This window comes from Salinicola peritrichatus, assembly GCF_003206715.1.
Classification (GTDB): domain Bacteria; phylum Pseudomonadota; class Gammaproteobacteria; order Pseudomonadales; family Halomonadaceae; genus Salinicola; species Salinicola peritrichatus.
In genome coordinates this window covers 1-56,619 of the sequence record NZ_PZJU01000066.1, presented here as the reverse complement: position 1 = coordinate 56,619, position 56,619 = coordinate 1, and the positions used below count along the sequence as shown (strand labels likewise).

At 63.1% G+C, this 56,619-nt stretch carries 53 protein-coding genes and 1 riboswitch (1 of these 54 only partly in view); of the genes, 35 read left to right on the top strand and 18 right to left on the bottom strand.

The window, feature by feature from the left end; genetic code table 11:
• Positions 1-793, top strand: the final stretch of a protein-coding gene (gene brxL / locus DOM57_RS19670) for a BREX system Lon protease-like protein BrxL (protein WP_110650942.1). It extends 1,250 nt beyond the left edge of the window; only the last 793 of its 2,043 coding nucleotides appear in the window; its start codon lies beyond the left edge, outside the window; the stop codon is at positions 791-793.
• A 43-nt stretch (positions 794-836) separates the two neighbouring features.
• On the opposite strand, the gene DOM57_RS19665 is transcribed toward brxL, so the two are convergent.
• Positions 837-1,568, bottom strand: a complete 732-nt coding sequence (locus tag DOM57_RS19665; RefSeq protein ID WP_110650940.1) for an aspartate/glutamate racemase family protein — start codon at positions 1,566-1,568, stop codon at positions 837-839.
• 160 nt (positions 1,569-1,728) lie between these two features.
• On the opposite strand from DOM57_RS19665, the gene puuE reads away from it, so the two are divergent.
• Both puuE and DOM57_RS19655 read left to right on the top strand, forming a co-directional pair.
• Positions 1,729-2,643 (top strand): allantoinase PuuE, encoded by a 915-nt coding sequence (gene puuE, locus DOM57_RS19660; protein ID WP_110650938.1) that lies wholly within the window; start codon positions 1,729-1,731, stop codon positions 2,641-2,643.
• A 17-nt stretch (positions 2,644-2,660) separates the two neighbouring features.
• Positions 2,661-3,494 (top strand): bifunctional allantoicase/(S)-ureidoglycine aminohydrolase, encoded by an 834-nt coding sequence (locus DOM57_RS19655; RefSeq protein ID WP_110650937.1) that lies wholly within the window; start codon positions 2,661-2,663, stop codon positions 3,492-3,494.
• A gap of 59 nt (positions 3,495-3,553) precedes the next feature.
• Here the strand turns inward: DOM57_RS19655 and DOM57_RS19650 are convergent, their stop codons facing one another.
• Positions 3,554-4,993 (bottom strand): NCS1 family nucleobase:cation symporter-1, encoded by a 1,440-nt coding sequence (locus DOM57_RS19650; protein WP_110650935.1) that lies wholly within the window; start codon positions 4,991-4,993, stop codon positions 3,554-3,556.
• A 370-nt stretch (positions 4,994-5,363) separates the two neighbouring features.
• Here DOM57_RS19650 and DOM57_RS19645 point away from each other — a divergent pair, with 370 nt between their 5' ends.
• The gene (locus DOM57_RS19645; RefSeq protein ID WP_110650933.1) at positions 5,364-5,849 is read left to right on the top strand and encodes an ureidoglycolate lyase; all 486 of its coding nucleotides are present in this window, start codon (positions 5,364-5,366) and stop codon (positions 5,847-5,849) included.
• Between the two features lie 53 nt (positions 5,850-5,902).
• Here the strand turns inward: DOM57_RS19645 and DOM57_RS19640 are convergent, their stop codons facing one another.
• The 4 genes from DOM57_RS19640 to DOM57_RS19625 all read right to left on the bottom strand — a co-directional run bounded on the left by DOM57_RS19640 (position 5,903) and on the right by DOM57_RS19625 (position 10,312).
• The gene (locus DOM57_RS19640; protein ID WP_110650931.1) at positions 5,903-7,399 is read right to left on the bottom strand and encodes a sodium:solute symporter family protein; all 1,497 of its coding nucleotides are present in this window, start codon (positions 7,397-7,399) and stop codon (positions 5,903-5,905) included.
• Between the two features lie 131 nt (positions 7,400-7,530).
• Positions 7,531-7,923 (bottom strand): RidA family protein, encoded by a 393-nt coding sequence (locus DOM57_RS19635; protein ID WP_110650929.1) that lies wholly within the window; start codon positions 7,921-7,923, stop codon positions 7,531-7,533.
• Between the two features lie 38 nt (positions 7,924-7,961).
• On the bottom strand, positions 7,962-9,431 hold the full coding sequence (locus DOM57_RS19630) for an N-acyl-D-amino-acid deacylase family protein (protein ID WP_110650927.1): 1,470 nt from the start codon (positions 9,429-9,431) through the stop codon (positions 7,962-7,964).
• 17 nt (positions 9,432-9,448) lie between these two features.
• Positions 9,449-10,312, bottom strand: a complete 864-nt coding sequence (locus DOM57_RS19625) for a MurR/RpiR family transcriptional regulator (protein ID WP_110650925.1) — start codon at positions 10,310-10,312, stop codon at positions 9,449-9,451.
• A 147-nt stretch (positions 10,313-10,459) separates the two neighbouring features.
• Here DOM57_RS19625 and DOM57_RS19620 point away from each other — a divergent pair, with 147 nt between their 5' ends.
• On the top strand, positions 10,460-11,674 hold the full coding sequence (locus DOM57_RS19620; protein ID WP_110650923.1) for an amino acid deaminase: 1,215 nt from the start codon (positions 10,460-10,462) through the stop codon (positions 11,672-11,674).
• An 83-nt stretch (positions 11,675-11,757) separates the two neighbouring features.
• Here the strand turns inward: DOM57_RS19620 and DOM57_RS21875 are convergent, their stop codons facing one another.
• Positions 11,758-11,898, bottom strand: a complete 141-nt coding sequence (locus DOM57_RS21875; protein ID WP_162619608.1) for a hypothetical protein — start codon at positions 11,896-11,898, stop codon at positions 11,758-11,760.
• A 200-nt stretch (positions 11,899-12,098) separates the two neighbouring features.
• Here DOM57_RS21875 and DOM57_RS19615 point away from each other — a divergent pair, with 200 nt between their 5' ends.
• On the top strand, positions 12,099-12,824 hold the full coding sequence (locus tag DOM57_RS19615) for a DUF481 domain-containing protein (RefSeq protein ID WP_110650921.1): 726 nt from the start codon (positions 12,099-12,101) through the stop codon (positions 12,822-12,824).
• A gap of 44 nt (positions 12,825-12,868) precedes the next feature.
• On the opposite strand, the gene DOM57_RS19610 is transcribed toward DOM57_RS19615, so the two are convergent.
• Complete coding sequence (locus tag DOM57_RS19610; protein WP_110650919.1) at positions 12,869-13,666, bottom strand: SDR family NAD(P)-dependent oxidoreductase; 798 nt, start codon at positions 13,664-13,666, stop codon at positions 12,869-12,871.
• 365 nt (positions 13,667-14,031) lie between these two features.
• Between DOM57_RS19610 and DOM57_RS19605 the strand changes: the two genes are divergently transcribed.
• Together DOM57_RS19605 and DOM57_RS19600 are read left to right on the top strand one after the other, a co-directional pair.
• Positions 14,032-16,131, top strand: a complete 2,100-nt coding sequence (locus DOM57_RS19605; RefSeq protein WP_110650917.1) for a TonB-dependent receptor family protein — start codon at positions 14,032-14,034, stop codon at positions 16,129-16,131.
• Positions 16,132-16,165: 34 nt separating this feature from the next.
• Complete coding sequence (locus tag DOM57_RS19600) at positions 16,166-16,345, top strand: hypothetical protein (RefSeq protein WP_110650915.1); 180 nt, start codon at positions 16,166-16,168, stop codon at positions 16,343-16,345.
• A gap of 75 nt (positions 16,346-16,420) precedes the next feature.
• On the opposite strand, the gene DOM57_RS19595 is transcribed toward DOM57_RS19600, so the two are convergent.
• The 4 genes from DOM57_RS19595 to DOM57_RS19580 all read right to left on the bottom strand — a co-directional run bounded on the left by DOM57_RS19595 (position 16,421) and on the right by DOM57_RS19580 (position 22,780).
• Positions 16,421-18,466 (bottom strand): CocE/NonD family hydrolase, encoded by a 2,046-nt coding sequence (locus DOM57_RS19595; protein ID WP_110650913.1) that lies wholly within the window; start codon positions 18,464-18,466, stop codon positions 16,421-16,423.
• A gap of 205 nt (positions 18,467-18,671) precedes the next feature.
• The gene (locus tag DOM57_RS19590) at positions 18,672-19,874 is read right to left on the bottom strand and encodes an ATP-grasp domain-containing protein (RefSeq protein ID WP_110650911.1); all 1,203 of its coding nucleotides are present in this window, start codon (positions 19,872-19,874) and stop codon (positions 18,672-18,674) included.
• Positions 19,875-20,095: 221 nt separating this feature from the next.
• Positions 20,096-21,346: a phosphoglycerate dehydrogenase gene (serA, locus tag DOM57_RS19585; protein WP_110650909.1), complete on the bottom strand. Its 1,251-nt coding sequence runs from the start codon at positions 21,344-21,346 to the stop codon at positions 20,096-20,098.
• Positions 21,347-21,613: 267 nt separating this feature from the next.
• A complete protein-coding gene (locus DOM57_RS19580) occupies positions 21,614-22,780 on the bottom strand; it encodes a zinc-dependent alcohol dehydrogenase (protein WP_110650907.1) in 1,167 nt (388 codons plus the stop codon).
• Between the two features lie 379 nt (positions 22,781-23,159).
• Between DOM57_RS19580 and xseB the strand changes: the two genes are divergently transcribed.
• The 6 genes from xseB to DOM57_RS19550 all read left to right on the top strand — a co-directional run bounded on the left by xseB (position 23,160) and on the right by DOM57_RS19550 (position 28,251).
• Positions 23,160-23,474 carry an exodeoxyribonuclease VII small subunit gene (gene xseB / locus DOM57_RS19575; RefSeq protein WP_110650905.1) on the top strand — a complete coding sequence of 105 codons (315 nt, stop codon included), beginning with the start codon at positions 23,160-23,162 and terminating at the stop codon, positions 23,472-23,474.
• A complete protein-coding gene (ispA, locus tag DOM57_RS19570; protein ID WP_110650903.1) occupies positions 23,464-24,354 on the top strand; it encodes a (2E,6E)-farnesyl diphosphate synthase in 891 nt (296 codons plus the stop codon). Before xseB ends, ispA begins: the two co-directional genes overlap by 11 nt.
• A gap of 17 nt (positions 24,355-24,371) precedes the next feature.
• Entirely contained in the window at positions 24,372-26,357 is a 1,986-nt protein-coding gene (locus DOM57_RS19565; protein WP_204353048.1) for a 1-deoxy-D-xylulose-5-phosphate synthase, read from the top strand.
• 10 nt (positions 26,358-26,367) lie between these two features.
• Positions 26,368-27,141 (top strand): co-chaperone DjlA, encoded by a 774-nt coding sequence (gene djlA, locus DOM57_RS19560; RefSeq protein WP_110650899.1) that lies wholly within the window; start codon positions 26,368-26,370, stop codon positions 27,139-27,141.
• A gap of 109 nt (positions 27,142-27,250) precedes the next feature.
• On the top strand, positions 27,251-27,841 hold the full coding sequence (locus DOM57_RS19555) for a class I SAM-dependent methyltransferase (protein WP_110650897.1): 591 nt from the start codon (positions 27,251-27,253) through the stop codon (positions 27,839-27,841).
• 122 nt (positions 27,842-27,963) lie between these two features.
• Positions 27,964-28,251 carry a CopG family ribbon-helix-helix protein gene (locus tag DOM57_RS19550; protein ID WP_110650895.1) on the top strand — a complete coding sequence of 96 codons (288 nt, stop codon included), beginning with the start codon at positions 27,964-27,966 and terminating at the stop codon, positions 28,249-28,251.
• Positions 28,252-28,591: 340 nt separating this feature from the next.
• On the opposite strand, the gene DOM57_RS19540 is transcribed toward DOM57_RS19550, so the two are convergent.
• Complete coding sequence (locus DOM57_RS19540; protein WP_162619607.1) at positions 28,592-29,197, bottom strand: TetR/AcrR family transcriptional regulator; 606 nt, start codon at positions 29,195-29,197, stop codon at positions 28,592-28,594.
• A 95-nt stretch (positions 29,198-29,292) separates the two neighbouring features.
• Here DOM57_RS19540 and DOM57_RS19535 point away from each other — a divergent pair, with 95 nt between their 5' ends.
• The 12 genes from DOM57_RS19535 (at position 29,293) to DOM57_RS19480 (ending at position 42,128) form a co-directional block, all read left to right on the top strand.
• Entirely contained in the window at positions 29,293-29,610 is a 318-nt protein-coding gene (locus DOM57_RS19535; RefSeq protein WP_110650891.1) for a DMT family transporter, read from the top strand.
• Positions 29,610-29,939 carry a DMT family transporter gene (locus DOM57_RS19530; RefSeq protein ID WP_110650890.1) on the top strand — a complete coding sequence of 110 codons (330 nt, stop codon included), beginning with the start codon at positions 29,610-29,612 and terminating at the stop codon, positions 29,937-29,939. Before DOM57_RS19535 ends, DOM57_RS19530 begins: the two co-directional genes overlap by 1 nt.
• Before the next feature lie 217 nt (positions 29,940-30,156).
• Positions 30,157-30,292: riboswitch (guanidine-I (ykkC/yxkD leader) on the top strand.
• Positions 30,293-30,349: 57 nt separating this feature from the next.
• Complete coding sequence (locus DOM57_RS19525) at positions 30,350-31,399, top strand: putative urea ABC transporter substrate-binding protein (protein WP_110650888.1); 1,050 nt, start codon at positions 30,350-30,352, stop codon at positions 31,397-31,399.
• A 75-nt stretch (positions 31,400-31,474) separates the two neighbouring features.
• Positions 31,475-32,302 carry an ABC transporter permease gene (locus tag DOM57_RS19520; protein ID WP_110650886.1) on the top strand — a complete coding sequence of 276 codons (828 nt, stop codon included), beginning with the start codon at positions 31,475-31,477 and terminating at the stop codon, positions 32,300-32,302.
• Positions 32,299-33,114: an ABC transporter ATP-binding protein gene (locus tag DOM57_RS19515; protein ID WP_110650884.1), complete on the top strand. Its 816-nt coding sequence runs from the start codon at positions 32,299-32,301 to the stop codon at positions 33,112-33,114. Before DOM57_RS19520 ends, DOM57_RS19515 begins: the two co-directional genes overlap by 4 nt.
• Positions 33,111-33,860 carry an urea amidolyase associated protein UAAP1 gene (locus DOM57_RS19510; protein WP_110650882.1) on the top strand — a complete coding sequence of 250 codons (750 nt, stop codon included), beginning with the start codon at positions 33,111-33,113 and terminating at the stop codon, positions 33,858-33,860. Before DOM57_RS19515 ends, DOM57_RS19510 begins: the two co-directional genes overlap by 4 nt.
• Position 33,861: 1 nt before the next feature.
• Entirely contained in the window at positions 33,862-34,530 is a 669-nt protein-coding gene (locus DOM57_RS19505; protein WP_110650880.1) for an urea amidolyase associated protein UAAP2, read from the top strand.
• Between the two features lie 103 nt (positions 34,531-34,633).
• Complete coding sequence (gene uca / locus DOM57_RS19500; RefSeq protein ID WP_110650878.1) at positions 34,634-38,251, top strand: urea carboxylase; 3,618 nt, start codon at positions 34,634-34,636, stop codon at positions 38,249-38,251.
• Positions 38,248-40,065 (top strand): allophanate hydrolase, encoded by a 1,818-nt coding sequence (gene atzF / locus DOM57_RS19495; protein WP_110650876.1) that lies wholly within the window; start codon positions 38,248-38,250, stop codon positions 40,063-40,065. Before uca ends, atzF begins: the two co-directional genes overlap by 4 nt.
• A gap of 18 nt (positions 40,066-40,083) precedes the next feature.
• A complete protein-coding gene (locus DOM57_RS19490; RefSeq protein WP_110650874.1) occupies positions 40,084-41,160 on the top strand; it encodes an isopenicillin N synthase family dioxygenase in 1,077 nt (358 codons plus the stop codon).
• Positions 41,157-41,846 carry a hypothetical protein gene (locus DOM57_RS19485; protein WP_110650873.1) on the top strand — a complete coding sequence of 230 codons (690 nt, stop codon included), beginning with the start codon at positions 41,157-41,159 and terminating at the stop codon, positions 41,844-41,846. Before DOM57_RS19490 ends, DOM57_RS19485 begins: the two co-directional genes overlap by 4 nt.
• Before the next feature lie 45 nt (positions 41,847-41,891).
• The gene (locus tag DOM57_RS19480) at positions 41,892-42,128 is read left to right on the top strand and encodes a DMT family transporter (RefSeq protein WP_110650871.1); all 237 of its coding nucleotides are present in this window, start codon (positions 41,892-41,894) and stop codon (positions 42,126-42,128) included.
• A gap of 56 nt (positions 42,129-42,184) precedes the next feature.
• Here DOM57_RS19480 and ppsA read toward each other — a convergent pair whose 3' ends face one another.
• The 3 genes from ppsA to DOM57_RS19465 all read right to left on the bottom strand — a co-directional run bounded on the left by ppsA (position 42,185) and on the right by DOM57_RS19465 (position 47,427).
• Positions 42,185-44,599 carry a phosphoenolpyruvate synthase gene (ppsA, locus tag DOM57_RS19475; RefSeq protein ID WP_110650869.1) on the bottom strand — a complete coding sequence of 805 codons (2,415 nt, stop codon included), beginning with the start codon at positions 44,597-44,599 and terminating at the stop codon, positions 42,185-42,187.
• Between the two features lie 333 nt (positions 44,600-44,932).
• Positions 44,933-46,813, bottom strand: a complete 1,881-nt coding sequence (locus DOM57_RS19470) for an ABC transporter ATP-binding protein (RefSeq protein WP_110650867.1) — start codon at positions 46,811-46,813, stop codon at positions 44,933-44,935.
• A gap of 26 nt (positions 46,814-46,839) precedes the next feature.
• On the bottom strand, positions 46,840-47,427 hold the full coding sequence (locus DOM57_RS19465; RefSeq protein WP_110650865.1) for an NADPH-dependent FMN reductase: 588 nt from the start codon (positions 47,425-47,427) through the stop codon (positions 46,840-46,842).
• A gap of 79 nt (positions 47,428-47,506) precedes the next feature.
• Here DOM57_RS19465 and soxR point away from each other — a divergent pair, with 79 nt between their 5' ends.
• Positions 47,507-48,001, top strand: a complete 495-nt coding sequence (gene soxR / locus DOM57_RS19460; protein WP_275425992.1) for a redox-sensitive transcriptional activator SoxR — start codon at positions 47,507-47,509, stop codon at positions 47,999-48,001.
• 33 nt (positions 48,002-48,034) lie between these two features.
• Here the strand turns inward: soxR and trhA are convergent, their stop codons facing one another.
• Positions 48,035-48,703: a PAQR family membrane homeostasis protein TrhA gene (gene trhA, locus DOM57_RS19455; RefSeq protein ID WP_110650861.1), complete on the bottom strand. Its 669-nt coding sequence runs from the start codon at positions 48,701-48,703 to the stop codon at positions 48,035-48,037.
• Positions 48,704-48,940: 237 nt separating this feature from the next.
• Positions 48,941-49,576 (bottom strand): GTP cyclohydrolase II, encoded by a 636-nt coding sequence (gene ribA, locus DOM57_RS19450; RefSeq protein WP_110650859.1) that lies wholly within the window; start codon positions 49,574-49,576, stop codon positions 48,941-48,943.
• A 213-nt stretch (positions 49,577-49,789) separates the two neighbouring features.
• Here ribA and hemE point away from each other — a divergent pair, with 213 nt between their 5' ends.
• The 8 genes from hemE (at position 49,790) to DOM57_RS19410 (ending at position 56,593) form a co-directional block, all read left to right on the top strand.
• Positions 49,790-50,851 (top strand): uroporphyrinogen decarboxylase, encoded by a 1,062-nt coding sequence (gene hemE / locus DOM57_RS19445; protein ID WP_110650857.1) that lies wholly within the window; start codon positions 49,790-49,792, stop codon positions 50,849-50,851.
• Positions 50,823-51,305, top strand: coding sequence for a thiol-disulfide oxidoreductase DCC family protein (locus tag DOM57_RS19440; RefSeq protein ID WP_162619606.1), 483 nt, complete (start codon positions 50,823-50,825; stop codon positions 51,303-51,305). Before hemE ends, DOM57_RS19440 begins: the two co-directional genes overlap by 29 nt.
• Positions 51,302-51,664: a VanZ family protein gene (locus DOM57_RS19435; RefSeq protein ID WP_110650853.1), complete on the top strand. Its 363-nt coding sequence runs from the start codon at positions 51,302-51,304 to the stop codon at positions 51,662-51,664. Before DOM57_RS19440 ends, DOM57_RS19435 begins: the two co-directional genes overlap by 4 nt.
• Positions 51,665-51,931: 267 nt before the next feature.
• Positions 51,932-52,960: an amino acid ABC transporter substrate-binding protein gene (locus tag DOM57_RS19430; protein WP_110650851.1), complete on the top strand. Its 1,029-nt coding sequence runs from the start codon at positions 51,932-51,934 to the stop codon at positions 52,958-52,960.
• Between the two features lie 83 nt (positions 52,961-53,043).
• Entirely contained in the window at positions 53,044-54,234 is a 1,191-nt protein-coding gene (locus DOM57_RS19425; RefSeq protein WP_110650849.1) for an amino acid ABC transporter permease, read from the top strand.
• A gap of 1 nt (position 54,235) precedes the next feature.
• On the top strand, positions 54,236-55,354 hold the full coding sequence (locus tag DOM57_RS19420; RefSeq protein WP_204353046.1) for an amino acid ABC transporter permease: 1,119 nt from the start codon (positions 54,236-54,238) through the stop codon (positions 55,352-55,354).
• Positions 55,355-55,467: 113 nt separating this feature from the next.
• Positions 55,468-56,196: an amino acid ABC transporter ATP-binding protein gene (locus DOM57_RS19415; protein WP_110650847.1), complete on the top strand. Its 729-nt coding sequence runs from the start codon at positions 55,468-55,470 to the stop codon at positions 56,194-56,196.
• Between the two features lies 1 nt (position 56,197).
• Positions 56,198-56,593, top strand: coding sequence for a RidA family protein (locus DOM57_RS19410; protein ID WP_239496332.1), 396 nt, complete (start codon positions 56,198-56,200; stop codon positions 56,591-56,593).
• Positions 56,594-56,619 lie beyond the last annotated feature (26 nt).

Sequence of the window (56,619 nt, the reverse complement as noted above, 5' to 3'; positions counted from 1 at the left end):
CAAAACGGTCAGCGGCCTGCTCAAGCTGCTTTATCCTGGTGACGATGAGGTCTCGGACGAAGATATCGAATGGGCCGTTCGCATTGCCATGGAAGCCCGGCGCCGGGTGAAGGAACAGCAGAAACGGATTGGTGCGGCAGAATTCAGGAATACCCATTTCAGCTATGTCATGGGCGCCGATGGTGTTGAGAAATTTGTTTCCACTCCAGAACTCCAGAGCGAGAACAGCATTGGTGACGATCCCCTGGAGCCTGGCCAAGTATGGACCGTCTCTCCGGGTGGCGGAGAGGAACATCCCGGTCTGTACCGGATCGAGGTGAACGAAGGCCCAGGGTCGGGCGTCAAGGTCCTGAACAAGCCGGTACCGCCCGCGTTCAAGGAAAGCATCGGTTATGCGGAGCAGAACCTATACGCCCGGTCGGCGCAACTGGTAGGCGACAAGGATCCGCGTCACCACGAGTTTACGGTTCAGTTGCGAGCGTTCGACGCCTCCAAATCAGGCGCCAAGCTTGGCATGGCGTCTCTGGTCGCATTGAGCACGGCGCTACTGAAGAAAAGTGTGCGCGGTGGTTTGATCATTGTGGGGGAGATTAATCTGGGGGGCTCCGTGGAGCCGATCCACAATCCAGTGACGATTGCGGAAATCGCTGTGGAGAAGGGCGCGACCGCATTGCTGATGCCTGTTGCCTGCCGCCGGCAGTTATTTGACCTGTCGGATGATATGGCGACCAAGATCGATATCCAGTTTTATTCCGACGCGCGGGATGCTCTGCTCAAAGCCGTTGTGGAGTAGGCGCTCGGCCAGACATTAGTAAAATCGCCTTCGTGGCCGACGATCATTCGCCCCAGTCGGCAAAACGCCCGGCAAACGGCTTGGGCCGGGGGAAGGCGAGGTCGCCGTGCTTGCTCGTGCCCAGGCCCAGCGAGACCAGCGACTCCGCCAGCTTGACCGCGGCGCTGACGCCTTCCACCACCGGCAGGCCGAGTTCCCGGGTCAGGCGCTCGGTCAGGTCGGCCATGCCGCCGCAACCGAGCACGATGGCGCCGATGCCGTCCTCGTCCCGCGCCCGACGACACTCCGCCAGCAGCGCCTGATAGGCGTTGCCCGCCGGGTTCTCCAGCTCCAGTACCGGCAGATCGATGGCGCGCACGCGGCGGCAGTGCTCGCGGAAGCCGTATTGGCTCAACAGGTGCTCGGCGATGATCGCGGTGCGGCCGAGCGTGGTGACCACCGAGAAGCGGGTACTGATCAGTGTCGCCAGGTGAAAGCCGGCCTCGGCGATGCCGATGACCGGCGCCCGGGTCAACTCCCGCGCCGCCATCAGGCCAGGGTCGCCGAAGCAGGCGATCACATAGGCGTCCATCCCCTCGGCCTCGCCGCGACGAATCTCCTCCAGCACGCCGACGGCGCTGATCGCCTCGTCGAGGTGGCTCTCGATCGATACCGGACCGCTCGCCGGCTGGCTGACGTGGATCTCGGTGGCGGCGGCGGCCACGCGGCTGGCGCAGGCGCCGATCTTGTCGGTCATGCTGGCGGTGGTATTGGGATTGATGACATGGATGTGCATCGGCGGGTACCTTGGCGAGAGTCGGCGCCGGGAGCCAGGCGCACTTGTTTTGTCCACAAAAATAACCGATTTTGGATACAATATCGATTGATCGCTGCCTTCGCTGAATCGCGACTGCCGGCAGCGGAATCGAAAGAACAACAGACACAGGAAGGTCGCCATGTCCGAATATCCCCGTGACCTGATCGGCTACGGCCATACGCCGCCCCAGGCCAACTGGCCGAACGGCGCACGCATTGCGGTACAGTTCGTGCTCAATTACGAGGAGGGCGGCGAAAACTGCGTGCTGCACGGTGATTCCCACTCCGAGCAGTTCCTCTCCGAGATCGCCGGGGCCGAGGCCTATCCGGACCGCCACCTGAGCATGGAGTCGATCTACGAATACGGTGCGCGGGCCGGCGTGTGGCGGGTGCTGCGGGAGTTCGAGCGGCGCGGGTTGCCGCTGACGATCTTCGGCGTGGCGATGGCGCTGGAGCGCAATCCGGAAGTCGCCCAGGCCTTCAAGGAGCTGGGCCACGAAATCGCTTGCCACGGCTGGCGCTGGATTCACTATCAGAACGTGCCGGAAGCGGTCGAGCGGGAGCATATGCAGCGCGCGCTCAATATCTTCGAGACACTGTACGGCGAACGCCCGCTCGGCTGGTACACCGGCCGCGACAGCCCCAACACCCGGCGCCTGCTGCTCGACCAGGGCGGCTTTCTCTACGATAGCGACTATTACGGCGACGACCTGCCGTTCTGGAGTGACGCTCAAGATAGCCAGGGCCAGACCCATCGTCACCTGATCGTGCCCTATACGCTGGACACCAACGACATGCGCTTCGCCTCGCCGACCGGCTTCGACCATGGCGAGCCGTTCTTTCAGTATCTGCGTGACGCCTTCGACGTGCTCTATGCCGAGGGCGCGGAGACGCCGAAGATGCTCTCGATCGGTCTTCACTGCCGCCTGGTCGGCCGCCCGGGACGTTTCCGCGCGCTGCAGCGCTTCCTCGATCACGTCGAAGCTCACGACCGGGTGTGGATAACGCGGCGTGTGGATATTGCGCAGCACTGGGCTGCCGAACATCCGGCTTGAATAGCGAGGAATCCCTCATGTCACAACGCGCTTACTACGCCCCCCACGGCGGCCTGCCGCCGCAGACCCAGCTGATCCATGACCGCGCGGTGTTCACCGAGGCCTATGCGGTAATCCCCAAGGGGGTGATGAGCGACATCGTCGTGAGCTTCCTGCCGCACTGGGAGAAGACGCGGCTGTGGGTGTTGTCGCGGCCGCTGTCCGGTTTCGCCGAGACCTTTTCGCAGTACATCATGGAAGTGTCGCCGGGCGGCGGCAGCGAGCGCCCCGAGCCGGATGCCGGAGCCGAGGGCGTGCTGTTCGTGGTCGAGGGCGAGCTGCGCCTGACCTTCGACGGCGAGACCCACCTCATGGCGCCGGGCGGCTACGCCTATCTGCCGCCGGGCTGTGCCTGGCAGTTGCGCAACGACAGCCAGGCGCCGGTGCGTTTCCACTGGATTCGCAAGGCCTACGAGTTCGTCGAAGGGTTGGAGGTGCCGGCGGCGTTCGTCACCAACGAGCAGGAGATCGCGCCGACGCCGATGCCAGATACCGACGGCAAGTGGGCCACGACCCGCTTCGTCGATCCGCAGGATGTCCGCCACGACATGCACGTCACCATCGTCACCTTCCAGCCGGGTGGCGTGATCCCGTTCGACGAGACCCACGTGATGGAGCACGGCCTTTACGTGCTCGAAGGCCGGGCGGTCTATCACCTCAATCAGGACTGGGTCGAGGTCGAGGCCGGCGACTACATGTGGCTGCGCGCCTTCTGTCCGCAATCCTGTTATGCCGGCGGACCGGGGCCGTTCCGCTATTTGCTCTACAAGGACGTCAACCGGCACATGAAGTTATCGTTCTCGAAGCCATAAAAAACCGGCGCCCGAGGGCGCCGGCAGCAAGGGAGCGCGGGGTGCGCTCGGGAGAGAGGTCAGGAGGCGACGGCGGCGGCTACCGTGGCGCGCTTCATCGCCATCGAATAGAACAGCGCACCCAGGCCGCCACCGATGAACACCGAGAAGTGGCCGAGATCGCCCAGTGGCAGGAAGTTGATCACGATGCCGATGAGCGACGCGGCGACGACCGCCTTGACCGCTGCCGGATTGAAGCCGTTGCGGTACCAGTAGGGGCCGGCCGGGTCGGTGCTGAACAGGCTATCGACATCGATCTGGCCGCGGCGGATGCGGTAGAAATCGGTGATCAGGATGCCGTAGAGCGGGCCGATGGCGGCGGCCAGCAGATCGACGGTGTAGTGGATGATCTCCGGGTTGCTGAACAGGTTCCACGGCGTCAGGAAGATCGAACCGACGGCGGCGATGAAACCGCCGGTGCGGAAGCTGATCCGGCTCGGCGCCATGTTGCAGAAGTCGAACGCCGGGGCGACGAAGTTGGCGACGATATTGATGCCGATGGTGGTGGTGACGAAGGTTGCCGCACCCAGCACCACGATGAAGGTGTTGTCGAGTCGGGCGACGGTCTGGATCGGATCGTCGATCATCTCGCCGAATACCGGCAGGGTGGCCGAGACCATCATGACCGTCGTTGCCGAAAACACCAGAAAGTTGACCGGCAGGCCCCAGAAATTGCCGCGTTTGACGTCACCCATGCTGCGCGCGTAGCGGGTAAAGTCGCCGAAGTTGAGCGTCGGCCCGGCGAAGTAGCCGGCGACGATGGCGGCGGCGATCACCATCTGCCACAACTGCTCGCCCGGCGAGAGCTGGATGTCGCTCAGGGTGAAGCTGATGTTGGACCAGCCCGCCTGCCACACCAGCCACGCCGCCAAGGCGAACATCACCAGATAGACCGCCGGGCCGCTCCAGTCGATGAAGCGCCGGATCGAATCCATGCCGTGCCAGAACACCACGGCTTGCAGGCACCACAGCAGCATGAAGCTGATCCAGCCGAGATAGGAAAGGCCCAGGAAGCTCGGGTCGGCCAGCGACTCCATGCCGGGGAAGAGGCGTAGGATCACGATCGTCAATGCGTTGGAGGCCAGATAGGTCTGAATCCCGTACCACACCACGGCGATGAGTCCGCGAATCATCGCCGGGATGTTGGCGCCCAGCACGCCGAAGGAGAGCCGGCAGATCACCGGGAACGGCACCGCCGCCTGCTGGCTCGGTTTGGCCATCAGGTTGGCGAAGATCTGTACGATGCAAATTCCGACCAACAGCGAGATCAGCACCTGCCAGCCGGCCAGGCCAAGCGCGAACAGGCTGGCGGCGACCACGTAGCCGCCGACGCTGTGTACGTCGGAAAGCCAGAAGGCGAGGATGTTGTACCAGTTCCAGTTCTGTTGGGTAGGCGCGAGGTCGGCGTTATGGAGCCGTTCGCTGTACTGTTGTGTTGAGGCATGCGGTTGCTGTGGCATGGCGAATGCCCTCCGCGTGGGCAGCTTATGGTTGTGGTTCCCATTTTTGTATACAAGATATGTGCCACAACTACCATTAGACATCGGCAGAAGACGTCACCGGCGGAGAAACTTGCCTCGAACCGGAAAAACCATGCCGATGATCAAGCGGTTGGAACGCAAAGCATCCAAAACCGTTGGGCTGGTACCCATAGCGTGATGTCGCATAGCAGCTGCGCCAACCTCATGCCATGAGGATAAACAGGCTTCCATGCGCTACCGATGTGCATGTCGAGGTCGGTTTGCACTTATTAGGTGCATGTGTGTTTCGCTAGATTTTGTATACGATGATCTTGAAGAAGTCGAATCCGCCGAGCGAAAGAGGACGACCATGCTAGAACTGACAGCCCAACCCCTGACCCCGGAGGCCTTCGCCCCGTTCGGCGATGTCATCGATGCGCGCACCAGCGCTTCGTTCGCGATCAATGGCGGACGCACCCGGCGCCATCACGACCTTGCCCGGGTCGAAACCCTGGGCGAGGGCGCGCGTACGCTGATCAATCTGTTCGTCAGCCAGCCGGTCGCGCTGCCGTTGGAGCTGGAACTGCTGGAACGCCATCCGTTGGGCAGCCAGGCCTTCGTGCCGTTGCACCAGGAGCGCTTCGTGGTGGTGGTGGCGCCGGCGGGGGAGGCGATCGATCCCGCCTCGATCCGCGCTTTCGTCACCGACGGCCGCCAAGGGGTCAACTACCGCGCCGGTACCTGGCATGCCACTCACTCGGTGCTGGAGCGCGAGGGCGAGTTCCTGGTCATCGATCGCGGCGGTGAGGGCAACAACCTCGACGAGAGGCCGATGGCGATTCGGGTGTCGGTATAAAACGACGATGCCCCGCCGAAGCGGGGCATCGAAGCGTCGTCGTGAAAGCGGGCTCAGGTCGTCTTGCCGCTGCCGCTGACGACCATAGCCGGCTCCTCTTCCATCTCCATGCGCTGGCGTTCGTCGTCGATGATCTTCAGCGCCTGTTCCGGAGTCACTTTCGAAGCCGGGGTGACGAGACTCACCGCCACGCCCACCACCAGCGCGACCAGTACCGCCGGGATGCTGGGATTGCCCCAGAAGACATTCCAACTATCGACGTTGATCACGGCGAGCGAGGTCACCGACGCGGAAACCAGCGTGGCGACCGCGCCCTGCCAGTTGTAGCGCGGCCAGAAACGACCCAGCACGCCACACACGAACATACCGGCCATGACCGTGGCGATCATGCTGGTGATGTAACTGATGACGTTGTCGGAGGTCAGTGCGAACAGCAGCGCCAGGCCGATGGTCGCGACCAGCGCCAGGCGCGACAGTGTCACGACCCTGCGTGCCGAGGGCGTATGGCCGGTAAACAGCACATAGACATCGCGCAGCAGGATCGAGACGCCGGCGATGGCGTCGGAGCTGGCGCTCGACATCGTCGCCGAGAGCCCCGCGACCAGCAGCAGCAGGCCCAGCCATAGCGGCAGAATCTCGGTGGCGAGGAACGGGAAGGCGAAGTTGCTGTTGTCCAGGCCGGGATTCAACGCGTGCGTCGCCATGCCGATGATCGCCGGGATGATCGAGAAGAACAGATAGAGGATGCCGGTGATCACGAACGAACTGCGCACCGAACTGACCGAGTTGCCGGAGTAGATCCGCTGGCGGTAGGAGGGGGTCGCCAGCACGCCGACGGCGATCACCGTGGCCAGCGACAGCGCCGGAATGAGGCCGATCTTGTCGATGCCGAGGAAGCTGGTGGCGGCGGCATCCATGTTGGTGGAAAGGCCCGAAAAGCCGCCGACCTCGAACAGCGCGATGATCGCCATGACGATGAAGCCGACGAACAGCACCACCGCCTGGACGGTGTCGGTCCACACCACCGCCATGTAGCCGCCGATCACGCAGTAGACGCCGAAGCCCAGCGCCACCAGGATGCGTGCGGTGGTCAGGTCGATCCCGGCCATCCACGACAGATAGAGGCCGCCGCCGAGGATATGCGCACCGAGCCAGCCGATGCAGGCGATGTAGATCAGCACGGCGACGATGTTGCGCACGATACGGCTGGCGCCGACGTAGTAGGAGAGCTCCTCGCTCATGGTCATGAAGCGGAAGCGGCGTACCGGCGCGAACCACGCCGCCAGCAGCAGCACGCCGATCGCCCCGCCGATGCCATAGAGCGCGCCGGCCCAGCCATTGGCGTAGCCGAAGCCGACCGCGCCCATGCTCGAACCGGTACCGACCATGGTCGCCACGGTCGTACCGATGGTGAGGAAGATCGGCAGGCTACGCCCGCCGAGCAGGAAATCGTCGCCGGTGCTGCGGCTGTTGCGGGAGACCCACCAGCCGAACGCGATCATGACGAGTACGTAGGCGACGAAGGCGCCGAGGAAAACGTGACTGTTCATAACGGCCTCTTATAATTGTCGTTCCGGCCGTTGCCGCGGCCGGAGCAGTGTGGAATTTCATTGCCTGTGAGGTTTTTCACTGCGGTCGCGTCCTTGCCGGGACGCGACCATCTTCATCGATGCAAGCCGTCTCAAGCCCTGTCGGCGCGATAGCACTTGATATCGACCTCGACCTTGCAGTCGACCACCAGATCCTGAACGCTGCAGATGCGTGCCGGCGGATGGTCGCCGAAGACCTCCTTGAACACCTTGTTGAACGAGCTGAAGTAGCGCGCGTCGGTGAGCACCGCGGTGACGTGCACCACGTCCTCGACGCCATAGCCCGCCTCTTCCGCAATTTTCAGACAGTTGGCGAAGGCCAGCCGCGACTGTTCGACGATGCTGCCTTCGACCACTTCTCCGTCGGTCATCGGTGTCTGGCCGGAAACGAACAGCCAACCTCCCGCTTCGGTGGCACGGGCGAAAGGCAGCTTCTGGCCGCCGGTACCGACGCCGCCTTCGACGCCATAACGTTTGATGCTCATGGTTTGCTCTCCTGGGTAATCACGTTGGCTTGGAATTTTCATGCAGTCGCGCGAGAAGGCGCGGGAGACAACCGCGTCTTGCGCTTGAGCAGTCGTCCGGCACGTTGGCCGGTCGCTTCGCCCTGGCGATAGCTGACACAGCCATTGACCATGACCAGCACGATGCCGCGTGTTTTCGACATTGGGGCGCTGTAGCTGGCGGTATCCTCGAGTTCGGCGAGATCGAACAGCACCAGGTCGGCAAAGGCGCCGACGCGCACCACGCCGCGATCGACGAGGCCGAAATTGGCCGCCGACAGGCCGGTCATCTTGCGCACCGCTTCGGTCAGCGGCAGCAGCTCGAGGTCGCGGCTGTAATGCGCCAGCACCCGGGGAAAGGCGCCCCACAGCCGGGGATGCGGATGCGGGTCGTTGGGCAGGCCGTCGGAGCCGACCATCGTCAGCGGGTGCGCCAATACCTGGCGCATGTCCGACTCGCTCATGTTGTGGTAGACCGCGCCGGCCGGCTGCAGGCGCCGGGCGGCGTCCATCAGCGACAGATCCCACTGCTCGGCGATCGTCTTCAGCGGCTGGCGTGCCATCTCCGGGTGCGGATCGGACCAGGTGATGAAGATCTCGATCTCGTCGGTGACCTGGCCGAGATCCAGCGTCGAGGAGCCGGCGGTGTAGGGGTAGCAGTCGCAGTGCACCCCGTGGGAGGTCGCCGCCGCGTCGAGTTTCGCCAGCGCCCGGGGTGCGTTGCCCCAGTTGCCGGCACCGGCGCATTTCAGATGCGAGATCACCAGCGGCGCCTGGCCATGGCGGGCGGTGGCGAAGGCTTCGTCCATCGCTTCCGGCAGCCCGGCGAACTCGTCGCGCAGATGGGTGGTATAGACGCCGCCGGCGCGGCCGATCGCTTCGACCAGGGCATTCATCTCCGCCGTTGGTGCGTGAAAGGCATTGCGGTAGGCCAGCCCCGAGCTCATGCCCACGGCGCCCTCGGCCAGCGCGGTTTCCAGCCTTTCGCGCATGGCGGCGATCTCGCTCTCGCTGGCGGGGCGGTCGAAACGATCCATCACCTGGCTGCGCAGGCTGGTATGGCCGATCAGCGCCGCCACGTTGACGCTGGGACGGGCTTCGTTCACCGCCCGGACATAGGCGGCGAAAGTCGGGTAGCGGAAATCCTCCCGCCGGCCCAGCAGGTTCATCGGGTCCGGCACCTCGCCGGCGAGCGTCACCGGGCTGGCGCTGATGCCGCAGTTGCCGACCACCACCGTGGTCACGCCCTGAGAGAGCTTGGGCAGCATCTGGGGAGTGCGGATGACGTTGGTGTCGTCGTGGGTATGCACGTCGATGAAGCCGGGGGTGAGCACCAGCCCCTCGGCGTCGATGATCTCGCGGGCTTCGGCGATATCCAGATCGCCGATGGCGGCGATCCGCTCGCCCTCGATCGCGATGTCGGCGGTGAAGGCTTCGTGCCCGCTGCCATCGATGATCGTGGCGCGGCGGATCAACAGATCATGGGGCATGGTGGGCTCCTGGACGCTCAATCCCCCAGCGGCTGGCGATTGTCGCCGCCGCGGTGGGCATCGAGGGTGATCTTGAGTCGTCGCAGCTTGTCGCGGGTACGATCGCGGTGACGCAGCGCCAGGCCGAGTGCCAACATGTCGATCGCGGCCATCATGGCGTAGCGCGACGACGACGGAAAATAGATGTAATCGGTCTCGCGGGCGGCCAGCGGCAGGGCAAGATCGGCGATCTCGGCCAGCGGCGAATCGACTGCGGTGATGGCGAGCACACGGGCGCCATACTGGCGCGCCAGCTCGGCGGCTTCGACGATTTCCGGGGTATAGCCGGTAACGGAAAGCGCCACGACCACGTCGCTGGGTTCCAGAGTCGACGCGACCATGCGTGGCAGCAGCGACTGGGGATAGGCGCTGATCGCGTAACCCAGGCGCACCAGCCGGAACTGCAGCTCCTGGGCCATCACGCTGGAGCCGCCGCCGGCACCGAACACCAGAATCTGGCGGGCATCGTCGAGTAGCGCCACCGCGCCCTCGACATCGGCCTGCTCCATCAGCGTGCGGTTGAGCGCCAGCGTCTGGGCGGCGGTGTCGTAAATCACCCCGAGGCCGTCGTCCTCGCTCGCTTCCTGAATGAAACGACGGCCGGCGGCCAGCGCGCGGGTCAGGCGCGTCTTGAGGTCGCGCACGTTTCGGCACGCCACCGCCCGGGCGAAGCGCGTCACCGTGGCATCGCTGACGCCGGCGCGGGCGGCGATCTCGCCGATGCTCGCCTCGGCGACGAAGTCGATGTCATCGAAGATCAGGCCGGCGACTTTCTTCTCCGCCTCGCGCAGGCTCGGCAGGCGGGCGGTGATCTGCGACAGGATGTCGGTTTCCTGGCTCACGGGTCGGTATCCATCGGCTATGCTTGGCCTTGTTAGTAACTAACATATTTTTATTTTATGTGTTAGTAAATACCAATAGCTACGATGGAGTCACGACGCCGTGCCGGTTCTTGGCTCGACAACCCCCGATTCTGCCAGGAGATATTCATGTCGCATTCCGCTTCGGCCCCGCTGGAAAAGGGCGTGCCGCTGACGCAGCCGGCCAACCTGCTGCACGACGTGCCGCTGCCGGCGGCGGCGATCTTCGAGACACCGCTGGCCCACAACCTGGCCTGGATGCAGCGTTTCGCCGATGATCACGGTGCCAAGTTGGCACCTCACGGCAAGACCACCATGGCGCCGGCGCTGTTCAAGCGCCAGTTGGAGGCAGGGGCCTGGGGTATCACCCTGGCCACCGCGGTACAGACGGCGGCGGCCCACGCCCATGGCATCGAGCGGGTGTTGATGGTCAATCAGCTGGTCGGCCGGCCGAACATGGCACTGATCGCGGATGCCATCGAGGCGGGGCTGGAGTACTTCTGCGTGGTGGATGGTGTCGACAATGTCCGCGAACTGGGAGCGTTCTTCTCCGAACGCGGGCTGACCCTGAACGTACTGGTCGAGCTCGGTATCGAGGGCGGCCGTTGCGGTTGCCGCGATGCCGAGCAGGTCGAGGCGCTGGTGGCGGAGATCGCCGCGCAACCGGCACTGGCGCTGATGGGCATCGAAGGCTACGAAGGCATGATCGCCGGCGGCGACGAGGTTGCGGCGGTACGCGCCTACGGCGAGCGGCTGGTGGAAACCGTGCGCAGACTGCGCGCCAGTGGCGTGCTCAAGCGTGAGGCGCCGATCGTCACCGCCTCCGGTTCCAAATGGTTCGACCTAATCGCCGAGGCGTTCGACACCGCGGAGCTGCGCGAGCACTACACGCCGGTGCTGCGGCCGGGCTGCTATGTGGTCCACGATCACAAGCTCTACGCCGGTGCCATGGCCGAGGTGAAGGCTCGCCATCCGCAGCTGCCAGGCGAACTGCAGCCGGCGCTGGAGGTGTTCGCTCACGTGCAGTCGCTACCCGAGCCGGGCCTGGCGATCGTCGCCCTGGGCAAGCGTGACATCGGTCACGAACCGGATCTGCCGCTGCCGCAGCGGCTCTATCCGCAGGGTGCGGAACACACGGCACCGATCGACATTGGCGACTGGCGTACGACCCACATCATGGATCAGCACACCTTTCTGGCCGTACCCGAAGGCGCACAGGTCGCCGTCGGCGACGTGATCGCCTTCGGTACGTCCCACCCCTGCCTGACCTTCGACAAGTGGCGTCGCATGCTGCTGGTCGACGAGCGGCTGGCGGTACGCGAGGTGATGGAGACCTGTTTCTGATGCATGGATGACATCTCGTATTCAAATAGTGGAAATGTTTTCCATAAACATTGACGCCCGGTCGATGCTCGCTTAATTTGGCATCAGCGAGCATCGACGTCGGGGGAGTTCTCGTCGTCGATGCGTCGGCATGGATTGAACGGCTCGCGTCCCTGTTGGGCGAGCCGCTGCGAGCGCTCTTCCGTCGGGTAGAGACCTGTTTCGACGGAAGCTTGGCGAGCCATTGGCTCGCCATTTTTTTATGTTGCCGTGGCAAGCCTGGCCTCACATCGGTTGTGTCCCGTAGTGGGGTTAAGTTAAATAAAAAGGCTGACGTCAATTCGACATTCGGCACTTTCCATTGCCACAAGAGGTCGACAGTGTGAGTTATCAAGGACGAACGGTTTTTCCGATAGGACATCGGGGCCTGGCATCTCTCCTCGCCATGGCGCTTGGCCTGACGGGCGCCGGAACGGCGCAGGCGCAACTCGAGGATTTCGAGGCGATGGACAACCCGGCTACGGCGGAAGAGCCGTTCAAGGGGCAGGCCGAGCTGGGCTACAACAAGATCAGCGGCAACAGCAACAGCGAAAGCCTGCGTGCGGGTGCGGACATGACCTGGTTCGACGACCCCTGGTCCTACAACCTGCAGTTGAGCGCGAAAAGCGCCAGCGACGACGACGAGACTTCCGCCGAGGAGTACCAGGTTCAGGGGCGCACGCGCTACAACCTGTCCACTTACAACTATCTCTTCGGTCTGGCCCGCTGGGACAAGGATCGTTTCTCCGGTTACGATTCCCAAAGCACCTTGACTGGCGGTTACGGTCGCCAGCTTCTCGTCGGTCCGCCCCATTCTCTGGCGGTCGAGGTCGGCCCGGGTGTGCGCCACGACGAATATGAAGAGGGCGGCAGCGATAACCTTGGCCTGCTCTATGCCGGCCTCGACTACGACTGGCAATTTTCCGAGACGTCGCGCTTTTCGCAGTCGCTTGCCACCGAGGCGTCCAGGGAGAACATCATCGGTCGTTCCGAAACCGCATTGACCGTGGCGATGAACTCGGACCTGGCGCTGAAGGTATCTTACGAAGTCGAGTTCAACGACAATCCGCCGCCGGGTGCTTCCAGCCAGACCGACACCACCACCGGCGTGTCGTTGATCTACAACATGTGACGCCAAGGGAATGGACCGCGGGAATTCGCCCCGCGGTCATGAGCTCAGTTCTGCACCGAAATGACCGAGCCGCCGTCGACGCGCACGTTGCTGCCATTGACGAACGAGGCGTGCCGCGACACCAGCATGGCGATGATGAAGGCCACTTCGTCGGCCTCGCCGCGCCGCTTGGCGACGATGCCGGGGCGCTCTTCATCGAGAAAGCTTTCGATAGCCTGTTCGATGGAGACGCCCAGCTGTTCGGCGCGCTGCTGCATCATGCCATCGGTCATCGGTGTGGCGATGAATGCCGGGGCGACGGTGTTGCAGAGTACGCCATGAGCCGCTTCGCGGTAGGAGAGGTTCTTGACGAAAGTGCTCAGTGCCGATTTGGCGGCGTTGTAGACGGCTTCCTCCCAATAGGGCTGTACACTGTTCTCCGACGTGATGCAGACGAAGCGTCCCCAGCCGCGTTCACGCATGGCGGGAATGGTCGCGCGAGCGAGCCGCACGGCGGAAAAGAAGTCGATCTGCCAGGCATGCTCGTAGTCCTCGTCGCTCATCGCCAGCGGATCGCCCTTGGCGCCGGTGACACCGGCGGTGTGAATCACCATATCGATGGCGCCGAAGCGTTCGACACCCTGGGCGACCAGCGCGTCTACCTCTGCCTGGACCGTCACGTCCGCGGTCACGCAGAGCGAATCGCCGGAGAGGCCGCCGGCATCACGCGCGAGCGCCTCGCCATCGATGTCGGTAAGTACCAGATTGACGCCTTCGGCTGCCAGCCGCTTCGCCGTCGCCAGGCCGATGCCGCCTCGGGCGCCGGTAATCAGTGCCGTTTTGCCACTGATGCCCAGATCCATGGTCAAGCCTCCTTGCTTAGGGAAACACTGCATGAATGTCTGCGCAGGCGAATCGCTGCGTTGCGCGGTGCGCGGAATCCTTACCTATACCCCATAGGCTCCGGTTCCTGTGCTCCGGGCGCCTTGCGACGGAGTGCCGCCCACTTCATCCTGCTCGCCGATTTATTCAGCGTTTCTAACGGAACCTACTGTTGAGCATGGACAAGGCCGGCCATTTGCGCCAACACGTACCATAATCGGGTTTTGTCAAGCCGGGAGGCTTGGGGCATAGTGGCGCCGAAGAAAGGGGGGGCGCCGAAATCGTCATTACCCGGAGCTACAAAGACGTCGCTGCAGAGCGGCGCGATTCGATCGCAGGGAACGCCATGAAATCTCGTTATTTAGCGACCACGCTAGGGCTGGTCGCGACCACGTCATCCAGTGCCTTGCTGGCACAGCCATCCGCTCCCGAGGCCTCCACCCAGCCGGTGATCGAGGTGACCGCGCCACGCCTGTCGCGGGAACTCTATGCCACGCCGGCGGCGGTTTCGGTCGTCGATCGGGAGGAGATTCAGCAGGGCCAGCAGCGGGTCCGGCTGGACGAATCCCTGGTCACCATCCCCGGCATATTCCTGCAGAATCGCGACAACTTCGCCCAGGGCGAGCGCATTGCCATTCGCGGCTTCGGCGCCCGCACGCCCTGGGGCGTGCGCGGTATCACCGTGGTCGTCGATGGCATTCCCTACACGCTGCCGGACGGTCAGGCGCAACTGGACGCGATCGATCTCGACAGTGCCGAAAAGATCGAGGTGATTCGCGGCCCGGCCGCCGTCCAGTACGGCAACGCGGCCGGTGGCGTGATCAGCGTGACCACGGCCGATGGCCGCGACGACCCCGGCAGCCATATCCGGGTCGAGGGCGGCAGCGATGGCTACCGCAAGATGTCGGTCAGCAATGGCGGCGTCAATGGCCCCTGGTCGCATCATGTCAGCGTTTCCGCCCTGGGCGTCGATGGCTACCGCGATCACAGCTCGACCGAGAAGTACCTGCTCAATGCCAAGCTGCGCCGCGAATTGGGCAGTGACCGCGCGTTGACCGCGATCGTCAATCTGCTCGACAGCCCTTATGCGGAAGATCCCGGTGGGCTGACACGGGAGCAGGCGCATGAGAACCGGCACGGGACGGTGAAAGATAACGACTTCTATTCGCCGACCCGGATCGACTCGGGACAGGAGGTCGATCAGCAGGTGCTCGGCCTGCAGTACGAGGATCTCTCCGCCGGCCCTGGCGAGTTCTACCTCAGGGGCTTCTATCTCAAGCGCGATTATCAGCAGCAGTTGGCCTATGCGGGCGACGACAATTTCGTCGCCTATGACCGCGACTACTACGGCGGCAGCGCCGAGTATCACCAGGCGCTCAACCTGGGCGAGCTGCCGCTGCGCTACGTGGCCGGCGTGGATGTGGGGCGTCAGGTGGACGACCGCTACCGCGACGAGGTCTCCATCGACGGCGATCATCTTCGACGCTCCGCGGACGAAACGCAGAAGGCGACCTCGCTGGGCGCCTTCCTGCAAGGCGATCTCGACCTGAGCGAGCGCTGGACGCTCTCGCTCGGTACGCGCTACGACCGGATCGATTTCGACATTGACGATGACTATATCGATCTCGCCAACGACGATGGCGACGACAGTGGCGATCGCACTTTCGAGCAGTGGAGCGGCAGCGCCGGGCTCAGCTTCCGCTACCTGCCCACGCATCAGTTCTATTTGTCGACGGGTACGTCGTTCGAGACGCCGACCTTCGCCGAGTTCGCCAATCCGGCCGGTGTGGGCGGCTTCAATCCCGCCATCGAGCCGCAGAAGGCGTGGAATCGGGAAATCGGCCTGCGCGGCAATTTCGACAACGGGCTCGACTACGACGTGGCGCTGTTCTCGACCCGGGTGCGGGACTCATTGATCTCCTACCAGATCGATGGCCGGGATTACTACCGCAATGCCGGCAAGAGCCGCCAGGATGGCCTGGAGGCTGCGCTGGGCTGGCAGTTCACGCCGAACTGGCGCATCGACAGCGCACTGACGCTGGCCCGCTACGAGTTCGACGATTATGTCACCGAGGATGGCGACTACTCCGGCAATCGCATCCCCGGGCAGCCGGAGCAGACCTGGGTCAATCGCCTGACCTGGAACGGGATCGGACAGCGTTTCGCCACGCTGGAAACGCAATATGTCGGTTCGATGGTTGCCGACGACGCCAACGACACCAAGGTCGGCAGCTACTGGCTGGTCAACCTGCGCGGCGGCGATGGCTGGCGTCTGGGCGGCGACACCTGGCTCAAGGGCTATGTCGGCATCCGCAATCTGTTCGATCGCGAGCACTACGCCAATCTCATCATCAATGCCAACTCAGATATGCCCATAGATAATCGTCGCTACTTCGACCCGGCGCCGGGACGAACGGTCTATGCTGGTATCGGGATCGACTTTTGAGTCGCTAAAAATATTCAAGGAACAAGGATTCGCAATGCGTACTCATTTTCTTGCCGCGAGCGTCACCTGGCTGGCGCTTTCCGTGCTGGCCGGCTGCACGGTCAATACCTATGGCAATGGCCAGCACGAGGTCAAGGCGGGCGTGCCCCAGGAAGGGCCGACCAGCAATCCGGCAGATGTCTCGCACCGAGGGGAAGGCGACGACATGCCTTGAGCAGCCTTTCTCCTTTTGGTCTTCGCCCTGGCCGGATGCCAGGGCGGGCCCCTGCCTCACGCCCCTCTCTTCGTATCACAGATTGTCACGCGGTATGACCCGATCCCAATTCTGCGAATAGACCCGGTAGCCGTCCTGATAGGCATCGAGCTGGGCGTGGATCAGGAAATCGTGGCGCGTGCAGGTCAATACCGTGCGCGTGTTGATCCGAACGTCCCAGTCGTCGCGCTTGAAGCCGCGTTCGGTACAGGTTTCGCCGCGTGCGGAGGTAAAGTCGTCCTCGCGGAAGGAGTACCACTCACGCGTGCTGCGGCGCACCTCGGTGCCGATCTCGTCGATGCGAAACCCGCCTTGGTCATTGATCACCTCGAGGGTCGATTCCTTGCTGGCCAGATCGCGGTGCAAGAGCCAGTTGTGCTCGCTCGGTTCGAGCCGGGTGATCTCGGGTGCGGGAGCCGCTTCGGCCTCGTCGAACGGGCGCAACGAGACGTCGTCGGGGTTGGGCGAGCGGACCGGCAGCTTCAGGGCACTGTTGCCGGGGTAGAGCGTCAACTGCACGGGCTCGGGCGGCACCCAGGCCAGCGGCCAGTAAGAGGTCGATACCGATATGCGCAATTGATGGCCCGCCGGAAAGCGTTGTGCGATCCCGTTGAGCGCCACCTTGACGCGATAGCGGCGGTCCGGTTCCAGCGGCTCCGGATGCGCGTCGCTGTCGCGGTGCGACAGATTGAGCAGACCGTAGGTCACCCGCGTCGCCTTGCCATCGGGGGCGACGTCGGACAGGCGTACCGCGACCATACCCTGCGGCCGGTCGGCGGAAAGCTCCAGTTCGAGCTCCGGTCGGCCGGCGATCTCCAGCATCTCTTGCAGCGGCTGGCTGTTGAATACCAGCGATCCGCCATCCTCCTCGCGCTGATCGCCGGGCAGGTCAGGCGTCGCGGCGTAGGAGCACCACTTGCCGCCCGACAGTCCAACGCTGAGCGGGGACTGCACGCTCAGCGCGGTTTCGTTCAGCAGCGCCTCGGGGATGTCGTCTTCGTCCCGCGCGGGATCCTCGAGGGTGTAGACGCCGAGAGGATAGCGTCGCGTGGAGACGTTCGGCGAGGGCCAGGTGGGCTCTCCGATCCAGCGCCCGGGGCGGTCGGCGTAGGCGTTGTCCGGCGGTACGCTATCCTGCAGCCAGGCCCGCAGCATGGGCTCTTCCATGACGCCCGTGTCCTGGCCTTTCAGCCAGTAGTCCCACCAGCGCAGTGATTCCTGCAGAAAGCCGATCGTCGGTCCGGGTATGCCCTGGTGCGGATATTTGTGTCCCCACGGGCCGATCAGCCCCTTGCGCGGCACGTCGAGATGCTCGAGCAGGCGAAAGATGGTATTGGTGAAGCCGTCGGCCCAGCCGCCCACGGCGAATACCGGGCACTGGATCGCCGCGTAGTTCTCGCAGACCGAACTGCGAGTCCAGTATTCGCTGCGGCGTTGATGGCCGAGCCAGGCGTCGAGCCAGAGCCCGCTGCCTTCGAGGCGTTCCTGCCACATGTCGCGCCAGCGCTCGCCGACGATTCGTGGATCCGGCGGCAGGCTGTTGAAGGCGAACATGACGGTGGCCTCCGAGAGGTTGTCGCCCAGCAGGCAGCCGCCCATGTAGTGCATGTTGTCGGCATAGAGATCGTCGCTCGAACAGAGGCTGATGATCGCCTTGAGTGCCGGCGGCTGCCGGGCCGCCACCTGCAGACTGTTGAAGCCGCCCCAGGAGATGCCCATCATGCCCACGTTGCCGTCGCACCAGGGCTGCTCGGCGATCCAGGCGATGGCATCGACGCCGTCTTCCTGCTCCTGCTGGGTATATTCATCGACCAGCACGCCGTCGGAATCGCCGCTGCCGCGCATGTCGACGCGGACGCAGGCATAGCCATGCCCGGCCAGATAGGCGTGGTTGTGCCCGTCGCGGTCGCGGGTCAGATCGCGCTTGCGGTAAGGGATGTACTCCAGAATGGCGGGGACCGGTGCCTGCTCGGCACCTTCGGGCAGCCAGATTCGCGCGGCCAGGCGCGTGCCGTCGCGCATGGTTAGAAAGGTGTTCTCGATCACCTGTACGTCGTGGGGGAGTGACGTGACGATGCGCATCGTTCCTCCTTAGAAACACTGCATAAATGTCTGCGCGGGCGAATCGCTGCGTTGCGCGGTGCTGGAGCGCCAGCTCGGTCGAATCCTCACCTATAACCCATAGGTTCCGGTTGCTGCGCTCCGTGCGCCTTGCGCTTCATCCTGCTCGTCGATTTCTTCAGCATTCCTTTGCTTGGTATCACGTCGGAAGGTCTCTCGCTTCACATCATGATGCCGCGGGTTCGAAATCGAACTGCAGCGCCTCGAGGCAGGCGTGATAGCGTTCGCGGATCTGCTCGTGGCTCTCCGCCCCTATATAGATGGTGCCGAGGTGATAAGCGAAGGCGTCCTGGTTGGGAAGATCGCTCAGGCGGTCGCCCGGAGCGACATCGAGCTCGACGAGCGTGCCCGGGAAGCGCCCCTGGCGGTTGATCATCGCGGGGCGCTGGCCCAGGGCGATATCGAGCGCGACCTCATGGTTGGACATGCCGTCGACCATGATGAACATCTCGCTATGCGACTGGGAAATGCGGGTATTGAATTCCACCAGCCACAAGCGGTCGCTGGCTTCGTCCCACATGAACTCCGCATTGAAACAGCCGTTGTCGAAACCGATGTGTTCGAGAAAGCGGCGGCAGGCATCGATCATCCGGCGCTGGACGCCTTCGGGCATGCCGGAGGGATATTCCAGGCGGTCGAAAAGTGCTTCGTCTTCGTCGCAGGGCTGGTCGAAAACGCCGTGGACGTTGAACTCTCCCTGGAACACCGTGCCTTCGGGCGCGCCCTGGACACCCGAGATGAGCTGTTCGGCGATGCAGGTATTGCCATCGGCATGGCGGATCTCGTCGGGCAGATCGATATGGGCGAGCGCTTCGTTGAAAGGATCACCAAAATGGCGAATCTCGCTTTTGAGGATGTCGATGGCTTCGAGGAACTGTTCATCGTTCTCGATCTTGAAACCGAGTTGTGACGAAAAGGCCTTCACCGGTTTGAGCCAGAAGGGATAGTCGAGTTCCAGCCGTGCCAGCGGGTCGTCGGCGAACGGATCGACGCTACAGAAGCGCGGCACCATCTCCGGTACGACCTTCTCCTGCTCCTTGCGGCTCCAGTACTTGTGTTCGCACATGAAGACGCTTTCGAGCGAAGGCGACGGAATCCCGTAATCGCGGCACAGGATCGGCACCATGACGCTGGTGGGAAAGTCCCAGTGCGCGACGATGGCGTCCACGGAGCCCGAAAATTGGCCGAGTTCCCGGCGGGCCTGTTCGAGCACGCGATCGAACGACAACGTGCTCGGTTCGACCAGCGTCGCGGTATCCAGCAGCCCGTGAAAGGCGAGTTCGTCGGTGTGTCGCAGCGTTTCGAGTTCGCGGCGTTGCCGTTCCTGCAGCGCCGGGATGAAGACGTTCCTGGTCGTGGAATGGGTCATTGGAATGCCTCCTTGCATCCGAGCAAATGACGACGCGGCTGAGCGACCAGTTCGCGCCTCGATAGCCTCTCCAACATAGCCATATCGCCAGCCAGGCGCCATGCAGCGCATGGAAGGGATTGAACGAGGTTAATCGGGCGAAAAACGCCATCGGCCGCCCGCAGGCGGCCGATGGCACAGTGACTTACGAGATAGCGGCTTTTCAGGCCCGCATGATGCCTTCAAACGCGATAGTCGCTCTCGGAGTAGAGCACGCGCAGGCGCAGGGTGTGTTCGACCTGCTTGAGCGCTTCCAGCGCCTGGGGGCCGTAGGCCTTGTCGACATCGATGACCACATAGCCGACCTTGTCGTTGGTCTGCAGGAACTGGCCGGCGATATTGATACCGTTCTCGGAGAGCACGCGGTTGATCTCGGAGAGCACGCCGGGCACGTTCTCGTGGATATGCAGCAGGCGGTGCTTGTCGGGATGCGACGGCAACGCCACTTCGGGGAAGTTGACCGAGGTGATGGTGGTGCCGTTGTCGGAGTAGGTGACCAGCTTCTCGGCCACTTCGATGCCGATGTTCTCCTGGGCTTCCAGTGTCGAGCCGCCGATGTGCGGGGTCAGGATGACGTTGTCGAGACCGCGCAGCGGCGAGGTGAACTCTTCGTTCGCGCCCTTCGGCTCCACCGGGAAGACATCGATCGCCGCCCCCAGCAGCTTGCCGCTCTTGAGTGCTTCGGCCAAAGCTTCGATATCCACCACCGAACCGCGCGAGGCATTGATCAGGATACCGTTCTGCTTCATCAGCGCGATCTGCTCGGCGCCGATCATCCAGCGCGTGGAGGGCAGGTCGGGGACGTGCAGGCTGACCACGTCGGCGCGGGCGAGGAGTTCCTCGAGGCTGCCGACCTGGCGGGCGTTGCCCATGCCGAGCTTGGTGACGACATCGTAGTAGAGCACGTCGAGTCCCAGGGATTCGGCGAGCACCGAGAGCTGGGCACCGATGCTGCCGTAGCCGATGATGCCCAGCGTCTTGCCGCGGACCTCGTGGGAATTCTTGGCCGATTTCAGCCAGCCGCCCTGATGGGCACGGGCGTTCTTCTCCGGAATGCCGCGCAGCAGCATGATCGTCTCGGCCAGCACCAGCTCGGCCACCGAGCGGGTATTGGAGTAGGGCGCATTGAATACCGGAATCGCCCGCGTCAGCGCGGCGTCGAGGTCGACCTGGTTGGTGCCGATGCAGAAACAGCCCACGGCGGTCAGTCTTTCGGCGGCGGCGAACACGCGCTCGGTGAGCTGGGTGCGCGAACGGATGCCGATGAAGTGCACGTCGCGGATCTTCTCGATCAGATCCTCTTCGTTCAGCGACGTGGAGAGCGTCTCGATGTTGGTGTAACCCGCATTCAGCAGCGTATCCACGGCGGACTGATGAATGCCTTCAAGTAGCAGGAACTTGATCTTGCTCTTGTCTAGAGACGTCTTGGCCATTGGAGGATCAACCTTTCTTCATCGGCTTGTCGCGAACGTCGTCGCGGTGATGGTGGAAGTCCGTCGGCTGGGCGAGAGCGGCATCGCCTAATGTCGTTGCCCTGATGTCTTGTCAGGGCCCGCCGCCGGCGGGCGCATAGGGTAACACATGCGCCATGCGACAGGATGAAAATGACGCAGCTGCGGCATGAGTCGGGTGCAACTGCCTGTACGATACGAAACGTCCCGGCGATCGCCGGGACGAAGGGTGGAATGCTGTTGCGATGCTCAGGGTGTCAGCACGATCTTGCGGCAGTCGTCTTCCTTGGCGTCGAACATTCGATAGCCTTCGGCTGCCTGATCGAGCTTCATGCGGTGGCTGATGATCGCCTGGGGTTCGAGTTTCCCGGCTTCGATCGCCTCGAGCAGCGTCGGCAGATAGTGATGGACGTGCGTCTGGCCGCCTTTCATGGTCAGCCCCTTGTCGAAGAAATCACCGATCAGGAATCCTTCGACCGCGCCGGCGTAGACGCCGGGAATACTGACGTTGCCGCCGCGGCGTACCGCTGCCAGGCATTGATGCAGCGCGATATCGCTGCTTTCGACTTCGTAGTGGTCCATCGCCGGCAACTGGCCGCCATGGCCCTTGGCCTCGTAGCCCACCGCGTCGATCACGGCATCGACCCCGCGATGTCCCTCGCTCATCTGAATGAGTGTATCGGCGACATCGTCGACCTGATCGAAGTTGAGGGTTTCGACGCCATACGCCTGCTTGGCGAAATCGAGCCGGTAGGCCTGGTTGTCGACCATGATGATTCGCTCGGCGCCTTCCATGCGCGCACAGGCCGCGGAGAGCAGGCCGACCGGGCCGGCGCCGAAGATCGCCACGCTCGAGCCCTGGCTGACGCCGGCGTTGAGTACCGCCTGGTAGCCGGTGGGCAGAATGTCCGACATGAACAGTACCTGTTCGTCATCGAGCCCATCGGGAATGGCGTAGGGGCCAGTGTTCGCCTGGGGCACGCGAACGTACTCGGCCTGCCCACCGGGGATGCCGCCGAACATGTGGGAAAAGCCGAACAGTGCCGCCGGTGCCGGAATCGATTTCTTGTTGAGCGATCCGCCCGCGTCGGGGTTGGTCTTTTCACACGCGGCATAAAGCGCATGTTGGCAGAAGAAACAGCTGCCGCAGGCGATGACGAAGGGCACGACGACACGGTCTCCCTTGCGCACGCTAGTCACCGCTGGCCCGGCCTCCTCGACGATACCCATGAATTCATGTCCGAAGATATCGCCGGGCTCGGTGGCCGGCATCGAGCCTCGATAGAGGTGAAGGTCGGAGCCGCAGATGGCGGTGGCGGTGACCCGCAGCACGATATCGTCATCCTGCTGAATCTTGGGTTCAGGCACGTTCTCGACACGGACGTCTTCGGCACCCTGATAGACCAGTGCTTTCATGTTTCGACTCCCTGAGAGGTCTGCTTCCATTGCCGGCTGGCATCAGCACAGCGCAATGCCGACCGCCAGTCGACGCCTTACCGTTCAAGGTAGAAAGCGTGCGGATGGCACGCCAATGAAAGCGACGCAAAAACGCGACAAGGTTCGCTTAAAAATCGACAATTTGCTGTGGATTAATCTTTCATGCCGTTGTGCCTGGAGGCTTGCCAGAGACATTGGCTGAGCTCAAGGGATTCCTCGCCCAGGGCAGACGACCCCCGGGGGCGGCGGTGTATACTGATGGCCGTTTGCAAACCGGCGTGATGGCTGTTGCCGTCCGCGCCTCGATAAGCGCTCCCGTCATCCATCCAGTCCCGGGAGCGACGATGATGGGAGCACCATGGCTGACAAGATGGCCGAACAGGACGTTCCACAGGACTTCGCCACGACGCTGGCTCAGCTCGAGCAGTTGGTGGCCCAGCTCGAATCCGGCGAACTGACGCTAGAGGCCTCGCTGGCCGCTTTCGAACGCGGCATCCGCTTGACGCGCGATGCCCAGAACCGTCTGGATGGCGCCGAACTCCAGGTACAGGCGCTGCTGGAACAGGCCGACGGTCGTCTGCAATCGGTGCCCTTCGAGACCGACGGCTTCAGGACCGATGATATCAGACGCACTGATTTCAAGAGCGACGGAGAGCCGGATCATGAGCGCTGATCCTGGCCATCCGGCGAAGGCGATCGATGCCGCGCGGGCGCGCAGCGAACACGTGCTGACGGGATGGCTCAATCGCCAGCACGGGGTTTCCGCGCCGCTCGACGACGCCATGCGCTACAGCGTGCTGGGCACGGGCAAGCGATTGCGCCCGGTCATGGTCTATCTCGCCGGACGCGCTTTGGGCGCCGATGACGAAGCGCTCGATGCGCCGGCGGCGGCGCTGGAGCTGATCCATGCCTACTCGCTGGTGCACGACGACCTGCCGGCGATGGACGACGACGACTTGCGCCGTGGCCGACCGACCGTGCATCGCGCCTTCGACGAACCCCTGGCGATCCTTGCCGGCGATGCGCTGCAGACCCTGGCCTTCGAAGTGCTCGCCTCGCGCCCGCATCCGCGCCTGGCCGCTCTGGTCACGATTCTGGCCCGGGCTGCCGGACGGGACGGCATGGCCGCCGGGCAGGCGATCGACCTGAGTGCCGTCGGCACGCCGCTGGATCTGGCCTCGCTGCAGGCGATGCATCAACACAAGACCGGGGCGCTGATCCGTGCCGCCGTGCGCCTGGGCGCCTTGGTCGCGGTGGACGAGAGCGATCCTCGCGTCGCGGCGCTCGATCGCTATGCCGCCGCGATCGGCCTGGCATTCCAGATTCACGACGACGTGCTCGACGTCACCGGCGATACCCGGACGCTGGGCAAGACCTCCGGCGCCGATGCGCAACGCGACAAACCCACCTATCCCGCGCTGCTGGGCCTCGAGCGGGCCCGCGAGCGCGCCCGGGAACTGCTCGAGGAAGCCCTCGAGGCGCTGGTACCGCTGGGCGCGAGCGGTGAACCGCTGGCGATCCTGGCCCGCTTTATGATCGATCGCGATCACTGACCGGTAACGACATGTCTATGAAGCTGTTCGACGAGATTCCCACTCAGCGCCCGCCGACGCCGCTGCTCGACACGCTCGACACGCCGGCCGGGCTGCACGAGATGACGCTTTCGCAACTGCGTCAGGTCGCCGACGAACTGCGCGCCTACCTGCTCTACAGCGTTGGCGTCAGCGGCGGTCACTTCGGTGCCGGTCTCGGCGTGGTCGAGTTGACCGTGGCATTGCACCGCGCGCTCGACACGCCGTATGACCGGCTGGTATGGGACGTCGGTCACCAGGCCTATCCGCACAAGATCCTCACCGGCCGCCGTGAAGCATTGAAGAGCATCCGCCAGTACGGCGGGCTGGCGGCCTTCCCGCGCCGCGAGGAGTCGCCGTTCGATACCTTCGGTGTCGGCCATTCGAGCACCTCGATCTCGGCGGCGCTGGGCATGGCGCTCAGCGCGCGTACCAAGGGCGAAAAACGCCGCGTGTGCGCGGTGATCGGCGACGGCGCGCTGACCGCCGGCATGGCCTTCGAGGCGCTGGCCCACGCCGGCCACGTCGATGCCAACCTGCTGGTGGTGCTCAACGACAACGAGATGTCGATCTCGGAAAACGTCGGCGGCATGGCCAGCTATCTGACCCGCATTCTCACCAGCAAGCCCTACGCGGCGATGCGCGAGAACAGCAAGCGGGTATTGTCGCATCTGCCCGGGGCGCTGGAGTTCGCGCGGCGTACCGAGGAGCACGTCAAGGGCATGATCAGCCCGGCGACGCTGTTCGAGGAGATGGGGTTCAACTACATCGGGCCGATCGACGGCCACGACCTGGCCGCGCTCAATCAGGCGCTGGAAGCGCTGCGCGATCAGCAAGGGCCGCAGTTCCTGCACGTGCGTACCCGCAAGGGGCGTGGCTTTCGTCCGGCGGAGTCCGACCCGATCGGCTTTCATGCCATCACCAAGCTGGAAAAGGCGCCACCGACGCCGCCCAGGGTCGATGCCACCACGCCGCCGGACTCTTCATTGCGCCCGAAGCCCAAACCTGGTGATTCATTGCGCCCGAAGCCGCGCAGCGATGATTCCTTGCGCCCGAAGCCGCGCAAGTATTGCAACGTCTTCGGCGATTGGCTGTGCGACATGGCGGCGGCGGATCCGCGCCTGATCGGTATCACGCCGGCGATGCGTGAAGGCTCGGACCTGATTCGTTTCTCACAGACGTATCCCGGCCGCTACTACGACGTCGCAATCGCCGAGCAGCATGCGGTGACGCTGGCCGCCGGCATGGCCTGCGAGGCGATGAAGCCGGTGGTGGCGATCTATTCGACCTTCCTGCAGCGCGGCTACGATCAGTTGATTCATGACGTCGCGGTGCAACATCTCGACGTGACCTTTGCCATCGATCGCGCCGGTCTGGTCGGAGAAGACGGCCCGACCCACCACGGCGCGCTGGATCTGTCGTACCTGCGCTGCGTGCCGGGCATGGTGATACTGGCGCCGGCGGACGAGGCCGAGTGCCGAGCCATGTTGACCACCGCCTACCATCACCAAGGGCCGGCGGCGGTGCGCTATCCGCGTGGCACCGGGCCGGGCAGCGAGATCCCGAGCGACCTGGAGGCACGGGTGGCGATCGGCGAGGCCGAGCCGAGACGCCGTGGCAAGGGCGTGGCGCTGCTGGCCTTCGGCAGCCTCAATACACCGGCGGCCGAGGTCGCCGAACGTCTCGATGCGACGCATATCAACATGCGCTCGGTGAAGCCGCTCGATCGTGAGACGATCATGGCCGCTGCCCATGACCACGACTTGCTGGTGACGCTGGAGGAGAACGTGGTCGCCGGCGGTGCCGGCAGCGGCGTCAACGAGTTACTGGCGGCGGAAGGCATCCAGGTGGCGGTGCTCAACCTCGGTATCCCCGATGCCTTCGTCGAGCATGGCAAGCCGGCCGAGCTGCTGCGCGATTGCGGCCTGGATGCCGACGGCATCGAAGCGGCCATCCGTCGTCGCCTGAACACCAACAACGACTGATAGGATCTCCATGTCAATTGCCATTCTGATCGGCGCCATCATCGGCTATATGGCCGGCAAGTTGCCGGGCCTTCTGATCGGTGCCGCCATCGGCTGGTGGGTCAGCCGAAAGCTGCGCAGCTCGATAGTGGGGCGCGTGGTCAATATCCAGCACCAGTTTCTCGAATCCACCTTCGCGGTGATGGGTTGTGTGTGCAAGGTGGACGGCCACATTACCCGGGACGAGATCCGGGCCGCCGAGATGCTGTTCGATCGCCTGCGCCTCAATGGCGAACAGCGCGAGCGGGCCAAGGCGGCCTTCAACCGTGGCAAGTCGCCGGAGTTCGATCTCGACGCCGAGCTGGCCACGATTCGTCGCATTACCGGCGGCCAACGGGCATTGCTGCAGGTGTTCCTGCAGGTACAGCTGTCGGCGATCGCCGCCGATGGCCAGATGCACCCGGCGGAACATGAAATGCTGCTGCGCGTGGCGCGGGGGCTGGGTTTCTCCGAGGCCGAAATCCAGCAGATCGAAGCGATGCTGCGTGGCGGTGCCCATCAGGCGGGAGGCGGGGCTTCCAGCGGCCAATCGCTGGAGGACGCCTATCGTGTGCTCGGCATATCCGAAGATGCCTCCGATGCCGAACTCAAGCGCGCCTATCGCAAGTTGATGAGTGAAAACCACCCCGACAAGCTGGCTGGCAAGGGGTTGCCGGAAAGCATGCGCGAGATGGCCAAGGAGCGCACCAGCGAGATCAGCAACGCCTACGATCTGATCAAGAAGACGCGCGAGAACCGTGCCTGACCCCGCCCACGTTGCGTGTCGGCCGCGGGCAGGCTTAGATAGTCGTAACACGGTAGATAGCCGTAACGCGGTTCGACGCGAAACATCGTAGCCGACAAGGACGTCATGCATGCCCGGGAAAGCCGAGCTCTATCGCACGACCGCCCGACTCTTGGGGGCCATGGATAAAACCGGGCTGATGCTGCGTTACCGTTACGGTGATCGTCGCCTGCTCGAGAACGTGGTATTGCCGGCGCTGGACCGCGATCCCGCCGTCGGGACGGTCCTGCTGGTCGGCTGCGCCTGGTACACCCGCCACTATCCGCAACTGTTGCCTGCCACCGATGTCATCACCATGGAGATCGACCCCGCCAAGGCGGTCTTCGGTGGCGAGCGGCACATTGTCGCCGACATGGCCCATATCGCCGAACACATCGCGTCCGGGAGTCTGGATGCGGTGGTCTGCAACGGCGTGCTGGGGTGGGGCCTCGATGAGCCGAATGCGATCGAGTTGGCGTTCTCGGGGGCGGTGAACTGTCTCAGGCCGAGTGGACTATTGCTGCTCGGCTGGAACGATGTGCCGCCGCGCAACGCCTATCCGCCATCCTCCATTGCTGCATTCGGTAAGCTTGAGGTCGCCGATATTCCCGGCCTGAGGACGCACTCGCTAGTGGCGCTTGAGCGCAATCAGCACTGCTACCAGGCCTGGCGCAAGCCATAGGCTTTATACGAAAACTGCCAATGTTGTGCGTACCGCTAGTGTACCTTTTTCACGGTGGGCAAGAGGCTGTGGTCACTATTGTGCTATCCTGTGATTACTATGTAACACATTAGGATGGTGCCATGAGCGATGCTACCTTCACCTTTCGGGTCGATGAAGCCCTGAAAGCAGAATTTGCCAGTGTGGCGAAGGCTCACGACCGTACCGGGGCACAGCTTCTGCGAGACTTTATGCGCGACTATGTGGCGCAGCAGCAGGAGGCGCAGGATTATGACGCCTGGTTGACCGCCAAGGTGGAACAATCACGAGCCTCTGCGGAAGCTGGCAAACTTGTGCCTGCTGCAGAGGTTGAAGCCAGGTTTGCGGCCCGCCGTGCGGCTACCCGTACCCGCCTGGCGAAGACTAAATAATGGAGCTGGTCTGGACGCCAGAGGCGATACAGGATCGTGACGACGTTTACGATTACCTAGAGCCAGAAAACCGCGCTGGCGGCCTTGATGCTTGACGAGCTGTTCTCTCAGAAAGCCTCACTGTTGATAGATTATCCCAATAGTGGCCGACCTGGCCGGGCTTTGGGCACCCAGGAACTGATCATCCAGCTACATGCTTGTTTATGACATTGTGGGTGAGCAGGTACGCATACTGAACGTGGTGCATACGGCTCGTCAGTGGCCGCCTGCTCAAGGCTAAAACGAAGTAACGAGAAGATTCCGGCCTTCAAGGCGTGCTTCGATTGGACCAATGTTCTCGTCATCCGCCGGCCTTCACACCTGCCCAGAATACCGACCAGACGCCTTCGAAGCGTTGGTTGAGCTCATCCCTTTCATACATGAAAGTCTCCGACAGCAGGCCATCCACCAAGCAGTATAGCGCAGCATTGAACTGGCGGGCCGTCAATTCGTTGCGCAGCACGCCGGATTGACGCCCCTGTTCGAAAAAGCGAGTCAACCGCTCGTCTAGCAATGTCTCGCCGCGACGGGTGATTGCCTCCGCCTGGGCACTCAACTCCTGGGGTGGGAACAGCAGGAAGCGCTTGTAGAACACGCCTTGGTGCTCACGGTAAGAGAAGGCGCAGCAACTCTCGACCAGATGCCGGAGCCGCTCCGCGTAAGGTGCTTGCGCATGCTGGGCCAGACTCGCTTCCACCAGCGCCAGGATATCGTTTTCGGCATCACTCGCGAGTTCGAGGAACAGTGCCGCCTTGCTCTCGAAATGGTTGTAAATCGAGGGCTTCTTGATGCCGGCGGCATCGGCGATCTGGCTCAGGCTGGTGCCTTCATAGCCATGGCGGGCGAACAGCGAAAGGCCGATGTGTTTGAGACGGTCACGGGTATTCAAGGTGGAGTCTTCTTCCAATGGTGGTCGCCTAGTCTGCACTAGCTTGCCAAGTGAGATGGGTCAAAATAAACTAACGACCGTTAGTTAGCCATTCGAAACGAGGGCAATCGGGCATGATTCGAGCACAATGGAGCATACTGCCGCTGGCCGGGTTGGCCGAAGTCGGATGGGCAACCGGGCTGAAGCATGCCGAGACCTTGGCGGGATGGCTGCTGACGATCACGCTGGCAGTGACCAGCCTGTGGCTCGCTTCCCGTGCGGTACGCTACATGCCGACCAGTACGGTCTACACGATTTTCGTCGGCCTCGGTGCGGCGGGCACCGCGATTGCCGACTGGGTGTTCTTCGGCGTCGCCTTCCATTGGCCGGTGCTGGCATTCATCGCCCTGCTGTTGATCGGCGTGATCGGACTGCAGCAGGTGGGCGACTGATGGATATCACCACGCTTCACTGGCTCGCGCTGCTGGCCTCGGGCTGCTTCGAAATCGTCGGCGTGGCTGGTTTCGAGCGCCTTCATCGGGGCCAGCGCCTACACGGCCTGCTACTCCTCATCGCAGGTTTCGGCATCTCGCTGGGGTTTTTATCGATCGCCATGCGTTCGATTGACATGGGCGTGGCCTACGCTATCTTCACCGGCATCGGCACGCTCGGCAGCACGCTGATGGGGATGTTGCTCTGGGGCGAGTCTCGCCGCCCACTCCGGCTCGCCTTCGTCGGCATGATCATCGTCGCCGTGGTGGGGCTGAAAGTAAGTGGGTGAGCAGGGTTGTGCCGAATTGGTGCGGCTGGTCAGTGTTGCGCGCCAGTGTGGTGCGCACAAAGCTTAAATTGTTGTAAGAATCAGCTCGACTAATCCCAGATGTTTAGTAAGTATTTGTTAAATATTTACTTTTTAAATAATGGCAAGATTTTTGTATAAACTCTTGTGATAACAACGACAGGGGTATCGGCAGCGCGTCTGCCAAACAATTCGGTCTTCAATGGATAGCTAGGGTTCCGGCTGCATCATCATTGCCCCGATGTAGTGCCTGGTCCGAGAGCTGTCGACCCGCGGCGACTGGCCCTATGAGGCCAACGGCGAAGGTTACACGGCGGGACAAAAGCCCGGGAGGATAAGGTGCGTACGCACCGATGCCCCCGACCGCTTAGTCAACCCATTGGAGGCCAATCATGCGCCCAAGCCGTATTCTGACTGCCGTTCTCTCCGCCACGCTGCTGGCGACCACCGCACCCGCGTTTGCCCAGTCCCGCGATCACTTCAGCGTCTGCTGGTCCATCTACGCCGGCTGGATGCCCTGGAGCTATGCCGACACCCAAGGCATCGTCGACAAGTGGGCCGACAAGTACGGTATCGATATCGATCTGGTGCAGGTCAACGACTACATCGAGTCGATCAACCAGTACACCGCCGGCAACGTCGACGGCTGCGCGATGACCAACATGGATGCCCTGACCCTGCCCGCCGCCAGCGGCGTCGACTCCACAGCGCTGATCATCAACGACTATTCCGACGGCAACGACGGCATCGTGCTCAAGGGCAGCGACGATCTCGCCGACATCGAAGGCCGCCGGGTCAACCTGGTGCAGTTCAGCGTCTCGCATTACTTCCTGGCACGGGCCCTGGAGACGGTCGGCCTCACCGAACGCGACATCGAGACGGTCAATACCTCGGATGCCGACATGGTCGCGATCTACCCCAACGACGACGTCGAAGCCGTCGTTACCTGGAATCCCCAGCTCGGTGCCATCGAGGACCTGCCCGACAGCCATGTGGTGTTCACCTCGAAGCAATTGCCGCGCGAGATCCTCGACATGATGGTGGTCAATACCGACACCCTGAAGGCCAACCCAGATCTCGGCCGCGCCCTGGTCGGCGCCTGGTACGAGGTCATGGACAAGGTCGCCGCCGGCGACGAGGCCGCATTGACGCAGATGGCCGAGGCCGCGGGCACCGACCTCGCCGGCTACAAGGCACAACTGGCCGACACCCACCTCTACACCGACCCCACCCAGGCCGCCTCGCTGATGCACGGCCAGGACCTGCTCGACACCATGCAGCACGTCGCCGAGTTCAGTTTCGAGCACGGCCTGCTCGGCGACATGGCGCCCAACCCCGGTTACATCGGCATCCAGACGCCGGCCGGCACGTTCGGCGACGAAGGCAACGTCAAGCTGCGCTTCGACCCGACCTACACCGAGGACTACATCGCCCAACAATAACCGTCGACTCGTCGCGGTCTGCCCGGAGTCGGGCAGCGCCGCGCACGCACGCCAATCAACCGACGGATACCGACCATGAAGCGACTCATCAACTACACCCCGTCCCGCGGCAGCCGCTGGCTGCTGGGTCTGGTACCTTTCGCACTGGTGGCGATGGTCTATCTGGCCCTGTCCAACGCTCGTCTCGCGGAAAACCCCGATGACCGCCTACTGCCCTCGCCCGCAACCATGGCCGACACCTTCAGCCAGTTGGCGACCGAAGCCAGCGTGCGCACCGGCACCATTCCCCTGTGGGACGACACCTTCGCCAGTCTCGAACGCTTGGGTCTGGGTATTGCCATCAGCGCCCTGATTGGTCTGATTGTCGGTCTATTCACCGGTGGGCTGCCGCTGGTTCGAGCCAAACTCTCGCCGCTGGTCACGGTAGTTTCGCTGATTCCACCCATGGCCATTCTGCCGATTCTGTTCATCGCTTTCGGCACCGGCGAGATGGCCAAGGTCGCGCTCATCGTCATCGGCGTGGCGCCATTTCTGATCCGCGACTTGCAAAACTACGCTCTGCGCCTGCCTGACGAGCAGTTGATCAAGGCGCAGACCCTGGGGGCGAGTTCCTGGCAGGCGCTGACCCGGGTGCTGTTGCCGCAGCTCACCACGCGGCTGATCGACTCGACTCGTCTGGCGCTGGGCAGTGCTTGGTTGTTCCTGATCGCCGCCGAGGCGATCGCCGCCCAAGACGGCCTGGGCTACCGCATCTTTCTGGTGCGCCGCTATCTCTCCATGGATGTGATCCTGCCCTATGTGGCCTGGATCACGTTGTTGGCCTTCGTGATCGACCGGGTTCTGGCCCTGATTTCGCGACGCTCCTTCCCCTGGTACCACGCTGAAGCGGGAGATCGGGAATGAGTCATCCCAAGAACTTGCTTGAGGCTCGTCGCGTGGAGAAGCGCTACGGCAATCAGGTGGTGCTGGAGCGCATCGACTTCCGCGTCGAGGCCGGGGAGTTCATCACTCTGGTCGGTGCTTCCGGATGCGGCAAGACGACCTTTCTCAAGCTGCTGCTGGGCACGGAGCGGATCTCGCGCGGCGAACTGACGCTGGATGGACGGCCGCTACCGGACGAGCCGGGGCCGGATCGCGGCGTAGTGTTCCAAAAGTATTCGGTCTTCCCGCACTTGACCGTGCTTGGCAACGTGATGATGGCCGAGGAGCTGGCCGGCTCACGCTGGCTTGGCAAGTTGTTCGGCAGCGCACGCCGTCGTGCCGCCGAGGCCGCGACAGCGCGTATCGAAGAAGTCGGACTCACTCACGCTCTGCACAAATATCCCCACGAGCTTTCCGGCGGCATGCAGCAGCGCCTGGCCATTGCCCAGGCCCTAATGATGCAGCCTAGAATCCTGCTGCTCGACGAGCCTTTCGGGGCCCTCGATCCGGGCATCCGTCAGGACATGCATGTGCTGATCACCCGACTTTGGCGGGAGCAGCAACTGACCATCTTCATGATCACTCACGACGTCAAGGAAGCCTTCGCCCTTGGCACGCGGCTATGGGTCTTCGACAAGATCCGCCATGATCCACAGGCCCCCGAGGCCTATGGCGCTACCATCACCTACGACCTGGCCATCGGCGAGAACCGGCGCCCACCGGAAGACCTGGCCAGGACCGTCGATGCGATGAGCGAACGACGGACACAGACACACCAGGAGACGCCGTTATGACAAATCCTCTGCGACCTCGGGACGACGCGTACTACAGCACTCATCTTCCCGGCGGTCAGCACTGGTCACTGCGCCTGCGCCGCGGGACCACGCTTTCTTTGACTGCACGCGAAGCCGATACCAACGTCGGGCTGCTCTGCTACAACCCGGAGAATCTGCTCGAGCGGCTGAATCTGCCGGATACTCTCAAGTGCCAGCATACCTTCAAGCTGACTCGAGGGAACTGCCTCTACTCCGATATGGGGCGAATCTTCGCCTCGATCATCGAGGACGATCTAGGTTGGCACGATAGCGTCGGCGGCAACCTCAACCGTGCGCATATGATCGCCAAGGGCTGGCAACCGGTGAGCTTTCAGCAGGCGCTCAATGAGCGGCCCCAGACTGGCCACGACAGTTTTCTGATCGAGCTGGCGAAGTATGGACTGGGGCGGCGCGACATGGCTGCCAACCTCAATCTCTTCAGCAAGGTGGAAAGTGACGATGCGGGGCAACTGCGTTACGTGTCGGGTCACTGCCAGCCGGGACAGCGCGTAACGCTGCGTTTCGAGATGGACACACTAGTGCTGTTGCACACTTGCCCCCATCCGCTGGTTCCGAGCGAAGCCTACCCGCATCGCGGCGTCGACATCGCCCTCGGCGTGGCGCCCGCGCCCGGCGAGGATGATGTCTGCTATCGCGCCTGTCCGGAAAATGCCCGCGGTTTCGCCAACAACCGTCTCTACCATCTCGGCCTGCAGGGAGCCTGACATGAGCCTTACCACGACTGCGCTGCTCCGCCCACTGCTGGAAAGCCCCTTGCGGGTGGAAAACGCGGTTTTCCGTCGCCTCGTCGAGGCCGGAGACCACTACATCGGCATCGTCCGCGCTGGACAGACGCTGCGGCTGGTCGATGTCGAGGGCAACGAGGCGGCGGACACGCTGTTCTTCAACGCCCACGATACGGCGGAACGCTACAGCGCCATGGATACCGTGCGCGAGCAGGGCCAGATCTACTTGGGTACCGGTTCCCGGCTGCTTTCCAGCGACGGCAATCTGATGCTGACGATCACCGCCGACACCTGCGGTCGTCACGATACCTTGGGCGGTGCCTGCGCCAGCGAGAGCAACACTGTGCGCTACGATCTCGAGAAGCGCCACATGCACTCCTGCCGGGACAACTGGATGCAGGCCATCGCCAACTATCCGGAATTCGGCCTGACCAAGCGTGACATCACCCACAACATCAATTTCTTCATGAATGTTCCGGTGACGCCGGAAGGGGGGCTGTCGTTTGCCGACGGGCTGTCCGGGCCGGGCAAGTACGTGGAGATGGAAGCTGCCATGGACGTAGTGGTGCTGATCTCCAACTGTCCGCAGCTCAATAACCCTTGCAGCGGCTTCAACCCGACGCCGCTGGAAGTGTTGGTCTGGGACTAAGTTTCACCCCTGGCGCTTTCTGATAACGCCCAGGTGACGCGAGGACGACCTCGCGAACATCTAAAGCAGGCGGGACGACCCGCCCCTGGTCGAGCAGATGCTCATGTTCAACAAGGTCTTGATCGCCAATCGCGGCGCGATCGCTGCACGGGTCCAGCGTACGCTGAAGCGGCTTGGCATCGGTTCGGTCGTGGTCTACGCCGAAGCCGATCGCGATGCACCCTACGTCTTCCAGGCAGACGCCGCCTACTCGCTCGGCGACGGTGGCGCCGCCGACACCTATCTTGATATCGACAAGCTGGTTAACATCGCCCGACAGAGCGGAGCCGAGGCGGTGCATCCCGGCTATGGCTTCCTTTCCGAAAACACTCGCTTCATCCAGGCCTGCGAGGAGGCCGGATTGGTATTCCTCGGCCCGACGCCCGAACAGATCCGCGACTTTGGCTTGAAACACAAGGCGCGCGACCTGGCCGAGCGTGCCGGCGTGCCCTTGGTACCGGGTTCCGGCCTGCTCGACAGCGTCGAGGATGCCGTCAGGGAGGCAGCGCGCATTGGCTATCCGGTGATGCTCAAGTCCACCGCCGGTGGTGGCGGTATCGGCATGCAGGTGTGTGACGACGAAGCCGCTTTGCAGCGCGCCTTCGACTCGGTGCGCGGGCTCGGCGAGCGCAACTTCGGAGACGCCGGCGTATTTCTCGAAGCCTACATCGCCCGCGCCCGTCACCTGGAAGTGCAACTGTTCGGAGATGGCCGAGGCAAGGTCGTGGCGCTCGGCGAGCGCGACTGTTCCACCCAGCGCCGCCACCAGAAGGTGATCGAGGAGTGTCCTGCCCCCGATCTGCCCGAGCGCGTGCGTCAGGAGTTGCACGCCACCGCCGTGCGCTTGGGAGAAGCCGTCGATTACCGCAATGCCGGCACCGTGGAGTTCATCTACGATGCCGAGCGCGAAGCCTTCTACTTCCTTGAGGTCAATACCCGCCTGCAGGTGGAGCATGGGGTCACCGAGGAGGTGTGGGGCGTGGACATCGTCGAGTGGATGATCCGCCTCGGCGCTGGCGAGCTGCCCGAACTCGACGAACTGGCCCAAAATCTCACCCCGAAAGGCCACGCCATCCAGGCGCGTCTCTATGCCGAAGATCCCAGCCACGGTTTCCGCCCCAGCGCCGGCCTGCTCACTGAGGTAGCCTTCCCTGAAGCGCCCGGCCTGCGCGTCGATCACGCCATCGAAGCGGGACTGGAAGTCTCGGCGCTGTTCGATCCCATGCTGGCCAAGGTGATCGTCCACGCCGACGACCGCGACATGGCCATCGAACGTCTGGCCGAAGTGCTAGAGCAGTCCAGCATCTATGGCTTCGAGACCAACCGTACCTGGCTGTCGCATGTGCTGCACGATGCGCGCTTCCACGATGCCATTATGCATACCCGCTGGCTGGCCGATCTTGTCTGGGCGCCGCCGGCCATCGAGGTACTCAGTGCCGGCACTCTAACCACCATCCAGGATCATCCCGGCCGCCAGGGTCACTGGGACGTCGGCGTGCCACCTTCCGGTCCATTCGACGATTGGTCGTTCCGTCTTGGCAACCGCCTTCTCGACAATCCGGCCGATGCCGCCGGACTCGAGATCACGCTCACCGGCCCCACGCTGCGTTTCCATCGCGCCACCCAGATCGTACTCGCCGGCAGCCAACTGCCCGCCGAACTCGACGGCAAGGCCGTGGCTTTCTGGCAGGTTCTGGACATTCCCGCCGGCGCCACACTGACGCTGGGCAAGGCCAGTGCCGGAGCGCGCGCCTACCTGCTGGTACGCGGCGGCATCGACTGCCCGCGCTATCTCGGCTCCAGAGCCACTTTCACCCTCGGTCAGTTCGGCGGCCACGGTGGGCGCGCCCTACGCAGCGGCGACATGCTTTCGCTGCCCGAACTCGACGCCACGACACCCCGCGCACTGCCCGAGACGCTCAGACCCGAGCTTGGTGGCGAGAACGGCCATGTCTGGCAGATCGCGGTGCTTTATGGTCCCCATGGCGCGGCGGACTTCTTTACCGAGGACGATATCGACACCTTCTTCGCTCACGAGTGGGAGGTGCACTACAACTCGAGCCGCACCGGCGTGCGCCTGATTGGTCCGCGACCCGAGTGGGCCCGCGCCGACGGCGGCGAGGCCGGCCTGCATCCGTCGAACATCCATGACAATGCCTACGCCTTCGGTACCATCGATTTTACCGGCGACATGCCGGTGATTCTCGGCCCCGACGGCCCCTCGCTGGGCGGCTTCGTCTGCCCGGCCACGGTGGTGCGCGCCGAACGCTGGAAGCTCGGTCAGCTCACGGCCGGTGACCGTATCCACTTCGTGCCGGTGGATCTGGCTACTGCCCGGCAACTGGAGGCTCGCCAGCAGGCCCTGCTCGCGTCGCTGAATGAGCAGCCGGCCGTGGCCGTCGAAGAGAATCGCGGCAGCCCCATCCTGCGCGACGTGCCTGCAAAGGACGCCGGTGAGCGCATCGTCTACCGCCGCGCCGGCGACGACTTCCTGCTGGTCGAGTTCGGCGCCATGGAACTCGACATCGCGCTGCGCTTTCGCGCCCATGCCTGGATGCTGTGGCTACAGCACAACTCTCTGCCTGGCCTGCGCGAGCTGACGCCGGGCATTCGCTCGCTGCAAATCCATTACGAGCCCGACGAACTCATCGTCGACGAACTGCTCGCCCACCTGCAGCGCGCCGAGCGCGAGCTTCACGACGTCGAGTCGCTGGAAGTCGAGGCGCGCACCCTGCACCTACCGCTGTCCTGGGACGATCCGGCCTGTCAGAAAGCCATCGACAAGTACCAGCGCAGCGTTCGTCCGGATGCACCCTGGTGCCCGAGCAACCTGGAGTTCATCCGTCGCATCAATGGCCTAGACGCCATCGAGCAGGTGCGCGACATCGTCTTCAACGCCCGCTATCTGGTGATGGGCCTGGGCGACGTCTACCTCGGCGCGCCGGTGGCCACGCCGCTCGATCCCACCCAGCGGCTGGTCACCACCAAGTACAACCCGGCGCGCACCTGGACCGCCGAGAATTCGGTGGGCATCGGCGGCGCCTACCTGTGCGTCTACGGCATGGAAGGCCCTGGTGGCTATCAGTTCGTCGGCCGCACCCTGCAGATGTGGAACCGCTATCGCCAGACCGAATACTTCGACAACCCCTGGCTGCTGCGCTTCTTCGATCAGTTGCGCTTCTTCGAGGTCAGCCATGACGAGCTGATGCGAATCCGTCGTGACTTTCCCCATGGGCGATACCCGCTCGAGATCGAGGTTACGCGCTTCAAGCTTGCCGATTATCAGGACGATATCGCCGCTCACGTTGAACAGATCGCCGAATTCCGTGAGCGTCGCGAGGCCGCCTTCCAGCAGGAGATGGCCGACTGGCGGGCCAATGGCCAGTTCACCTTCGAGGACCGGATCCCCGAAGTCGCCGAGGCCACGGAACTGGGTAGCGATGAGTTGGGTATCGATAGCCCGGTGACCGGCAGCCTGTGGAAGCTGACGGTCGCCGAGGGCGACAGCGTCGAGGCCGGTCAGGTCGTGGCACTGGTCGAGTCGATGAAGATGGAAGTCGAGATCACCACTCACGCAACCGGTCGCGTGGCCCGCCTGCCGATAACCGAAGGTGCCGCCGTCGCCCCCGGCCAGCCGATCGTGATTCTCGAACAGACCTCGAATCTGGAGACGTCCGTATGAGCGCCATCGATATGACCATGACTTCTCTGCTGGCGCGCTATCGCGCCAATGAGCTGACCCCACGCGGGCTGATCGCTGATCTGCTGGCCGATGCCGCAGCACGCGGCTTTGATCCCGCCTGGATCACCCGGCTCTCACGCGAGCAGCTCGAGCCCTATCTCGCTCGTCTCGACGCCATCGATCCGCAGAGCCTTCCATTGTACGGCATTCCGTTCGCGATCAAAGACAATATCGATCTCGCGAACGTGCCGACTACGGCGGGCAGTCCCGTCTATGCCTATACGCCCAATGAGTCCGCCTTCGTCGTGCGCCAGCTGATCGAGGCCGGGGCCATCCCCATGGGCAAGACCAATCTCGACCAGTTCGCTACCGGGCTGGTCGGCGAACGTGCGCTGGACATCTATGGCGTGCCCGGCAATGCCTTCGATGCCGAGCGCATTCCCGGCGGCTCCAGCAGCGGCTCGGCGGTGACCACCGCCCAGGGCCAGGTCAGCTTCGCGCTGGGTACCGACACTGCCGGCTCCGGACGCGTGCCGGCGTGCTTCAACAACCTGTTCGGCGTCAAGCCCACGCTGGGCCTGCTGAGTACGGCGGGCGTGGTACCGGCCTGTGCCACTCTGGATACCATCAGCCTCTTCACCTTGAGCGCCGACGATGCCGCCGCCGTGCTCGACGTCGCCGGCCAGTACGATCCGGAGTGCGCCTGGTCGCGGCGTCACGATTTCGCCGTGGCCGGCCAAGCCTATGGCGAGATGCTGAAGCGCTTTCGCTTCGGCGTGCCGCCCGAGTCGCAGTGGCATACCGACGCGGCCTACAGCGTTGGCATGCGCCAGGCTATTGCCCAACTCGAGGCACTGGGCGGCGTCAGGTTCGAACTCGATTGCACGCCACTGTTGGCCGCGGCGCGCCTGCTCTACGAAGGCCCGTGGGTCGCCGAGCGCTACCACGCCGTGCGCGAACTGATCGAAAGCCAGCCCGATACCCTGCATCCGGCCACCCGTCAGGTCATCGAAGGCGGCGGCGCACCCAAGGCGGTAGATGCTTTCGACGCCCGCTACAAGCTGGCCGAACTCAAGCGCCAGGCCGATGCTCTGCTTGCTCAGGTCGACGTGATGCTGGCCCCGACCACGGTGGAACATCCCACCAAGGCCGAGGTGGCTGCAGAGCCCATTGCCGTCAACTCGCGAGTGGGAACCTGGACCAACTTCATGAACCTGCTCGACTACAGTGCCCTGGCCGTGCCCACCGGCTTCACCGATGCCGGCCTGCCGTTCGGCGTCACCCTGTTCGGCCCCGCTTTTGATGATCTGTCGCTGTTGAGTCTCGGCCGGGCACTGGAGCGCCGGCTCGTTCTGCCGCTGGGCGCCACCAGCATCGCCCGCCCCCAGCTGCCGGCACTGCCCCCGGCAAAGGACGGCACGCTGGAACTGGTGGTATGCGGCGCGCACCTTGCCGGGCTGCCGCTCAACCACCAGCTCACCAGCCGCGGCGGCGTGCGTGTCGCCAGCACCCGCAGCAGCCCGAACTACCGCCTCTATGCCCTGGCCGGCGGCCCGCCGGCGCGCCCGGCGATGGTGCGAGACGACGCCAACGGCGCGGCCATCGAGGTGGAAGTGTGGCGTCTGCCCATCGACACCATCGGCAGCTTCCTGGCCGGCATTCCCGCCCCACTGGGACTAGGACAAGTCGAGCTGGAAAACGGCGAGTGGCAATGCGGCTTCATCTGCACTGCGGGCGCCCTGGAGGCGGGTGGCCCGGCCGAGGATGTGACCCATTTCGGCGGTTGGAGAGGCTGGATCGCCAGCCAGCAGTGATCGAACCAGGAGACAGCCATGAGCCATGCAAAGCAGCAACTCAGTCATTTCCAGTCACTGCCGGTGATCGATATCGGCGGGCTCTTCAGTCCCAATGAAGACGAACGCCAGGCCGTCGCCGTACAGCTCGGCGACGCGGCACGCAACGTGGGTTTCTTCCATATCGTCGGCCACGGCATCGACGAAGATCTGCGCCAAGCCCTTCTGGACCAGGCCAGGCGATTCTTCGCCCAGCCGATGGAGACCAAGATGCGCCACTATATCGGGCTGTCCGCGGGCAACGGCACTACCCGCCATCGCGGCTACGTGCCCGAAGGCGAGGAGATGCCCGAAAAGGGCAAGCGTGACCTCAAGGAAGCCTTCGATCTGGCCTTCGAGCTGCCCGCCGATGACCCGGACGTAGTCGCCGGCATCCCCATGCTGGGACCCAACGTCTGGCCCGAGTTGCCCGGCTTCCGCGAGCAGGTCTATGCCTACTACCAGGTGACTTACGAGGTGGGCCTCGCCCTGATGCGAGGTTTCGCCCTCGCGCTGGGGTTGCCCGAAGAGCACTTCCTCAAGGACGTGACCAAGCCACCCAGCCAGTTGCGCCTGATCCACTATCCGTTCGATCCCGAGGCCGAGGATGTCCAGGGCATCGGCGCGCACACCGATTACGAGTGCTTCACCCTGCTGCTGCCCACCGCTCCGGGGCTGGAAGTGATGAACGGCCAGAGCGAGTGGATCGACGTGCCCTACCGCGACGATGCCCTGGTGATCAACATCGGCGACATGCTGGAGATCTGGACCAACGGCGAGTTCGTGGCCACCTCGCACCGGGTACGCAAGGTGAAGGAGGAGCGCTATTCGTTCCCGCTGTTCTTCGCCTGCGATTACGCCACCACGGTGACACCGCTGCCGCAACTGGTCGAGCGTGACGGACACGCGCGTTACGAGCCGCTCAAGGCCGGGGATCATCTCTACGCCCAGACCATTCACACCTTCGCTTATCTGCAGAAGTGTCTGGCCAGTGGTGAGATCCAATTACCCGAAGGGGCGAGAGATACCGCCACACTGGGTCAGCATGCGCGACACAAGGGAACGGAACGGGCATGAACACACCACAAGACGGCGTGCCATCCCGTTATCACGGGGTATGGCAACGCACGCTCTACACTGGCGAGGGTGAACATGGCGATTACATAGAGGACCGCACGACCCGAGTGATCTGGCTGCAGGCGGCATGCTGGCACGCCGACATGCGCGTGCCGGCGGATCGCCCCGATTTCGCCGACGTCACGTCGCTGGACGACTGCGACCGGGATCGGCTCGTATGGCTGGCCGGCCAGACCGCCTTTGCCGGCATCACCCGGGTCGAGGGCCGCTTCTGTACCTGGCATCGTTTGCTCGATCAGCATCCGGGACTGGGGAAAGACGTCGGCGAAATGGCGTTTCTTGACGAAGATACGCTGGAGGAACGTCATCCCCAAGGGCGCTATCGCGAGCTGTGGGTGCGCCAAGCGGATGCCGGCGGCGCAGAGCGGACATGTCTCGGCCCGGACGGCCTGCCGCGCTGGCTGCAATGGGGTGATCACGCCATGTCAATCGTGCCTCGCCTTGCTTTGCCGCAGACCCACGATCTGCTCGCTGCACCGCAAACACTGGATAGTGAGACCCTGCGCCTGCGCGCCGGGATGGAAATCAGCTATGCCCGATGCAACGGCAGCGGCTGGAAAATCATGCTGTCGACCCACCCCTGGCGAGAGGGGTTCGAGATTCAGACAACCGGTAATAGTAGGTAAGCCAGGTACTATTTACGGCACGCCTCGACCGGCCAGGAGGCGAGTATGCTCGGGTTCTCTTGTCCTTCTCTGCTCGAATCGAGCTGTCTGTCGGCGTTGCCGGTTTCGATCTCCATGCGCTCGATCGACATGGGCGTGGCCTACGCGATCTTCACCGGTATCGGTACGCTCGGCAGCACGCTCCTGGGCATGTGGCGATGGGGCGAGTCGCGACGGCCACTGCGGCTCGCCTTCGTCGGCATGATCATCGTCGCCGTGGCGGGGCTGAAACTGTCGGCGTGAATCCGACAGTGGGCTTGAAGAGGGCAGCGTGAGGCACCGGCAGATGGCGTGGCGGCTCACGCAGGCGTTGCCGTGCGCGGTGGCCGTCCCAGGTGCTGCTCGAGTTCGAGCACGTGGCGTGTAGTGGCGATCACGCTATCCGGATTGAGGCTCATCGACTCGATGCCGAGCTCGACCAGGAACGCGGCCATTTCGGGGTAGTCCGACGGCGCCTGTCCGCACAGCCCGGAGTGCATGCCGTTGCGCCGACAGCCCTCGACGGCCAGGCGGATCATCTCCTTGACCCCCTCGTCGCGCTCGTCGTAGTCGAAGGCGACGATCTCGCTGTCGCGGTCAACGCCCAGCGTCAACTGGGTGAGGTCGTTGGAGCCGATCGAGAAACCATCGAAGCGCTCGGCGAAACGATCGATGAGAATGACGTTGTTGGGAATCTCGCACATGGCGTAGATCTTCAGCGAATTGACGCCGCGTTCGAGCCCATACCTGGCCATTTCGGCCAGTACCTTGTCGGCCTCGTCGAGACGACGCACGAACGGTAGCATCAGGACCACGTTGGTCAGTCCCATGTCGTCGCGCACGCGCCGCATTGCCTGGCACTCCAGGGCGAAGCCCTCGGCGTAGGCCGGATGGGCGTAGCGCGAGGCACCACGGAAGCCGAGCATCGGGTTGGCCTCGTGGGGCTCGAAGTCGGCGCCGCCGAGCAGGCTGGCGTATTCATTGCTCTTGAAGTCCGACAGCCGTACCACCACCGGTTTGGGCCAGAAGGCGGCGGCGATGGTGCCGATGCCTTCGGAGAGCCGTTCGACGAAGAACTCGCCGCCGTTGGCGTGAGTGCCGATCAGCGCCTCGACCCGGGCACGTGTCGCGGTATCGTCGATCCTGTCCGGATGCAGCAGGGCGAGGGGATGCGCCTTGATGTACTCGCTGATGATGAATTCCATGCGTGCCAGGCCGACGCCATCGTTGGGCAGAAACGAGGTGGAGAAGGCCAGTTCGGGGTTGCCGAGATTGATCATGATCTCTGTGGCGGGGCGGGCGATCTCGCCGAGTTCAGTGGTCTCGACCCGGAAATTCAGCGCGCCACGGTAGACGCGACCGCTGTCGCCTTCGGCGCAGCTCACGGTCACCGTCTCTCCGTCGGCCACCGTCTGGGTGCTTTCGCCGCAGCCGACCACCGCGGGGATGCCGAGTTCGCGAGCGATGATCGCCGCATGGCAGGTGCGTCCACCGCGGTTGGTGACGATCGCCGCCGCGGTCTTCATCACCGGCTCCCAGTCGGGGGTGGTGGTATCGGCGACGAGCACTTCGCCGGGCTTGAATTCGGGGAGGTGGGCCACGTCCTGGATCACGTGGGCGCGGCCGGTGGCGATCTTCTCGCCCACCGCGCGACCGGTGGCCAGAGTCTCGCCGCGCTGGTCGAGAATGTAGTGTTCGAGCGTGGTGGGACGACGCTGCGAGGCCACCGTTTCGGGACGCGCCTGGACGATGTAGAGCTCGCCGCTCAGGCCGTCCTTGGCCCACTCCATGTCCATGGGGTGGCCGTAGTGGCGTTCGATCTTGATCGCGTAATCGGCCAGTTCCAGCACGTCGGCGTCGTCGATGCAGAAACGCTTGCGGTCGGCCTTCGGCGTCGGCACGTTGCGCGTGTAGTGCTTGGCGTCACCCTCGACGTAGATCATCTTCACCGCCTTGTCGCCCAGGCTGCGGCGCAGCACGCAATGATGGCCCCCTGCGAAGGTCGGCTTGTGAACGTAGAACTCGTCGGGATCGACGGCGCCCTGGACGACGTTCTCGCCTAATCCATAGGCGCCGGTGACGAACACCGCATCGCGAAAGCCCGATTCGGTATCCAGCGAGAACATCACTCCCGAGGCGGCGAGGTCCGAGCGCACCATCTTCATCACCCCGATCGACAGCGCGACCTTGAAGTGGTCGAAGCCCTGGTCGATGCGATAGTGAATGGCGCGGTCGGTGAACAGGCTGGCGAAGTTGCGCCGGCAGGCCTCGAGCAGGCTCTGCTCACCGTGTACGTTGAGATAGGTGTCCTGCTGGCCGGCGAAACTGGCATTGGGCAGGTCCTCGGCGGTGGCCGAACTGCGCACGGCGAGGCTCACCTCGTCGCCATACTCCTGTTGCAGGCGGTGATAGCCGGCGATGATCTCGGCGGCGAGATCGTCGGGCAGCCCCGCGCCGTAGACGATCTCGCGCGCCCGCTTGCCGCGTCGGACGAGATCGGCGACATCGTCGGGGTCGAGGTCATCCAGCGCGTCGTGCAGGGCCGGCCAGGCATCCGCCTGGTCGAGCATGGCGCGATAGGCCTCGGCGGTCACCGCGAAACCATTGGGGATGCGCACGCCCTCGTCGGAGAGCTTGCGATACATCTCGCCCAGCGAGGCGTTCTTGCCGCCGACCAGCGGCACGTCGTCGATGCCGAGTTCTTCGAAGAAGCGTAGATACTGGAACGAGGCCATTGCATCCCTCCTGACGATTCTGGCGCCGTATGACGGCGCATGGCGACCGGAGTACGACTGAAATTGGGGGTGTGGAGTACGAGAATCATATTCCCGCCGCAAGCGAGGGCCGGCAAGGTCATGCGACACTCGACCGCATTGGACGAAGGGTGTAGCGTGCCGCTTCGTAATACGTCACGAGGCGGTCGAAGGGACTTTCAGCGTCATTTCCGATGCGGACTTCTGGAGCGCTGCACGTCGGATGTGCCAGTAGTAGGACTCTCGATGAGTTGGTATGGTGTCTTGTCAGTAACGCGAAGAAATGTCGAACGGATTTTGTTGCGAGACACCACACTAGGTATCGATGGACGACTCGTGGGTCGAGACGACCGTTTGAACCGCTTCTTCCTCTGCCTCCAGAAATCCGCCGGACTGGCGCCGCCACAGCCGCGCATAGAGCCCGTCGCGCCGGATCAATTCGGCATGGCTGCCCTGTTCCACAATGCGGCCATGTTCCATGACCACCAGCCGATCCATGGCGGCGATGGTGGAGAGCCGATGGGCGATGGCGATGACCGTCTTGCCTTCCATCAGCCGGTCGAGATTTTCCTGGATCGCGGCTTCGACATCGGAATCGAGCGCCGAGGTCGCTTCGTCCAGAATCAGGATCGGCGCGTCCTTGAGCATCACCCGGGCGATCGCCAGACGCTGGCGCTGGCCGCCGGAGAGCTTGACCCCACGTTCGCCGACATGGGCGTCGAAGCCTTTGCGCCCTTGGATGTCGCGTAGCGATTCGATGAAATCCGCCACATGGGCCTCGCGGGCCGCGCGCCACGCCATGTCGTCGCTGGCATCGGGGCGGCCGTAGAGCAGATTGTCGCGCACCGAGCGATGCAGCAGCGAGGTATCCTGGGTGACCATGCCGATGCTCGCGCGCAGGCTCTCCTGGGTGACCTCGGCGATGTTCTGGCCATCGATGCGGATCGCGCCGCCCTCCAGGTCGTAGAAGCGCAACAACAGGTTGACCAGGGTCGACTTGCCCGCGCCGGAAGGTCCGATCAGGCCGATCTTCTCGCCCGGGCGAATGGTCAGCGAGAGATCGTCGATGACACCGCTGCCCTTGCCGTAGTGGAAGCGGATACGGTCGAACACGATTTCGCCGCGGTCGATCGCCAGCGGTTTGGCTTCGGGGCGGTCATCGATGTCGCGCGGCAGCGACAGCGTCGCCATGCCATCCTGCACCGTGCCGATGTTCTCGAACAGACCCGAGACTTCCCACATGATCCACTGTGACATGCCCCATAGCCGCATTACCAGTCCCAGCGCCACGGCCACTGCGCCGACACTCACGGCTTCGCCCAGCCAGAGCTGGATCGACAACCAGCCGACGCTGAACAGCAGCAACGCGTTGAGCAAGTAGAGCAGGCCGTAAAGGCAGGTGACCAGCCGCATCTGGCGGTGCACGGTAATCAGAAAACCGGCCATGCCTTCCTTGGCGAAAGCGGCCTCGCGCTGAGCATGGGAGAACAGCTTGACCGTCTGGATGTTGCTGTAGCTGTCGACGATGCGCCCGGTCATGCGCGAGCGGGCGTCGGCCTGGGTTTTGGAGACGCGGCCCATGATCGGTACGAAGATACGCAACAGCACGATATAACCGGCCAGCCACACCACCAGCGGGACCGCCAGCCGCCAGTCCGCGCTGCCGACCAGGATCAACGTGCCGAGGAAGTAGACGCTGACATAGTTCAGCACCTCGAACAGTTTGATGATGCACTCGCGCACGGCCAGGGACGTCTGCATCACCTTGGTGGCGATGCGCCCGGCGAACTCGTCCTGGTAGAAGCGCATCGACTGACGCAGCAGATAGCGGTGTGCCAGCCAGCGAATGCGCATCGGGAAATTGGCCATCAACGTCTGTTGCTGGAGCAGCGAGTGCAGCCATACCATGCCGGGCAACAGGATCAGCACGATGAACGCCATGCCGACGAGCTTCCAGCCTTGATCGGCGAGAAAGGTCTCGCGATTCTGCGCGGATAGCCAGTCGACGATATTGCCAAGAAAACCGAACATCCACACTTCGATACCGGCGATCAGCGCCATCAGCACGGTAGCCGTCAGCAGATATGGCCAGGCACCTTTGGTGTAGTGAAGACAGAAGGCGACCAGTCCGTCAGGCGGGCGCTGCGGCTCCTGTGGCGGAAACGGGTCGAGACGATTTTCGAACCAGCGGAACATGGCAATCCTTGCTCGATAGAGAAGCTTCAGATCGGTGGAATGGTGCCGTAGGGCTGCAAGCGTCGCGCCTGACGCAGGGCGTGTGCCCACCAGCGCCAGCGTGCCAGTAGCGTTTGCAGACGGCGCGCCTCGCGTTCCGGATCGACGAGCGTGCCATCCTCCAGAAAGCGATCGCGAGCGTGGGAGAAGCTGACCGTGTCGCGTAGCGTCACGGCGTGCAGCTCGGCAAAGACCAGACGCAACTGCTCGACGGCTCGCAGGCCGCCGGAGATGCCGCCATAGCTGACGAAGCCGACTGGCTTGGCTTGCCAGGGGCCATGCACGGTATCGATCAGTTGCTTGAGAGCGGCAGTGTAGCCGTGATTGTACTCCGGTGTCATGACGATGAAGCCATCGGCGGCGTCCAAGCGCCGCTCGAAAGCGTGCCATTCATCATGTGGCAGCGGTTGATAGTGGATCGACAGCGGCAGTTCGGCCGGGTCGATCAGATCCAGCTCGTCGAAACCGAGGCGATGACATTCGCGCTGGACCCAAGCAGCGACTCGGTCGCCGAACCGGGGGTGACGTGCGCTACCGAGAATCAGGCTCAAACGGAGAGGAGACGGGGCCGGCATGGTGGGGCTCTCTTGCAATGTCGTGGCTTCAGCCGGCACTCTATTTCCTCAAGTTTACTTGAGGTCAACGGAGAGATGGTTGAAAAAGCTTCCCGAGAGAGTCTGGCTGCCAAGAAGCGCGATCTCAGCGTGGGGGGAGGTCGCCCGCCGCAGTGGGGTGGCGGTGTCGACGCTGCACTTCTACGAAACCAAGGGCTTGATCCACAGCGGGCGCAATGCGGGGAATCAGCGACGCTATACCCGCGACGTGTTGCGGCGGGTGGCAGTGATCAAGATCGCGCAGCGTACCGGCATGCCGTTGGCCGAGATCGCCAGTGCCCTGGCCGCGCTGCCCGAATCGCGCACGCCGACGGCGGCGGACTGGCGCCGGCTCTCCGAACGGTGGCGGGCTTCGCTGGAATCGCGTATCGCGCAATTGACCCAGCTACGCGATCAGTTGGACGGCTGCATCGGTTGTGGTTGTCTCTCGCTCGGGCAGTGTCCGTTGCGCAATCCCGACGACGTTCTCGGCCGAGAGGGGAAAGGCGCACGACGGTTGGCCGCTATGGTTTTGAGTGATTCAGGTTTTGAGTGATTCAGGCTTTGAATGATTCGGATCCCGAATGATTCACGCCTCGAACGGCAGTACCGCGATGTAAACGGCGAGAAAGTGACACACGCTGCCGCCGATCACGAATAGGTGCCAGATGGCATGGTGAAACGGAATCACGCGCAAGGCGTAGAACAGCACGCCTACCGTGTAGGTAAGCCCGCCGGCGACCAGCAGAGCGATGCCGGTTTGCGGCAGGTGGTCAGCCATGTCGCCGGAGGCGATCAGGATCAGCCAGCCCATGATCAGGTAGATGAATACCCGCAGCACGCTGAAGCGGTGCGGCCAGATCAGGCGTAGTGCGATACCGCCCACGGCCAACCCCCACACGATGCCGAACAGTGCCCAGCCCATCGGCCCGCGCAGATTGACCAGCAGAAAGGGCGTATAGGTGCCTGCGATCAGCAGGTAGATCGCACAATGATCGAACACCTGGAAAACCCGCTTCAGGCGCTGACTGCGGAAACCGTGATAGAGCGTCGAGGCGGTGTAGAGCAGCAACAGGCAGGTGCCGTAGAGCGAAACGCTGACGATTTTCCAGGGGTCGACGTGGGCGGCGATGCTGGCCAGCACGATCAGCACGATCATGCCGACGAGGCTCAGCGCGGCGCCGATGCCGTGACTGATGCTATGCAGCCACTCCTCGAGCCGCGAGAATTCGGGGTCGTCGTCGACTGGGAAAGACATAGGGCGAGCCGGTTCTTCGTGCTCAGCGAAACGATGCGAGGTGTCGGACATGGCCTTCGAAACCCCTCTGCGGTATTGGCGGCAGGATTGGATCTGGAAAGATGTCGGTTTGGACCGAACCCGGGTAGCGTGGTTCAGTTTGCAAGTTCATGATGACACCGAGGTGAATGCCGTGCCCGGACCGGCCCCGGCGTGTCGTCCACTCGAAAGCTTTTCGCGCGGCTTCGGGCGTGCTGATTATAAGCCGCGTTCGATATCCACGTCGCTGGCGGGTGTGAAATCATCGAGCGCCATCATGTGGCCGAGCTTGCCGACCTTGGTGGTCAGGTAATGCTCGTTGAAGGGGTTGCGGCCGGTGGTGATCGGCAGGCGCTCGCGAATGTGCACGCCGTCGCGGCTCAATGCCTCCACCTTGCGCGGATTATTGGTCATCAGCCGCAGCGACTGGATACCCAGATGCTCGAGCATCGGCACGCAGATATCGTAACGGCGCTGATCGGCACCGAAGCCGAGCCGCTCGTTGGCTTCCACCGTGTCGGCGCCTTCATCCTGCAGGGCGTAGGCGCGGATCTTGTTGAGCAGACCGATGCCGCGGCCTTCCTGGCGCAGATAAAGCAGCGCGCCGCGCCCCTCGTCGGCGATCCGCTTGAGTGCCGCCTGCAACTGATAGCCGCAATCGCAGCGCATCGAGAACAGCGCATCTCCGGTCAGGCATTCGGAGTGGACACGGGCCAGCACCGGCTCCGGCGTGGTGACGTCGCCGAGCGTGAGCACCACGTGCTCCTTGCCGGTGGACGCCTCTTCGAAACCGTGCAGCGTGAATGTCGCCCAGGGCGTGGGCAGCTGCGATGCGGCGATGAAACGAATGGACACGGTGACCTCGCGGTGTGGAGAACCCTTCTGCCGGCCTCTATCGGAAGCCGGGAGCAACGATTGAGGGGCGGCATTATATCAGGCTTGCCGACCGATCCATCACAATGCCGCAAATCGCGCCGATAGCCGACTTCAATTTTGAAACCCGGCGGTTTTACTGCATGTTCGGCCGATCCGTTACAATGCGGGCAAACCTCGACTTCGAAGGCTGTCATGACACTTCACAACGATCGTCTGCTGCGGGCGCTGGCTCGCCAACCGGTTGACCGCACGCCGGTCTGGATGATGCGCCAGGCGGGGCGTTATCTGCCGGAGTACCGAGCCACCCGTGCCCAGGCCGGCAGCTTCATGGACCTGTGTCGCAACGCCGAACTGGCCTGCGAGGTCACATTGCAGCCGCTGGAGCGCTACCCGCTGGACGCGGCGATCCTGTTCTCCGACATTCTGACCATTCCCGATGCCATGGGGCTCGGGCTCTATTTCGAAACCGGCGAAGGACCGAAATTCCGCAAGCCGGTGAGAAACGCCGCCGATGTCTCGGCACTCAGCGCCCCCGATGCCGAGCGCGATCTCGATTACGTGATGAATGCCGTGCGCACGATCCGCCGCGAGTTGAGCGGTCGGGTGCCGCTGATCGGTTTCTCCGGCAGTCCGTGGACGCTGGCGACCTACATGGTCGAGGGCGGCTCTAGCAAGGATTTCCGCCACATCAAGGCGATGCTCTATGGCGAGCCGCAGACCCTGCATACCCTGCTGGGCATTCTGGCGACGGCGGTCACCGACTATCTCAACGCCCAGATTCGTGCGGGGGCGCAGGTCGTCCAGATCTTCGATACCTGGGGCGGCGCGCTGTCGACGCCTGCTTACAACGAGTTCTCGCTGGCCTACATGCAGCGCATCATCGGCGGCCTGATCCGTGAACACGAAGGACGCCGCGTGCCGGTGATCCTGTTCACCAAGAACGGTGGTCAGTGGCTCGAGTCGATCGCCGCGAGCGGCTGCGATGCAGTAGGCCTCGACTGGACCACCGAACTTGGCGATGCCCGTCGGCGCGTTGGCGAACGGGTCGCGATTCAGGGCAATCTCGATCCCAATGTCCTGTTCGCTCCGCCGGCGAAGATCTGCACTGAAGTGGTGCGTCTGCTCGAGAGTTTCGGGCCCGGCAATGGGCATGTGTTCAATCTTGGGCACGGCATCAGCCAGTTCACCGACCCGGATCACGTCACCGCCTTCCTGGAGGCACTGCATGACCTCAGCCCCGCTTACCACCGGTGAAAGCGGCGATGGGCTATTGCTATTCGACTCCGACTGCCCGTTCTGTCGTCGCTCGGTGCGTTGGCTGTTGAAGCACGAGCGCAGCGACAGCCGGCTGCGTATCGTCGGGCTCGAGAGCGCCATATCCCGTCGGCTTGGGAAGCATTTTCAGATCGATTTCGCCAGTACCGACAGTATCTGGTACATCGCCAATGGCAAACTCAGCCGCAATAGCGATGCGGCCTGGCGTCTCGCGACGCGTTTGAAAGCGCCCTGGCAGCATCTGGAGGCATTACGCCGGGTGCCTCGAGCGTGGCGCGAAAACGGCTATCGGTTCATTGGCGATCGCCGTCACCGACTGTCGTTTCTGGGCGCCGGGCGTCTCGAAGGTGATGAACGCTGGCTGGACAGGCTGACTCCCGAGTTTTGCCGGCGCTGCGGGCTGCCGCCATCGCTGGCCGAGGAGGACCGATGACCGCTTGGCAGAAAGGCTTCGCGCTGGTGGCGCTGGCCTGGGCCATGGCGGTGGCCTGGGGCAGCCTGGCGCCGACGTCGGCGATACCGCAGCAGCTTCCGTGGGACAAGTTCAATCACTTCGTCGCCTACGCCGGCCTGGCGTTTTGGTTACGGCTGAGCGGTCGGCACTGGCTGACGGCATTGCTGGTCGCCATCGGCTTCAGCATCCTCATCGAATATCTTCAGCTCGCCGCGCCGGGGCGAGACGGTGGCGATTGGCAGGATATTCTGGCCAATTCGCTGGGCGCGTGCAGCGCTTGGGTACTCGCTAGAATGAGCCATTGGTGGCGTTCGTCACGAAATCACACGGCCCGTTGACCGATCCATTCGACGCTACCTTTTGGAACTGATGCGTCTTTTTGGTGCGGCAGCGAAATCCAGGCACTCTTTTGAAACAAAATGTTGCAGGCACCGATTGCCTGTCGACTTCCCGGCCTTCGCTTGCCAGGGAGACGACCTCCCTAGGCTAGCGTTGAAACAAGGTTTTAGGCGAGATGGCGCGAAAGTGGAACGAACTTTGCTAATTTCATTCGGGCATGTTTCGGCATGCACTTAAAATGACAATGCGAGGGAGTTGAATCCACCATGCGCTATAAGAACAAGAGCCTGCTGGCTCTGCCCGCAGCACTGCTGGCACTGGCAGCAGCTTCTAACGTCCAGGCCGCCACCTTGGATGACGTCAAGAACGCCGGCGAATTCAATTGTGGCGTGAGTACCGGCCTGGCTGGTTTCTCGGCGCCCGATGACAACGGCACCTGGCAGGGAATCGATGTCGAGGTTTGCCGTGCGGTGAGCGCCGCAGTTCTCGGCGACCCGGATGCCGTCAATTTCACTCCGTTGACCGCGGTCGAGCGCTTCACGGCGCTGCAATCCGGCGAGATCGACGTGCTGTCGCGCAACACTACCTGGACGGCGACCCGCGACAACTCACTGGGTCTGAACTTCACTGGCGTCACCTTCTATGATGGTCAAGGTTTCCTGGTACGTAAGGATCTGGGAGTCAAGAGCGCTACCGAACTCGATGGGGCCGCCGTTTGCGTGCAGTCCGGTACCACCACCGAACTGAACCTGGCCGACTACTTCCATGCCAATGACATGGAGTTCCAGCAGGTCTCTCTCGATACTTCCGACCAGTCCGCCCAGGCATTCGACAGCGGCCGCTGCGACGTGCTGACCTCCGACTCCTCCCAACTGGCCGCACTGCGCCTGCAACTGGCCGATCCGGAAGGCGCCGTGATCCTGCCGGAGCGGATTTCCAAGGAGCCACTGGGCCCGGTCGTGCGCCAGGGCGACGATCAATGGTTCAACATCGTCAAGTGGTCGCTGTTCGCCATGTTCGATGCCGAAGAACTCGGTGTCACCAGCGAGAACGTCGACCAGATGCGCGACAACCCGCCGAATCCCGACGTTGCTCGTCTGCTGGGCAAGGACGGCAATTTCGGCGAACAGATGGGTATCAGCAACGACTGGGCCTATAACATCATCAAGATGGTCGGCAACTACGACGAAGTCTTCCAGGAAACCGTCGGTTCCGGCTCTCCGCTGGGGCTCGAGCGTGGCATCAACGCGCTGTGGACCGATGGCGGCATTCAGTACGCGCCGCCGGTGCGTTAAGCGCAGACCGTCCTCTCGACACCGTGTCCCTGGTAGGTTGGGGCACGGTGCCTCTCAATGCTCGAGTAGAGACAAGATTACCCATGCTTCGTCCATCGACTTCTCTACCGCGACGGGGACAAGGTCCTCTGTGGCGTAATCCCACCATTCGTGCGCTGGTCATTCAGGCCGTGATGTTCATCGCGCTGGCGGCATTCATCGGTTTCCTGGTTCACAACACGCTGTTGAATCTCGATGCCCGGGGCATCCATACCGGCTTTGGGTTCATGAACGAGCGCGCCGGTTTCTCGATCTCGCAAACCCTGATCGAGTACACCAACAGCAGTACCTATGGCCGAACTTTCGTTATCGGGTTGCTCAATACCCTACTGGTTTCCATCCTCGGCATTATCGCGGCGACCATCATTGGATTTCTGGTGGGAATCGCACGCCTGTCGCCCAACTGGCTGTTGGCGAGACTGGCGACCATCTATGTCGAGATCTTCCGCAACATCCCGCTGCTGGTACAAATCCTTTTCTGGTACTTTGCGGTATTGCGGTCATTACCATCGCCGCGACAGAGCCTGTCGCTATTCGATGCGTTCTTCGTTAATGTCCGTGGCCTGGTCGTTCCCGACCCCCAGCCGATGGCGGGTTTTGCTGCTACTCCCTGGGCACTGCTGATCGCGGTCGTGATCACGATAGTGTTTGGTATCTTCGCCAAGCGGCGTCAGATGGCAACGGGTAAAGCGCTGCCGGTCTATTGGATTGGCGCTGCCATCATCATTGGTTTGCCGCTGATCGTGTTCCTGGCCACCGGCTCGCCGCTGGAGTGGTCCGTGCCGGAACTGACCGGATTCAATTTCCGCGGGGGTATCAATGTTCTGCCGGAATTGGTGGCGCTATGGCTGGCGTTGTCGATCTACACCGCGGCATTCATCGCCGAGATCGTGCGCTCCGGCATCCTGTCGGTACCGCAGGGACAGACCGAAGCCGCCCGTTCGTTGAGCTTGCCGGGTGCCATCACCCTGCGCAAGATCGTTCTTCCTCAGGCGATGCGGGTGATCGTGCCGCAGATGACCAGCCAATATCTCAATCTGATCAAGAACTCTTCGCTGGCGACCGCCATCGGCTATCCGGATCTGGTTGCCGTCTTCGCCGGTACCACGCTCAACCAGACCGGACAGGCGATCGAGATCATCGCCATGACCATGGCGGTCTATCTGATCATTAGTTTGACGGTGTCGTTTTTGATGAATCTCTACAACGCGCGCACGCTGCTGAAGGAGCGTTGAGATGACGACCCCTACCAACTCTACCTTCCGCACGGAAATGATCGAAGCGCGCGAGGCCCCGAACCAGAGCCGAGGGGTTGCCGGCTGGCTGCGAGCCAATTTGTTCAGTGGTCCGATCAACAGCGTGGTCTCGGTCGTCGTGATCCTGTTGATCGCACGCCTGATCTGGCCATTCCTGGAATGGACGGTGATCGATGCCAACTTCCTCGGTTCGAGCCGGGACGCCTGTACCGGAGATGGCGCCTGCTGGGTGTTCATTGCCTCGCGTTTCGACTCCATCATCTATGGCTTCTATCCGGAGGCGGCACGCTGGCGTGTCGATATCGTCTTCGCCGTGCTGGCGGTTTTGATTGCCTGGCTGGCGGTTCCTCGCCTGCCGCAGAAGAAGTGGGTCGTACTGTTTGCGCTGATCGGGTTCCCGATCCTTGCCTACATTCTGCTGCTCGGCGGTCACTTCGGCCTCGCTTATGTGCCTACCCGCGCCTGGGGCGGCCTGATGCTGACGCTGACGATCGCCGTCGTAGGGATCGTCGGATCGCTGCCCATCGGCATTCTGCTGGCGCTGGGTCGACGCTCGAAGATGCCTTTCGTGAAATCGATCTGCGTCATCTTCATCGAGTTCTGGCGCGGTGTGCCGCTGATCACGGTGCTGTTCATGGCGTCGGTCATGCTGCCGTTGTTCATGCCGGGTAACATCGAGTTCGACAAGTTGCTGCGAGCGCTGGTCGGCATCATGCTGTTCTGGAGCGCCTACATGGCCGAGGTCATTCGCAGTGGCCTACAGGCGATCGGCAAGGGGCAGAACGAGGCCGGGCAGGCATTGGGGCTGAGCTACTGGCAGCGAATGGGGCTGATCATCCTGCCGCAAGCGCTCAAGCTGGTCATTCCCGGCATCGTCAACACCTTCATCTCGCTGTTCAAGGACACTTCCCTGGTACTGATCATCGGCCTGCTCGACATGCTGGCGATCATTCGCGCCGGCCTGACCGATACCAACTGGCTAGGATTCTCCACCGAAGGGTACGTCTTCGCGGCGCTAGTCTACTGGATCTTCTGTTTCAGCATGTCGCGCTACAGCCAGTATATCGAACGTCGCTTGAATACCGGGCACAAGCAGTGAACGCTCGCCCTGCGTTCGTGGGGCGAGTCTTCGCATAACAAGATTGTCATCAGGAAAGCACTGCCATGAGCGAAGCAACCGCGAGCCGGCCAACCGCAGGCAACACAGGAGCGATGGTCGAGATCGACCATCTCAACAAGTGGTACGGGGACTTTCACGTACTGCGGGACATCAACCTGACCGTGACCAGAGGGGAGCGCATCGTCATCTGCGGACCTTCCGGCTCCGGCAAGTCGACGATGATCCGCTGTATCAATCACCTGGAAGAGCACCAGCAGGGGATGATTACGGTCAACGGCATCCCCATGAACAACGACGTCAAGCGGATCGAACAGATTCGCCGCAATGTCGGCATGGTCTTCCAGCACTTCAACCTGTTCCCGCATCTCACGGTGCTGGAGAACTGCTGCCTGTCGCAGATCTGGGTCCAGAAGAAGCCGCGCGCCGAAGCCGAGAAGACCGCCATGGAATATCTCGAGCGGGTGCAGATCGCCAACCAGGCGAAAAAGTATCCTGGCCAGCTATCCGGCGGTCAGCAGCAGCGTGTCGCCATCGCGCGAGCGCTCTGCATGCGCCCGGAGGTGATGCTGTTCGACGAGCCGACGTCGGCGCTCGATCCCGAGATGATCAAGGAAGTGCTCGATGTCATGATCGAACTGGCGCATGAAGGCATGACCATGCTCTGCGTCACCCACGAGATGGGGTTTGCCAAGACCGTCGCCGACCGGGTGATCTTCATGGACCAGGGCCAGATCATCGAGGAAGCGCCGCCGACGGAATTCTTCAACAATCCGCGTTCGGAGCGCACCCAGCTGTTCCTCAGCCAGATCCTGGGGCATTGAGATGGGAATCGAGAAGCTCTTCGTCGACGGCGCACCACAACCGATCGCTCCCTTCTCCCATGCCTGCAAGGTAGGTGAGCTGGTCTTCATCACCGGGCAGATGCCAACCGTGCCGGAAACCAACGAGATGCTGCTGGGCACGTTCACCGAGCAGACCCACCGGGTGATGCAGAACCTGGCGATCGTGCTCGATGCCGTCGGCAGCAGCTTCGATCATGTCGTCCAGAGCCGGGTTTTCATCACCAACATGGGACACTTCGACGAGGTCAATGGCATCTACGCCAGCTACTTCAAGGCGCCACTGCCGACACGGACCTGTATCGGCGTCACCGGTCTGGCTGGCGGCGCCGATGTCGAGGTCGACATGATCGCCTGGATTCCGCCGGACAAGCGCTGAAACGATCGCGATTCGTAACTATTCAG

Excerpts from the sequence above, each read along its gene's own strand:
- DOM57_RS19620 (WP_110650923.1), top strand. The coding sequence starts at position 10,460 with ATGTCGCATTCCGCTTCGGCCCCGCTGGAAAAGGGCGTGCCGCTGACG.
- DOM57_RS19435 (WP_110650853.1), top strand. The coding sequence starts at position 51,302 with ATGACCGCTTGGCAGAAAGGCTTCGCGCTGGTGGCGCTGGCCTGGGCC.
- DOM57_RS19505 (WP_110650880.1), top strand. The coding sequence starts at position 33,862 with ATGAGCCTTACCACGACTGCGCTGCTCCGCCCACTGCTGGAAAGCCCC.
- DOM57_RS19535 (WP_110650891.1), top strand. The coding sequence starts at position 29,293 with ATGATTCGAGCACAATGGAGCATACTGCCGCTGGCCGGGTTGGCCGAA.
- DOM57_RS19640 (WP_110650931.1), bottom strand. The coding sequence starts at position 7,399 with ATGAACAGTCACGTTTTCCTCGGCGCCTTCGTCGCCTACGTACTCGTC.
- DOM57_RS19550 (WP_110650895.1), top strand. The coding sequence starts at position 27,964 with ATGAGCGATGCTACCTTCACCTTTCGGGTCGATGAAGCCCTGAAAGCA.
- DOM57_RS19520 (WP_110650886.1), top strand. The coding sequence starts at position 31,475 with ATGAAGCGACTCATCAACTACACCCCGTCCCGCGGCAGCCGCTGGCTG.
- DOM57_RS19580 (WP_110650907.1), bottom strand. The coding sequence starts at position 22,780 with ATGAAAGCACTGGTCTATCAGGGTGCCGAAGACGTCCGTGTCGAGAAC.
- DOM57_RS19510 (WP_110650882.1), top strand. The coding sequence starts at position 33,111 with ATGACAAATCCTCTGCGACCTCGGGACGACGCGTACTACAGCACTCAT.
- DOM57_RS19525 (WP_110650888.1), top strand. The coding sequence starts at position 30,350 with ATGCGCCCAAGCCGTATTCTGACTGCCGTTCTCTCCGCCACGCTGCTG.
- DOM57_RS19515 (WP_110650884.1), top strand. The coding sequence starts at position 32,299 with ATGAGTCATCCCAAGAACTTGCTTGAGGCTCGTCGCGTGGAGAAGCGC.
- DOM57_RS19590 (WP_110650911.1), bottom strand. The coding sequence starts at position 19,874 with ATGACCCATTCCACGACCAGGAACGTCTTCATCCCGGCGCTGCAGGAA.
- DOM57_RS19490 (WP_110650874.1), top strand. The coding sequence starts at position 40,084 with ATGAGCCATGCAAAGCAGCAACTCAGTCATTTCCAGTCACTGCCGGTG.
- serA (WP_110650909.1), bottom strand. The coding sequence starts at position 21,346 with ATGGCCAAGACGTCTCTAGACAAGAGCAAGATCAAGTTCCTGCTACTT.
- hemE (WP_110650857.1), top strand. The coding sequence starts at position 49,790 with ATGACACTTCACAACGATCGTCTGCTGCGGGCGCTGGCTCGCCAACCG.
- DOM57_RS19425 (WP_110650849.1), top strand. The coding sequence starts at position 53,044 with ATGCTTCGTCCATCGACTTCTCTACCGCGACGGGGACAAGGTCCTCTG.
- DOM57_RS19470 (WP_110650867.1), bottom strand. The coding sequence starts at position 46,813 with ATGTTCCGCTGGTTCGAAAATCGTCTCGACCCGTTTCCGCCACAGGAG.
- DOM57_RS19600 (WP_110650915.1), top strand. The coding sequence starts at position 16,166 with ATGCGTACTCATTTTCTTGCCGCGAGCGTCACCTGGCTGGCGCTTTCC.
- DOM57_RS19555 (WP_110650897.1), top strand. The coding sequence starts at position 27,251 with ATGCCCGGGAAAGCCGAGCTCTATCGCACGACCGCCCGACTCTTGGGG.
- DOM57_RS19485 (WP_110650873.1), top strand. The coding sequence starts at position 41,157 with ATGAACACACCACAAGACGGCGTGCCATCCCGTTATCACGGGGTATGG.
- puuE (WP_110650938.1), top strand. The coding sequence starts at position 1,729 with ATGTCCGAATATCCCCGTGACCTGATCGGCTACGGCCATACGCCGCCC.
- xseB (WP_110650905.1), top strand. The coding sequence starts at position 23,160 with ATGGCTGACAAGATGGCCGAACAGGACGTTCCACAGGACTTCGCCACG.
- ispA (WP_110650903.1), top strand. The coding sequence starts at position 23,464 with ATGAGCGCTGATCCTGGCCATCCGGCGAAGGCGATCGATGCCGCGCGG.
- DOM57_RS19565 (WP_204353048.1), top strand. The coding sequence starts at position 24,372 with ATGAAGCTGTTCGACGAGATTCCCACTCAGCGCCCGCCGACGCCGCTG.
- DOM57_RS19530 (WP_110650890.1), top strand. The coding sequence starts at position 29,610 with ATGGATATCACCACGCTTCACTGGCTCGCGCTGCTGGCCTCGGGCTGC.
- djlA (WP_110650899.1), top strand. The coding sequence starts at position 26,368 with ATGTCAATTGCCATTCTGATCGGCGCCATCATCGGCTATATGGCCGGC.
- trhA (WP_110650861.1), bottom strand. The coding sequence starts at position 48,703 with ATGTCTTTCCCAGTCGACGACGACCCCGAATTCTCGCGGCTCGAGGAG.
- DOM57_RS21875 (WP_162619608.1), bottom strand. The coding sequence starts at position 11,898 with ATGGCTCGCCAAGCTTCCGTCGAAACAGGTCTCTACCCGACGGAAGAG.
- ppsA (WP_110650869.1), bottom strand. The coding sequence starts at position 44,599 with ATGGCCTCGTTCCAGTATCTACGCTTCTTCGAAGAACTCGGCATCGAC.
- DOM57_RS19655 (WP_110650937.1), top strand. The coding sequence starts at position 2,661 with ATGTCACAACGCGCTTACTACGCCCCCCACGGCGGCCTGCCGCCGCAG.
- uca (WP_110650878.1), top strand. The coding sequence starts at position 34,634 with ATGTTCAACAAGGTCTTGATCGCCAATCGCGGCGCGATCGCTGCACGG.
- DOM57_RS19615 (WP_110650921.1), top strand. The coding sequence starts at position 12,099 with ATGGCGCTTGGCCTGACGGGCGCCGGAACGGCGCAGGCGCAACTCGAG.
- DOM57_RS19610 (WP_110650919.1), bottom strand. The coding sequence starts at position 13,666 with ATGGATCTGGGCATCAGTGGCAAAACGGCACTGATTACCGGCGCCCGA.
- DOM57_RS19595 (WP_110650913.1), bottom strand. The coding sequence starts at position 18,466 with ATGCGCATCGTCACGTCACTCCCCCACGACGTACAGGTGATCGAGAAC.
- DOM57_RS19465 (WP_110650865.1), bottom strand. The coding sequence starts at position 47,427 with ATGCCGGCCCCGTCTCCTCTCCGTTTGAGCCTGATTCTCGGTAGCGCA.
- DOM57_RS19415 (WP_110650847.1), top strand. The coding sequence starts at position 55,468 with ATGGTCGAGATCGACCATCTCAACAAGTGGTACGGGGACTTTCACGTA.
- DOM57_RS19635 (WP_110650929.1), bottom strand. The coding sequence starts at position 7,923 with ATGAGCATCAAACGTTATGGCGTCGAAGGCGGCGTCGGTACCGGCGGC.
- DOM57_RS19440 (WP_162619606.1), top strand. The coding sequence starts at position 50,823 with ATGACCTCAGCCCCGCTTACCACCGGTGAAAGCGGCGATGGGCTATTG.
- DOM57_RS19665 (WP_110650940.1), bottom strand. The coding sequence starts at position 1,568 with ATGCACATCCATGTCATCAATCCCAATACCACCGCCAGCATGACCGAC.
- DOM57_RS19645 (WP_110650933.1), top strand. The coding sequence starts at position 5,364 with ATGCTAGAACTGACAGCCCAACCCCTGACCCCGGAGGCCTTCGCCCCG.
- DOM57_RS19430 (WP_110650851.1), top strand. The coding sequence starts at position 51,932 with ATGCGCTATAAGAACAAGAGCCTGCTGGCTCTGCCCGCAGCACTGCTG.
- DOM57_RS19650 (WP_110650935.1), bottom strand. The coding sequence starts at position 4,993 with ATGCCACAGCAACCGCATGCCTCAACACAACAGTACAGCGAACGGCTC.
- DOM57_RS19630 (WP_110650927.1), bottom strand. The coding sequence starts at position 9,431 with ATGCCCCATGATCTGTTGATCCGCCGCGCCACGATCATCGATGGCAGC.
- atzF (WP_110650876.1), top strand. The coding sequence starts at position 38,248 with ATGAGCGCCATCGATATGACCATGACTTCTCTGCTGGCGCGCTATCGC.
- DOM57_RS19420 (WP_204353046.1), top strand. The coding sequence starts at position 54,236 with ATGACGACCCCTACCAACTCTACCTTCCGCACGGAAATGATCGAAGCG.
- DOM57_RS19480 (WP_110650871.1), top strand. The coding sequence starts at position 41,892 with ATGCTCGGGTTCTCTTGTCCTTCTCTGCTCGAATCGAGCTGTCTGTCG.
- DOM57_RS19410 (WP_239496332.1), top strand. The coding sequence starts at position 56,198 with ATGGGAATCGAGAAGCTCTTCGTCGACGGCGCACCACAACCGATCGCT.
- DOM57_RS19605 (WP_110650917.1), top strand. The coding sequence starts at position 14,032 with ATGAAATCTCGTTATTTAGCGACCACGCTAGGGCTGGTCGCGACCACG.